Annotated in this window: 45 protein-coding genes and 1 pseudogene (1 of these 46 only partly in view); 18 read left to right on the forward strand and 28 right to left on the reverse strand. The window is 66.0% G+C overall.

Annotated features, from left to right (window positions below; translation table 11 throughout):
• Positions 1–300 carry the start of a glycoside hydrolase family 3 N-terminal domain-containing protein gene (locus ACTOWJ_RS27530; protein WP_441337829.1) on the reverse strand. The gene continues 1,896 nt to the left of window position 1, outside the view, so only the first 300 of its 2,196 coding nucleotides appear in the window; its start codon is at positions 298–300; its stop codon lies beyond the left edge, outside the window.
• A gap of 285 nt (positions 301–585) precedes the next feature.
• On the opposite strand from ACTOWJ_RS27530, the gene ACTOWJ_RS27535 reads away from it, so the two are divergent.
• Positions 586–1,674, forward strand: coding sequence for a PA0069 family radical SAM protein (locus tag ACTOWJ_RS27535; RefSeq protein WP_441337830.1), 1,089 nt, complete (start codon positions 586–588; stop codon positions 1,672–1,674).
• A gap of 71 nt (positions 1,675–1,745) precedes the next feature.
• On the opposite strand, the gene ACTOWJ_RS27540 is transcribed toward ACTOWJ_RS27535, so the two are convergent.
• Together ACTOWJ_RS27540 and ACTOWJ_RS27545 are read right to left on the reverse strand one after the other, a co-directional pair.
• Complete coding sequence (locus tag ACTOWJ_RS27540; RefSeq protein WP_441337831.1) at positions 1,746–2,519, reverse strand: SIMPL domain-containing protein; 774 nt, start codon at positions 2,517–2,519, stop codon at positions 1,746–1,748.
• A 59-nt stretch (positions 2,520–2,578) separates the two neighbouring features.
• The gene (locus ACTOWJ_RS27545; RefSeq protein ID WP_441337832.1) at positions 2,579–3,121 is read right to left on the reverse strand and encodes an isochorismatase family protein; all 543 of its coding nucleotides are present in this window, start codon (positions 3,119–3,121) and stop codon (positions 2,579–2,581) included.
• Positions 3,122–3,283: 162 nt separating this feature from the next.
• Between ACTOWJ_RS27545 and cls the strand changes: the two genes are divergently transcribed.
• The 3 genes from cls (at position 3,284) to ACTOWJ_RS27560 (ending at position 6,557) form a co-directional block, all read left to right on the forward strand.
• Positions 3,284–4,720, forward strand: a complete 1,437-nt coding sequence (gene cls / locus ACTOWJ_RS27550; RefSeq protein ID WP_441337833.1) for a cardiolipin synthase — start codon at positions 3,284–3,286, stop codon at positions 4,718–4,720.
• 728 nt (positions 4,721–5,448) lie between these two features.
• Positions 5,449–5,709 (forward strand): hypothetical protein, encoded by a 261-nt coding sequence (locus ACTOWJ_RS27555; RefSeq protein ID WP_441337834.1) that lies wholly within the window; start codon positions 5,449–5,451, stop codon positions 5,707–5,709.
• Between the two features lie 92 nt (positions 5,710–5,801).
• Positions 5,802–6,557, forward strand: a complete 756-nt coding sequence (locus ACTOWJ_RS27560; protein WP_441337835.1) for a pyridoxine 5'-phosphate synthase — start codon at positions 5,802–5,804, stop codon at positions 6,555–6,557.
• 360 nt (positions 6,558–6,917) lie between these two features.
• Here ACTOWJ_RS27560 and ACTOWJ_RS27565 read toward each other — a convergent pair whose 3' ends face one another.
• The 12 genes and pseudogenes from ACTOWJ_RS27565 to dnaA form a co-directional block, all read right to left on the reverse strand.
• Entirely contained in the window at positions 6,918–7,322 is a 405-nt protein-coding gene (locus ACTOWJ_RS27565; RefSeq protein WP_441337836.1) for an ExbD/TolR family protein, read from the reverse strand.
• Positions 7,323–7,548: 226 nt separating this feature from the next.
• The gene (locus tag ACTOWJ_RS27570) at positions 7,549–7,962 is read right to left on the reverse strand and encodes an ExbD/TolR family protein (protein WP_441337837.1); all 414 of its coding nucleotides are present in this window, start codon (positions 7,960–7,962) and stop codon (positions 7,549–7,551) included.
• Between the two features lie 15 nt (positions 7,963–7,977).
• The gene (locus ACTOWJ_RS27575; protein WP_441337838.1) at positions 7,978–8,391 is read right to left on the reverse strand and encodes an ExbD/TolR family protein; all 414 of its coding nucleotides are present in this window, start codon (positions 8,389–8,391) and stop codon (positions 7,978–7,980) included.
• A 41-nt stretch (positions 8,392–8,432) separates the two neighbouring features.
• A complete protein-coding gene (locus ACTOWJ_RS27580) occupies positions 8,433–9,182 on the reverse strand; it encodes a MotA/TolQ/ExbB proton channel family protein (protein WP_441337839.1) in 750 nt (249 codons plus the stop codon).
• Positions 9,183–9,265: 83 nt separating this feature from the next.
• Positions 9,266–9,942, reverse strand: a pseudogene (locus ACTOWJ_RS27585) (energy transducer TonB).
• 146 nt (positions 9,943–10,088) lie between these two features.
• A complete protein-coding gene (locus ACTOWJ_RS27590; protein ID WP_441337840.1) occupies positions 10,089–11,315 on the reverse strand; it encodes a tetratricopeptide repeat protein in 1,227 nt (408 codons plus the stop codon).
• Positions 11,316–11,451: 136 nt separating this feature from the next.
• Positions 11,452–12,255, reverse strand: coding sequence for a M48 family metallopeptidase (locus ACTOWJ_RS27595; RefSeq protein ID WP_441337841.1), 804 nt, complete (start codon positions 12,253–12,255; stop codon positions 11,452–11,454).
• A gap of 76 nt (positions 12,256–12,331) precedes the next feature.
• On the reverse strand, positions 12,332–13,024 hold the full coding sequence (locus ACTOWJ_RS27600) for a CPBP family intramembrane glutamic endopeptidase (RefSeq protein ID WP_441337842.1): 693 nt from the start codon (positions 13,022–13,024) through the stop codon (positions 12,332–12,334).
• A gap of 183 nt (positions 13,025–13,207) precedes the next feature.
• A complete protein-coding gene (gene gyrB, locus ACTOWJ_RS27605) occupies positions 13,208–15,691 on the reverse strand; it encodes a DNA topoisomerase (ATP-hydrolyzing) subunit B (protein ID WP_441337843.1) in 2,484 nt (827 codons plus the stop codon).
• A gap of 392 nt (positions 15,692–16,083) precedes the next feature.
• Positions 16,084–17,169 (reverse strand): DNA replication/repair protein RecF, encoded by a 1,086-nt coding sequence (gene recF, locus ACTOWJ_RS27610; RefSeq protein ID WP_441337844.1) that lies wholly within the window; start codon positions 17,167–17,169, stop codon positions 16,084–16,086.
• A 358-nt stretch (positions 17,170–17,527) separates the two neighbouring features.
• On the reverse strand, positions 17,528–18,628 hold the full coding sequence (gene dnaN, locus ACTOWJ_RS27615; RefSeq protein ID WP_441337845.1) for a DNA polymerase III subunit beta: 1,101 nt from the start codon (positions 18,626–18,628) through the stop codon (positions 17,528–17,530).
• A gap of 655 nt (positions 18,629–19,283) precedes the next feature.
• Entirely contained in the window at positions 19,284–20,618 is a 1,335-nt protein-coding gene (gene dnaA, locus ACTOWJ_RS27620; RefSeq protein WP_441337846.1) for a chromosomal replication initiator protein DnaA, read from the reverse strand.
• 321 nt (positions 20,619–20,939) lie between these two features.
• Here dnaA and rpmH point away from each other — a divergent pair, with 321 nt between their 5' ends.
• From rpmH to mnmE, 4 genes are all read left to right on the forward strand, one after another.
• Entirely contained in the window at positions 20,940–21,080 is a 141-nt protein-coding gene (gene rpmH / locus ACTOWJ_RS27625; protein WP_027083663.1) for a 50S ribosomal protein L34, read from the forward strand.
• A 60-nt stretch (positions 21,081–21,140) separates the two neighbouring features.
• Positions 21,141–21,578, forward strand: a complete 438-nt coding sequence (rnpA, locus tag ACTOWJ_RS27630; protein WP_441337847.1) for a ribonuclease P protein component — start codon at positions 21,141–21,143, stop codon at positions 21,576–21,578.
• A gap of 15 nt (positions 21,579–21,593) precedes the next feature.
• The gene (yidC, locus tag ACTOWJ_RS27635) at positions 21,594–23,321 is read left to right on the forward strand and encodes a membrane protein insertase YidC (protein WP_441337848.1); all 1,728 of its coding nucleotides are present in this window, start codon (positions 21,594–21,596) and stop codon (positions 23,319–23,321) included.
• A gap of 283 nt (positions 23,322–23,604) precedes the next feature.
• Positions 23,605–24,972, forward strand: a complete 1,368-nt coding sequence (gene mnmE, locus ACTOWJ_RS27640) for a tRNA uridine-5-carboxymethylaminomethyl(34) synthesis GTPase MnmE (RefSeq protein ID WP_441337849.1) — start codon at positions 23,605–23,607, stop codon at positions 24,970–24,972.
• Positions 24,973–25,163: 191 nt separating this feature from the next.
• Here the strand turns inward: mnmE and ACTOWJ_RS27645 are convergent, their stop codons facing one another.
• The 7 genes from ACTOWJ_RS27645 to ACTOWJ_RS27675 form a co-directional block, all read right to left on the reverse strand.
• Entirely contained in the window at positions 25,164–26,264 is a 1,101-nt protein-coding gene (locus ACTOWJ_RS27645; protein ID WP_441337850.1) for an alkene reductase, read from the reverse strand.
• Between the two features lie 230 nt (positions 26,265–26,494).
• Positions 26,495–27,439, reverse strand: a complete 945-nt coding sequence (locus tag ACTOWJ_RS27650; protein WP_441337851.1) for a cyclase family protein — start codon at positions 27,437–27,439, stop codon at positions 26,495–26,497.
• 58 nt (positions 27,440–27,497) lie between these two features.
• Positions 27,498–28,301 (reverse strand): 2,5-didehydrogluconate reductase DkgB, encoded by an 804-nt coding sequence (dkgB, locus tag ACTOWJ_RS27655; RefSeq protein ID WP_441337852.1) that lies wholly within the window; start codon positions 28,299–28,301, stop codon positions 27,498–27,500.
• Between the two features lie 41 nt (positions 28,302–28,342).
• Positions 28,343–29,545, reverse strand: a complete 1,203-nt coding sequence (locus ACTOWJ_RS27660; protein WP_441337853.1) for an MFS transporter — start codon at positions 29,543–29,545, stop codon at positions 28,343–28,345.
• A 200-nt stretch (positions 29,546–29,745) separates the two neighbouring features.
• Positions 29,746–30,126: a GFA family protein gene (locus ACTOWJ_RS27665; protein WP_441337854.1), complete on the reverse strand. Its 381-nt coding sequence runs from the start codon at positions 30,124–30,126 to the stop codon at positions 29,746–29,748.
• A gap of 99 nt (positions 30,127–30,225) precedes the next feature.
• The gene (locus ACTOWJ_RS27670) at positions 30,226–31,569 is read right to left on the reverse strand and encodes a hypothetical protein (RefSeq protein WP_441337855.1); all 1,344 of its coding nucleotides are present in this window, start codon (positions 31,567–31,569) and stop codon (positions 30,226–30,228) included.
• A complete protein-coding gene (locus ACTOWJ_RS27675; RefSeq protein ID WP_441337856.1) occupies positions 31,569–32,627 on the reverse strand; it encodes an SPFH domain-containing protein in 1,059 nt (352 codons plus the stop codon). Before ACTOWJ_RS27675 ends, ACTOWJ_RS27670 begins: the two co-directional genes overlap by 1 nt.
• A 461-nt stretch (positions 32,628–33,088) precedes the next feature.
• On the opposite strand from ACTOWJ_RS27675, the gene ACTOWJ_RS27680 reads away from it, so the two are divergent.
• Positions 33,089–34,129: an energy transducer TonB gene (locus ACTOWJ_RS27680; RefSeq protein WP_441337857.1), complete on the forward strand. Its 1,041-nt coding sequence runs from the start codon at positions 33,089–33,091 to the stop codon at positions 34,127–34,129.
• Positions 34,130–34,361: 232 nt separating this feature from the next.
• Positions 34,362–36,404, forward strand: a complete 2,043-nt coding sequence (locus tag ACTOWJ_RS27685) for a S9 family peptidase (RefSeq protein WP_441337858.1) — start codon at positions 34,362–34,364, stop codon at positions 36,402–36,404.
• A gap of 84 nt (positions 36,405–36,488) precedes the next feature.
• Here ACTOWJ_RS27685 and ACTOWJ_RS27690 read toward each other — a convergent pair whose 3' ends face one another.
• The 4 genes from ACTOWJ_RS27690 to ACTOWJ_RS27705 all read right to left on the reverse strand — a co-directional run bounded on the left by ACTOWJ_RS27690 (position 36,489) and on the right by ACTOWJ_RS27705 (position 41,189).
• Positions 36,489–37,676 carry an ABC transporter permease gene (locus ACTOWJ_RS27690; RefSeq protein ID WP_441337859.1) on the reverse strand — a complete coding sequence of 396 codons (1,188 nt, stop codon included), beginning with the start codon at positions 37,674–37,676 and terminating at the stop codon, positions 36,489–36,491.
• Positions 37,673–38,419 (reverse strand): ABC transporter ATP-binding protein, encoded by a 747-nt coding sequence (locus ACTOWJ_RS27695; protein WP_441337860.1) that lies wholly within the window; start codon positions 38,417–38,419, stop codon positions 37,673–37,675. The genes ACTOWJ_RS27690 and ACTOWJ_RS27695 overlap by 4 nt, the downstream gene beginning before the upstream one ends.
• A 105-nt stretch (positions 38,420–38,524) precedes the next feature.
• Positions 38,525–40,084: an alpha/beta hydrolase gene (locus tag ACTOWJ_RS27700; protein WP_441337861.1), complete on the reverse strand. Its 1,560-nt coding sequence runs from the start codon at positions 40,082–40,084 to the stop codon at positions 38,525–38,527.
• A 358-nt stretch (positions 40,085–40,442) separates the two neighbouring features.
• Positions 40,443–41,189 carry a ferredoxin--NADP reductase gene (locus ACTOWJ_RS27705; protein WP_441337862.1) on the reverse strand — a complete coding sequence of 249 codons (747 nt, stop codon included), beginning with the start codon at positions 41,187–41,189 and terminating at the stop codon, positions 40,443–40,445.
• A gap of 400 nt (positions 41,190–41,589) precedes the next feature.
• On the opposite strand from ACTOWJ_RS27705, the gene ACTOWJ_RS27710 reads away from it, so the two are divergent.
• The 3 genes from ACTOWJ_RS27710 to ACTOWJ_RS27720 all read left to right on the forward strand — a co-directional run bounded on the left by ACTOWJ_RS27710 (position 41,590) and on the right by ACTOWJ_RS27720 (position 44,090).
• Positions 41,590–42,525 carry an ABC transporter ATP-binding protein gene (locus ACTOWJ_RS27710; RefSeq protein ID WP_441337863.1) on the forward strand — a complete coding sequence of 312 codons (936 nt, stop codon included), beginning with the start codon at positions 41,590–41,592 and terminating at the stop codon, positions 42,523–42,525.
• Positions 42,522–43,334 carry an ABC transporter permease gene (locus tag ACTOWJ_RS27715; RefSeq protein WP_441337864.1) on the forward strand — a complete coding sequence of 271 codons (813 nt, stop codon included), beginning with the start codon at positions 42,522–42,524 and terminating at the stop codon, positions 43,332–43,334. The genes ACTOWJ_RS27710 and ACTOWJ_RS27715 overlap by 4 nt, the downstream gene beginning before the upstream one ends.
• Before the next feature lie 198 nt (positions 43,335–43,532).
• Complete coding sequence (locus ACTOWJ_RS27720; RefSeq protein ID WP_441337865.1) at positions 43,533–44,090, forward strand: hypothetical protein; 558 nt, start codon at positions 43,533–43,535, stop codon at positions 44,088–44,090.
• 1,015 nt (positions 44,091–45,105) lie between these two features.
• Here the strand turns inward: ACTOWJ_RS27720 and ACTOWJ_RS27725 are convergent.
• Complete coding sequence (locus tag ACTOWJ_RS27725) at positions 45,106–45,981, reverse strand: hypothetical protein (protein ID WP_441337866.1); 876 nt, start codon at positions 45,979–45,981, stop codon at positions 45,106–45,108.
• A 271-nt stretch (positions 45,982–46,252) separates the two neighbouring features.
• Here ACTOWJ_RS27725 and ACTOWJ_RS27730 point away from each other — a divergent pair, with 271 nt between their 5' ends.
• On the forward strand, positions 46,253–46,708 hold the full coding sequence (locus ACTOWJ_RS27730; protein ID WP_441337867.1) for a hypothetical protein: 456 nt from the start codon (positions 46,253–46,255) through the stop codon (positions 46,706–46,708).
• Between the two features lie 355 nt (positions 46,709–47,063).
• Entirely contained in the window at positions 47,064–50,237 is a 3,174-nt protein-coding gene (locus tag ACTOWJ_RS27735; RefSeq protein WP_441337868.1) for a TonB-dependent receptor domain-containing protein, read from the forward strand.
• A 176-nt stretch (positions 50,238–50,413) separates the two neighbouring features.
• Here the strand turns inward: ACTOWJ_RS27735 and ACTOWJ_RS27740 are convergent, their stop codons facing one another.
• Positions 50,414–51,202, reverse strand: a complete 789-nt coding sequence (locus ACTOWJ_RS27740) for a TatD family hydrolase (protein ID WP_441337869.1) — start codon at positions 51,200–51,202, stop codon at positions 50,414–50,416.
• Positions 51,203–51,400: 198 nt separating this feature from the next.
• Here ACTOWJ_RS27740 and ACTOWJ_RS27745 point away from each other — a divergent pair, with 198 nt between their 5' ends.
• The 3 genes from ACTOWJ_RS27745 to hrpB all read left to right on the forward strand — a co-directional run bounded on the left by ACTOWJ_RS27745 (position 51,401) and on the right by hrpB (position 55,086).
• Positions 51,401–51,847 carry a hypothetical protein gene (locus ACTOWJ_RS27745; RefSeq protein WP_441337870.1) on the forward strand — a complete coding sequence of 149 codons (447 nt, stop codon included), beginning with the start codon at positions 51,401–51,403 and terminating at the stop codon, positions 51,845–51,847.
• 145 nt (positions 51,848–51,992) lie between these two features.
• A complete protein-coding gene (locus tag ACTOWJ_RS27750; RefSeq protein WP_441337871.1) occupies positions 51,993–52,469 on the forward strand; it encodes a hypothetical protein in 477 nt (158 codons plus the stop codon).
• A gap of 67 nt (positions 52,470–52,536) precedes the next feature.
• The gene (hrpB, locus tag ACTOWJ_RS27755; RefSeq protein WP_441337872.1) at positions 52,537–55,086 is read left to right on the forward strand and encodes an ATP-dependent helicase HrpB; all 2,550 of its coding nucleotides are present in this window, start codon (positions 52,537–52,539) and stop codon (positions 55,084–55,086) included.
• Positions 55,087–55,230 lie beyond the last annotated feature (144 nt).

Here is a 55,230-nt window from a genome sequence, read left to right on the forward strand (position 1 = left end):
CACCGTGCGCATGCCGTGGATCACATCGGCGCCGAGCAACAACGGAATCCCGAGCCGGCTTTCCTCCACCGCGATGCGCTGCAACTCGCGCCCCTCGGCCGCGCCCACGCCGTTGAACAGCGCGCCCACCTCGCCCGCCTGGATCAGCTCGCGCGTGCGCTGCGGGCCCCATTGGAACGAATCGGGATTCACGTCGAACGCGAACGGTCGGATCGAATCGGCCAACACCGACAGCTGGCCGATTTTTTCCTGCAACGTCATCCGGCCGAGCAGTGCATCGATATCAACGCGATCCGACATTACGAGAGGCACCTGTGCGTGAAATTATCGTTCAGTTATGGTATGTAAACGGTTACATGACTGTCAACTTGCGCGCTGGCGCAAAACCGGAACGCTATCGCGAATCCCCACGGTCCGGACACGGCTCCGGGATCGGATCGCGCTGCGCGGTTCGCTATCGGGCCCCATAGCCCATAAGCATGCCGGCGAACGATCCACGTTCGCGTCCTGCATTGGCCGCGAGCCGTCCAAGCGCCGATCGCGACCGTCTCCGACGCTGAGACGCCGCCGTCGTAGCCTGCGGCGATGGACGCATACAAACCCCAGGCTCCCATCAAAGGCCGCGGCGCCGCCTCGCGCGTGCCCGGCCGCTTCGAGCGCCGCGTCGCCATCGGCGAGGACGACGGCTGGGGTTCGGTCTACGAGGACCTCGGCGAGGATGCGCCGCGTCCGCAAACCACCGTGCAAGAAGAACGCGCGCGCTCGATCATCAGCCGCAACAACTCGCCGGACATCGGCTTCTCGCAGTCGGTCAATCCTTATCGCGGTTGCGAACACGGTTGCGTGTACTGCTTCGCCCGCCCCAGCCATGCCTATCTGGACCTGTCGCCCGGACTGGATTTCGAAACCCGCCTGTTCGCCAAGACCAACGCGGTGGAGCGCTTGCGCGAGGAAATCGCCAAGCCCGGTTACGTGCCCGCGCCGATCGCGCTGGGCATCAACACCGACGGTTATCAGCCGATCGAGAAACGCTACCGGCTGACCCGCAATATTCTGGAGCTGCTGTCCGAGTGCGGACATCCGGTCAGCTTCGTCACCAAGAGCGCGCTGATCACGCGCGATATCGATCTGCTGGCGCGCATGGCCGAACGCCGGCTGGTCAGCGTGTATCTGTCGGTGACCAGCCTGGACAACCGGCTGTCGGCGAAACTCGAACCGCGCGCGGCCGCGCCGCATACACGCTTGAAGACCATCGCCGCCCTGCACGAGGCCGGCGTGCCGGTCGGCGTACTGGTGGCGCCGGTGATCCCGATGATCACCGACGCGGATCTGGAACACATCCTGGAAGCGGCGCGCGAAGCGGGCGCGGCGGCCGCGGGCTACGTGCTGCTGCGTTTGCCGCATGAGCTCAAACAGATCTGGCGCGAGTGGCTTGAGCTGCATTACCCCGACCGCGCCGCCCACGTCATGAGCCTCATGCAACAGATGCATGGCGACAAGGATTACCGCAGCGAGTTCGGCCAACGCATGCGCGGCCAGGGCCCGTTCGCCGATCTGTTGGCCCAGCGTTTCCGCAAGGCGCATGCGCGATTGGGTTTCGGCAGATTGCCGGCGCTGGACACCGGTGCGTTCAAGGCGCCGCGCGAATCCTCGCGTCAGGGCGAGTTGTTCTGATTGTCCATAGCGCGCTGTCGAACTCTCCCTCTCCCGCAAGCGGGAGAGGGAATGGTTCCGCGGCAACGGCCTCACTCGATCGCGAACGTCGCGCTCACCGACGCATTGACGCTGATCTGCCCCACCGACAAGGTGTCGCTCTCCGACGCGTCTCCGCCGGCGGCGCTCTGCATCACGTTCTGCATCATCTGGCCGCCGCCCGCGCCCCAACCGCCTACGCCGCGCCACCAACCGCCCGAGTACGATTCCGACATCGACTGCACCGCGCCGCGCTTGACGCCCATGGCCTGGGTCAGCGCATCGGCTTTCTCCTTGGCCGCCTGCACCGCCAGCGCGCGCGCCGCGTCGCGGTGCTTGCGCAGCTGCGAGGTGCGGAATTCGATACCGTGGATGTACTGCACGCCGTTGGCGAGCAGGCCGGACAGCACGTTCTCGAAGTCGTCGACGCGGGTCAGGCGGATGCCGATGCTCTTGCGCACCACATACACCAACGGCACCACGCGGGTGCGCGTCAACGCAGCGCGGTTGTCGCCGTCGTATTCGTAACGCGGCTCGATGTTGACGAAATCGGTCTGCACATCCTTATCCGGCACGCCGCTGCGCTTGAGCAGGGCCAGCGCACCGCGGACGCTGTCGTCGTTGAGCTTCTTGGCTTCCTCCAGTTGCGGATGGCGGGTTTCCACGCCGACGTTGAGCAGGATTTCGTCCGGCGCGACCTTAATCTCGGCCGAACCGGACACGCTGACGCTGCGTTGTCCGGGCGCGGGCGCGGCGGCGAACTGCGCGGCGGCGGGCACCGAGGAGAGCGCGAGGGTGGCGAACAGCAGTAACGACTTTGCGTGCATGGCGTGGCTTCCTGTCGAGTCGTTCGGAGGGACGCGGACGATCCCGCTTCCAATGAAACTCAATGCGCGAAATCGACCGCCGCCGCGTCCACGGCGCGGATCACCGGGCCGAAGCTGCGCACGTTCGATAAGGTCGCGTTGTGATGAGCGCGGATCTGCGCCGCATCGGCATGCGGTTTGTCGTGGGTGGTGTGGCCGTCGGCGATCAAGGTCACCGGATAACCCAACGCCGCCGCGCTGCGCACGGTAGTGTCGACGCAGAATTCGCTGGCGTAGCCGGCGATCAGCACGTGGTCGGCCTCCAGTTCGCGCAGCTGCGCCTGCAGATCGGTGCGCAGGAACGAATCAGGCGTGGTCTTGCGCACGAAGCGATCGCCGTCGCCCACCTGCAGGCGCGGGTCCAGGCCCCAGCCGTCGCCGCCGTGCGACAACGGCGAGGCGGCACCGGCCTCGTGCTGGACGAACACGACCGCTACGCCGGCGGCGCGTGCGCGCGCGGCCAACGCGTTGATGCGCTCGATCACTGCCGCCGCTTCGGCCGGGGGCGGATCGGTCTGGAACAAGCCGCATTGCACGTCGATCACCAACAAAGCCGCCGTCATGCCGTCCGTCCTGGCTGTGGGTGCGGCTATCCTAAGCGCAAGCAGCGACCCCGGCTTATGCCGTTCATGCTGACCGATCCCACACTTTGCGCGCACGTCCGGACGGGCTAGCCTTCAGTCTGCGGCGGCCTGGACCGCGGCACCCGCCTCTGGAGCTCCGACGTGCCCGAATCGCTGTCCCAGCTGTGGCAGGATCTGATCCGCATTCCCCATCTGAGCCTGTATCTCACCGCGGGCTGGATGTTCTATCTGATCTGGCTGGGCCTGTGGATCGTGCTGCAGAAGCGCGAGCCGGTGGCGACCATCAGTTGGCTGGTCAGCCTGGCCGCGCTGCCTTACATCGGCTTCTTCATCTACTACTTCTTCGGCCCGCAGCGCATCCATCGCCAGCGCCTGCGCCGGGTGCGCGCGCGCGCCGCGCTGCCGCCGCCGCCGCCGGGCCTGACTCCGTCGCAGGAAGCCATTGAACTTGCCAAGCTGGGCCAGGCCACCACTGGCCTACCGCCGACCACCGCCACCGACGCGCGCCTGCTGATCGACGGCGGCGCCAAGTACACCGCGCTGCTGGCCGATATCGCCCAGGCGCGCGAGCACATCCATCTGGAGTACTACATCTATCAACCCGACCGCACCGGCACCGCGCTGCGCGATGCGCTGATCGAACGCGCGCGCGCCGGAGTCAAGGTGCGGCTGCTGCTCGATGCGGTCGGTTCGGGCTCCACGTCCAGCCGCTTCATCCGGCCGCTGATCGAGGCCGGCGCGGAAGTGGCGTGGTTCCATCCGATGAAGCTGCGCTGGTTCTGGCGGCGGCCGTGGTTGAACCTGCGCACGCACCGCAAGATCGTGGTGATCGACGGCAAGGTCGGCTACACCGGCGGCATCAACATCACCGACGAGGAAGATGAGCGTCTGCGCAAGGACGCCTACCGCGACCTGCATCTGCGCCTGGAAGGCGATGTGGTGCGCGAGCTGGAACTGGTGTTCATCGAGGACTGGTGCTACGCCACCGGCCAGCCGCCGATCCGGCAGATCCACCCGGCGCCGCACCCGGGCGCGATCGCCGCGCAAGTGGTCAGCTCCGGCCCGGATTCGGGCTGGGAAGCGATCCATCGCGTGCACGTGGGCGCCATCCACGCCGCGCGCCGCCGGGTGTGGCTGGTCACCCCGTATTTCGTCCCCGGCGAAGCCGCACGCATGGCGCTGACCTCGGCCGCGCTCGGCGGCCTGGACGTGCGCCTGCTGGTGCCGCGGCTCAGCGACAGCCGTCTGGTCACCTATGCGGCGCGTTCGTATTTCGACGAGCTGCTCGAAGCCGGGGTCAAGATCCACGAGTACGGCCCGCGCATGCTGCACACCAAGGCGCTGCTATGCGACGACGAAATGGCGATCATCGGCAGCGCCAATTTCGATCACCGCAGTTTCCGCTTGAACTTCGAGATCTCGGTGATGTTCTACAACGCCAGGCTGGGGGGCGAGCTGGCCGCCTTGATCGAACAGGAATGCTCGCGCGCGCCGCGGGTGCGTGGCGACCGCGAGCGCTCGCTGTGGCGCTCGCGCTTGCCCGAAGCTTTGGCGCGGCTGGTTTCGCCGTTGCTGTAGACCAGTTTCCGCCGGCCGGGCCGGTACGCATGGCGGGCGATCCGACCTGCGACCGCTGCATCACGGCTACGGCTTAGGTTGCGGCGCTAGGTCGATGCAACGTGGTCGCGGCTCGCGCCGCTCCTACAGGGGCTATCCGGTGCCTCGGAGGCGGTTTGTAGGAGCTGCGCAAGCTGCGACCGCGACACCGCGACTGCGGCGTGGCCGCGTCGCGAGGTCGATACAACGTGGTCGCGGCTCGCGCCGCTCCTACAGGGGCTATCCGGTGCCTCGGAGGCGGTTTGTAGAAGCTGCGCAAGCTGCGACCGCGACACCGCGACTGCGGCGTGGTCACGTCGCGAGGTCGATGCAACGTGGTCGCGGCTCGCGCCGCTCCTACAGGGGCTATCCGGTGGCTCGGAGGCGGTTTGTAGGAGCTGCGCAAGCTGCGACCGCGACACCGCAGTTACGGCGTGGGTAGCGATGCGAGCCGGTACGGACCGGATACCGCCACGGTTCGCCACAGGCCGCTCCGGGCAGCTTCGGGGGCCGTTGCCCCGCCCGCTGGCGCCGCGGGCGCACGGCTATGTGCCGCCGGTCGCAGCCAGGGCCCGCCCTAGCTGTCGCGGTCACCGGCCCGCGCTACACTCGACCCGGGCCCGCCGAGGCCCACGGCCCACGGCCTTCGCTCCGCACCGCGCGGAACGGGTCGGATACGGGATTTCGAATTCGTCAGGGAGCACGCCGCAATGCCTTGGGTTTATCTGCTGCTGGCCATCGCCGCGTTCGCGCTGGCGCTCAAGACCACCTCGCCCGCGTTGATGGCCGTCGGCCTGCTGGCCGCGCTCGGCCTGATGGTCGCCGGCGTGATGAGCCTGTTGGCGCGGCGTCTGGACAACACCAGCCGCGACGTCTCGTACATCATCGATCCGGTCGAACTGCGCCGCCTGCGCGAGGAAGCCGAAGCGCGCAAGCTCGCCGCCAATCAGTCCGAGCCGCCGCAGCGCTGATCCGTCCGGCGGCGTCGCCGCCGGCGCTCGTCATCCACGCGCAGCCACACTGCGCACTCGCCGTCACTCGCGCGGCGCGCTAGGCTTTCGCCATGACCGCCCTGAGTGTCAACGTCAACAAGATCGCCGTGCTGCGCAATTCGCGCGGCGGCGGCGAACCCGATGTGCTGCGCGCCGCGCGCGCCTGCCTGGATGCGGGCGCACACGGCATCACCGTGCATCCGCGTCCCGACGCGCGTCATATTCGCGACTACGACGTACTCGCGCTCGCCGAGTTCGCCCATGCGCGCGGCGTCGAGTTCAACATCGAAGGCAATCCGTTCGCGCCGCCGCGCGCGGGGTATCCGGGCCTGTTGGAACTGTGCCGGCTGGCGCGGCCCGCGCAAGCCACGCTGGTGCCCGACGGCGACGACCAGCTGACTTCCGACCACGGCTTCGATTTTGAGCGCGATGCGCAGCGTCTGCGCCTGCGCATCGCCGAACTGCGCGAACTGGGTTGCCGGGTCAGCGTCTTCGCCGACGCCGACCGCGAGGGCATCGAACGCGCGGCGGAACTGGGCGCGCAGCGGGTCGAGCTGTACACCGGCCCGTATGCCGAGGCGTTCGCCGAAGGCCGCGCCGACGCGGCGCTGGCCTTGTTCGCCGACGCCGCCCGCCGTGCCCAGGCCGTGGGTCTGGGCGTCAACGCGGGCCACGATCTGAGCCACGCTAATCTCGGCGCATTCCTGCGCGGCGTGCCGGACGTGCTCGAAGTCTCGATTGGCCACGCGCTGATCAGCGAGGCCTTGTACGAAGGCCTGGATGCGACGGTGCGCGGGTATTTGCAGGTGATCGCTAACGGGCGTTGAAGTGTTTGCGCCGTCGAGGCGATCAGCCCTCGCTACGAATGTCCCGTCTCCTCATTTCCGCGAAAGCGGGAATCCAGGGCCTTTCGCGCGAGAAGCATAAACGTGCACAAGCACAGGCTTCACGGCAAAGAATATCCTGCGCGGTCCTGGTCGGATTCCGACCTGCGAGACTTCGTGGGCTTTCGCTCAAAAGGTCCTGGATTCCCGCCTTCTCGGGAATGACGACTGGTAGGGACGCTGTACGTCGGAAATTTCTCGTGCGCCGCTAAACACCGCGAGCGAAGAACGGCTGCAGGTAGCAGCCGCTTTCCGTCGCTATCGATTCGCCATAACCCAAGCCCGCGCGTAATCGAATTGCGATCAGCGCGTCGAGATATTGCGCACGCCGCTTTCCTGCGCGGCCGACAGCGCATGCGCGAAGCCCTGGTAATCGGCATCGGCGTTGGCGCCGACCTCGACGATCGTATCGGGCTGCGCACGGACGATGGATTTGAGCGCCGCCGGCAATTCGCCGGCCGTCAGCGACTGGCCATCGAGTTGGAAACTGCCGTCCTGCTGGACCATCAATTCGACGCGAGGCGGCTGCTTAGCCGTGTTCGGTCCTGGCACGGGCAGAGTGAGATTGAGATTCCCGGTCAACGCCGGCGCAGTCACCATGAAGATGATCAGCAAGACCAACATCACATCGACCAGCGGAGTGACGTTGATCTCGGCCACCGTGGGGTTGGCGGAGTACGTGGATGCGGAGTACGCGGAGCCGGCCATAAGCACCTCCATCCTTGGGCGGGATGCCCGCTTTTACGTTAAGCCCGTCACGGTCCCGGGCGCAAGCGGTCACATTTGCCCGGTCCGACTCGAGCCGGCCCGGCCGTGCCGACACGCGAGCGCGTGGATGCGGTTTGGCACCGAAGCGCTGCCTCACCAGCGCCAAAAAAAACGCCGCCCCTGAGGGCGGCGTTCTCACGACGGTAAGCGTCGGTTTCGGACGGAATTACTTCTGGACGAAACCGATCTTTTTCATGTCTGCGTTTTTGGCGTAAGCCAGCACCTTGGCGAGGATGCCGTATTCGGCGTCTTCGTTGGTGTCGATTTCTAGCAGAGGTTGATTGGTGGGATCGCGTTGAACCGTTTCCTTCATCATCCCCGGGATCGCCGTCAACGGCGTGGGGTTGTTGTTCCAGAACACCTGGCCCGTGGCATCGATCCGCAGCGTGATCGGCGGCGGCGGTTCCTGCGGTACGGGCGGTGGGTTCAACGTCGGTTGCGGCAGGTTGACGTCGATCGGGTAGGACACCGTCGGCGCCGTGACCATGAAGATGATCAGCAGCACCAACAGCACGTCGACCAGCGGGGTCACGTTGATGTCGGAGATCGCGCCGCTATCGGAGTTGTTGCTGAAAGCCATATCTGCGGTCCCCGATTAACGTTCTTTGATCGCGACGAAGCCGACCTTGCGCATGCCTTGACGCTGCGCAAGGGTCACCACGTTGTTCACCAGCTTGTACTTCGCGGTGCGGTCGCCACGGACGTTGATCTGCGGCTGCGGCGTTTTCTGCGCTTCCACCGACAAACGGCTTTCCAACTGGTCCAAGGTCACCGGCTCGTCGTTCCAGAAGATCGAGCCGCTTTCCTGAATCGCCAGCGTGATCGGCGGCGTTTTCGCCTCCACCTCTGTCTTGGCGAGAGTGGCTTCGGGCAGCTTGATTTCGACCTTATGGGTCATCAGCGGTGCGGTGATCATGAAGATGATCAACAGCACCAGCATCACGTCCACCAGGGGCGTGACGTTGATGGTAGCCATCGGGCCGTTGTCGTTGCCTGTACTGAAGGCCATGTCCGAACTCCAACTACGCTAAAAGTGAAGGCGTGTGTTGCTTAGCGCTTGCTCGCCACTTCGCCGACGCGCGAGCCGGTGGCGAAGAAGTCGTGCAGGTCGTGCGCGAAGGTGTCGAACTTGTTGTTCGTGACGCGGTTCAGGCGGACGAAGAAGTTGTACGCCAACACCGCCGGGATCGCGACGAACAGACCGATCGCGGTCATGATCAGCGCCTCGCCGACCGGGCCGGCAACGGCCTGAATCGAGGACTCGCCGCTGGCGCCCAGGCGCAGCAGGGCGTGGTAAATGCCCCACACGGTGCCGAGCAGACCGACGAACGGCGCGGTCGAACCGACGGTGGCGAGCACGGTCAGACCGGCTTCCAGACGCGAGCTCTCGCGGGTCACGGCCTGACGCAGGGCGCGATCGACGAACTCGGAGCGGTTCAGCGACTCGACCAGGCGCGAACCTTCGTGGCGCTGGTGGTGAGCGGCGGCCTGAGCGGCGTCGAGAGCGATCTTGGAGAACGGCTCGCTACGCGACTGTTCTTCCATGTAGCGGATCGCGTCCTGAGCGTTCGGGGTTTCCCAGAACGTGCTGACGACGCGGTCGGAAGAGCCGCGCAGGCGCAGATTCTTGACGAAATTGATGACGATCCAATAGACCGACAGAACCGACATCAGCGTGAGCGTGATGAACACGATCCAGCCGACGAGGTCGAAGTTCTGCAACAGATGCGAAAAGCTCATCTGCTGAAGCGCTTCAGCGTTGGAGCCTCCGGCGGCGGCGGTGGTGGTTTGCTGCAGCATGACGCTTACCTTTGAATGTCGTGGAAAGGAAAGAAGGTCTTACGTAAGAGCTTTGAGGCGGACAACTGTCCAACCGACCCCGATCAGGTCGGCGGGACGAAATCGACGGGCACTCGGACGCGGCTGGCGACCGGCTGACCGTTGCGAATTTCCGGATTGAAGCGCCACTTGCGTGCGGCATCCATGGCCGCGCGGTCCAGATTGCGGTTACGGCTGGACTTTTCGACCTGCACGTCCAGCACGTTGCCCTGGGCGTCGATGCTGATCACGAGGACTACGGTACCGCCCACGCCCTGACGGGCTTCGGTCGGCGGGTACTTAGGCGGGTTCAGGCGGCGCGAAGACGGATCGACGCCCGAGTTGATATCGCTGGCGGCGGACGGCGGCGACGGCGGAGCCGGCGGCGGCGCGGGCGGATCGATCGGGCTCGGATCGAGGTTCTCGATCGGCGGCTGTTCCGGCGGCGGCGGCGTCGGGGTCGGGCGGGGCGGAGACAGTTCCTTCGGAGGCTGTTTGAGCTCCTTGGGCGGTTCCGGCGGCGGCGGCGGCGGGGGGGCGGCGGCGGCGGCGGCTTGATGATGTTGACCATCACCGTCTCCTCCTGATCCTGCTGCTGAGCGGGCGGAGTCATCGGGGCCAGCAACAGCAGGAGCGCCGCGGCATGCACGGCGATCGCGCAGGAGATACCGGCAATACGTGCCCAGTTCAAACCTTCGCGGTCGTCATCATTCCTAACTTGGAGTTCGAGGTCTTGCGTCATGCCGTCAGCTCAGGAGGTGTTTCCGGACGCCGGGGCGCCTCGGGCCATCGTTCGGTTCCTGCAACCGTTTCCAGTCGCGGGAACCTCCTAGCATATACCAAACCGCGTCACAGGTTCCAAGCGCGGTTAGTCTCTTAACGCTGAAATTACTTACCTTTCAGCGCAAGAATTTTCTTGGCGTCGTCGGGTTTCTTAACACCCTTTGCGATCGCCTGCTGGGCAGCTTCCTTGGCCTCGGGGATGCGGTCTTCCTGCCACAGTACACGGGCGAGGTTGAGATAGGTCTCACCATCGGGTGCGAGTGGAGCCGCTTTCTTGTACGCGTCGATCGACTTGGCGGTCTGATCGGAGAAGTAGTAAGACTGCGCCAGCGCGACGTAGGCCTGGTAGTCCGGCTTGAGGACGCCCTTTTCCAGGCCCTCGTTGATCACGCCCGCCGCTTCCTTTTCCTTGCCGTCCAGGTTCAGGTAGGTGGAGTAGAGCTGGCGGTAGTCCTTGTCGTCGGTGAACTGACCGGAGGCGCGAACCTTCTCGAGCACCGTGGCGGCCTTGTCGAGCATGTCGGACTGCGAGTAGACCGCGGCGACGTTCATCTGCGCGCGCTTGTCGTTGGGCGACTTGGCAGCGATGGCTTCGGCGACCTTGGCCGCTTCGGCGCCCTGGTTGTTTTCGACATACGTGGCCATCAGCAACTGCTGCCACTCGGCCTTGGGCTCGGGCGAAGCGTCGACGGCTTCCTTGATGACCTTGGCGGCCTCCGGATAGCGCTCCAGACGGTACAGCGCGTTGCCCTTGACGATCAGGTGCTCGGGCTTGGTGCTCTTGGACTCGCTGAGGAAACGGTCCATGGTCGCCAGCGACTCGGCGTACTGGTCTTCCTGCAACTGCAGCTGGGCCAGCACGAACATGCGGTCGAAATGGCTGTTGTTGTCCAGGCCGCCGATCTCGATGGCCTTCTTCAGGTACTCCATCGCGGCCTTGTTGTCGTCGGCGTCGTAGGCGACCTGGAAGCCGATCTGCGCGGCGAAGGAGCGCTCGTACGCGTTCAACGCGGCGTCGGCGATGATCGCGTCGGCCTGGGCGCGCGCGTCGGCCGTCTTCTCCTTGTCGAAGGCGTCCATCATCTTCTGCAGCTTGCTGCCGCCCTTGGACGAGGCCTTGGCGTCGGGCGAGGTGCGCGTCGCGTTGGGGTACTGGTTCTCGGCCGGCTTGGACGAGCCGCCCTTGTTGTTCTTGGCGGCGCGGCGCTCGGCGGCGCGGTCGGCCGCGCCCTGGGCGCCCTGGGCGTTGACTTGCGTGACAGCGCCGAACACCAGCACCGCACCGATGGCGGCGGCGAGCAGGGTGCTATGGCGGGTGGGTTGCTTGTTCATGGACTCACCTCAAAGAGCTCAGCAGCCGCAGACCAGAGGCCTCGCGGCGGGAACGGCGCAAGGCCAAGGGGCCGCCAACCTAACAGAAACCTGGGGCGGCGCGATACGGGTCTGCACACCCTTTTCACGTTCAGTGTTATCCACACTTGGGCGTACGGCCGCCGGCGCGGGCTTGCTCGTAGACCGGCATCAGCGAGCCGGCGCGGGCGCCGAGCTCCTGGATTCGGGCCTGCGGATCGGGGTGGGTGGACAGCCATTGCGGCGGCCGCGAGCTGCTCGCGGAGATCATGTTCTGCCACAGATTCACTGCCTGGCGCGGGTCGTAACCAGCCTGGGCCATGAGCCGCTGGCCGACCACATCGGCCTCGCTTTCCTGGGTGCGCGAGCCCGGCAGCAGGAACGCGGTCTGCAGCGCGGCGCCGCCGAGCTGGCTGGTCGCGCTGGCCGCGCCCTCACCGTAACGCGCGCCCATCAGGCTGCCGAGGATGTTGAGCGCGACCTGGCTGCTCATCTGGCGGGTGATGCGCTCATCGTGATGGCGCGAAACCACGTGGCCGATCTCGTGCGAAATCACCGCCGCCAGCTGGTCCTGGTTCTTGGCCGCAGTGAAAATCCCGGTGTTCACGCCCACCTTTCCACCCGGCAGCGCAAAGGCGTTGGGCGAATCGTCGACGAACACCGCGACCTCCCAATTGGCCTGCCAGCCTTGCGGCAGTTCGCGAGTGATCGAGTTGACCACGCAGCGCACGTAGGCGTTCTGGCGCGAGTCGGTACTCAGGCGTTGCTTGCTCTTGGCGTCGTCGAAGGCCTTCGCGCCCATCTGGTCGAGCTGGGTCTGGGAGATCGCGCCCACGCGCTGAGTGCGCCCGGTCGGCGAGGTCGTGGTGGCGCAGGCGGCGGCGACCGCGGCGATCGTCAGTCCGAGCAGAAGGCGTTTCATCGCAAGCTTTCCCCGTAGCGTTGCCAACCTTGTAGCCCGGCCAGGATTAACGAATCGTCAATTGCCGTCCCGGCCTTCATGGCCCGGCCAGCAACGCCAGGCAGGCGATCAGATTATTGCCGGCATGGGCCAGATAAGCGGTCCACAGGCTGCCGGTGCGGCGGTAGATCCAGGCGAACGAGGCCCCCATCGCCGCGTACACCGACCACAACAGCACCATGCCCCAGCCCTGGGTGGCGCCCAGCCCGGGCGGCTCGTGAACCCAGGCGAAGGCGAGCGAACTCAGGGCCAGGCCCAGCCACGGCCGGCCCGCGGCCCACAAACGCCCGAACAGCACGCGGCGAAACAGCAGTTCCTCGTACGCCGGCGCGATGAGCACGGCGAACGCCACCACCACGATCGGATGATCGGCGACGATCTGTGCGAAGACTTGATTGGTCGGTGTGAGATCGATGTTCGCGCCTTGCGCGAAAGTGTGGATCAATGCGCTGTAACCGGTGCACACGAACACGCTCAGCGCGACCCAAGCCCAACTCGACGGACGCCACAGCGCGCGCCACGATTCGCGCCGTTCGACTGCGTTCGCACTTCGACGAAAGTAGTAGACGATCAGCGCGCTGATCGCGGTCGCGACCAGGCTGATTGCGACCGTCGTGGGCAAACTCGGCCCGGTTTGCGCGGGCGCGACGCCGCGCACACCTTGCACGAACGCCCACGCCGCGATGGCGGCGACCGACAGGCCGCCGAGCAGGGCGAGCGATAACAGCAAGTCGATGAAGAAACCGGCGACTGCGGCGAGGGCCGAGACCGGCGGCTGCGACGAACGCGGACGCGAGGTGTGCGTGGATGGCGTCTGCGATGCGAGTGCGCGATGCGCGAGCGCGCCGGCAGCGACGCCGCGCTCGCCCGGCTCGGCGTGAGCCGGTCCGGGCGACGAATCCCCGTAGGGGACTCAGACGTCGAGATTGGCCACCTTCAGCGCGTTGTCCTCGATGAACTCGCGGCGCGGTTCGACCACGTCGCCCATCAGGGTGCTGAAGATCTGATCGGCGGCCACCGCGTCCTCGATCCGCACCTGCAGCAGGCGGCGGGTTTCGGGATTGACCGTGGTGTCCCACAGCTGCTCGGGATTCATTTCGCCCAGGCCCTTGAAGCGCTGGATCGCGCGGCCTTTCTTGGCTTCCTCGAGCAACCAGGCCTGCGCCTGAGCGAAGCTCACCACCGGCTGGGCGCGGTTGCCGCGGATGATCTGCGCGCCGTCGCGGATCAGGCCGTGCAGTTGCGCCGCCGCTTCGCGCAGCGAACGCAGCTCGCCGCCTTCGAACGCCGACAACGGCAGCACCTGGGTCAGTTGCTGGCCCATGTGCGAACGCGTGACCAGCAACGCAGCCTGACGGGTTTCGTTGGCCGGATGCAGTTGCAGCGCATAACGCGGCTTGCCCAGACCGGTCTGGTTGAGGCGCTTTTCCAAGGCATCGAGCTCATGCCGCTCGTCGATGTTCTTGAGCAGGTGTTCGGTGTCGAGCGGAGTGAAATCGATCAGCGCCTGCAGCACGTTGGGATCGTAACGGTGCGCGTTGCGGGCGATGGTTTCGCGGGCGCCGGCATAAGCCAGCAGCAACTTCTCCAACGCCGCGCCCTCGATCGGCGGCTCGCCCGTCGCCGGAATCAACCCCGCGCCTTCGACCGCGTTGTTGGCCAGGTACTGATCCAACGCCGCATCGTCCTTGAGGTAGATCTCGTTCTTGCCTTGCTTGATCTTGTACAGCGGCGGCAGACCGATGTAGATGTGGCCGCGCTCGATCAGCTCCGGCATCTGCCGATAGAAGAACGTCAGCAACAAGGTGCGGATGTGCGAGCCGTCGACGTCGGCGTCGGTCATCAGGATGATGCGGTGGTAGCGCAGCTTGTCCGGGTTGTACTCGTCCTTGCCGATGCCGGTGCCGAGCGCAGTGATCAGGGTGCCGACTTCGGCGCTGCCGAGCATGCGGTCGAAGCGCGCGCGTTCGACGTTGAGGATCTTGCCCTTGAGCGGCAGGATCGCCTGGGTCTTGCGGTTGCGGCCCTGCTTGGCCGAGCCGCCTGCGGAGTCGCCCTCGACGATGAACAGTTCGGACTTGGCCGGGTCTTTCTCCTGGCAGTCGGCGAGCTTGCCGGGCAGGCCGGCGATGTCGAGCGCGCCCTTGCGGCGAGTCAGGTCGCGCGCTTTGCGCGCGGCCTCGCGCGCGGTGGCCGCTTCGATGATCTTGCTGGTGATCGCACGCGCTTCATTGGGGTGTTCCTGCAGGAACTCCTCCAAACGTGTACCGAACGTGTTCTCAACGACCGGCCTGACCTCGGAACTGACCAGTTTTTCCTTGGTCTGCGAGGAAAAGCTCGGGTCCGGCACCTTCACCGACAGCACCGCGATCATGCCTTCGCGCATGTCCTCGCCCGAGAGCGCGATCTTGGACTGCTTGGCCGCGCCGCTCTTCTCGATGTAGCTGGCCAGCGTGCGGGTCAGCGCAGCGCGGAAACCGATCAGGTGGGTGCCGCCGTCTTTCTGCGGAATGTTGTTGGTGAAGCAGAACATCGTTTCCTGATAGGAATCGGTCCACTGCAACGCCACGTCGACGGTGATGCCGTTCATCTCGCCCGACACCGAAATCACGTTCGGGTGCAGCGGCGTCTTGAGCTGGGCCAGATGCTCGACGAAGGAGCGGATGCCGCCTTCGTACTGGAACAGATCGCGGCGGCCTTCGCCGCGCTCGTCGACCAGAGTGATCTTGACGCCGGAATTGAGGAACGACAGCTCGCGCAAGCGCTTGGCCAGGATGTCGTAGTGGAACTCGACGTCGGTGAAGATTTCCACCGCCGGCTTGAAGCGCAGCAGGGTGCCGCGCTTGGTCGAGGCTTCCAGCTGCTTCAGCGGATAGATCGGCTCACCCAGCGCGTATTCCTGCTGGTGATGGAAGCCGTCGCGCCAGATGTTGAGCCACAAGTGCTCGGACAGTGCGTTGACCACCGACACGCCCACGCCATGCAAGCCGCCGGAAACTTTGTAGCTGTTGTCGTCGAACTTGCCGCCGGCATGCAGCACGGTGAGGATCACCTCGGCCGCGGACACGCCTTCTTCCTTGTGGATGTCGACCGGGATACCGCGACCGTTGTCGTAGCACGAGACCGAACCGTCTTCGTGCAAGGTCACGACCACATCGTCGGCGTGGCCGGCGAGGGCCTCGTCGATCGCGTTGTCGACCACCTCGAAGACCATGTGATGCAGGCCGGTGCCGTCGTGGACATCGCCGATGTACATGCCTGGGCGCTTGCGCACAGCCTCAAGCCCGCGCAAGACGGTGATCTTGCTCGAGTCGTAGGTCTGCGGGGTTTGCGCGCTTTGCGGCGGGGTCGAACCGGTGGCCGATTCTGTCGAGGGGTCGTTCTCACGGTTGGTCATTGCGTCAACAGGCTCCGACGACGCGGGCTCCGGCGGGGCCGCCGGGCGCGTCGAGACACATAATGAAGTGATTGAAGTATAGCAGGCGGGAGGGGCTGCCGCCCCGAGCCCTCTGGCGAGGCGTGGGAGCGCCGCAGCGGCCGACGGAGCGGATCCAGACCGCCCCGGCCGCGGAACGCGGTGGAAACCGCCGCCAGCGTTCATTGGGAGCGTATGCGATGGGGCCGCCCAAGCCACTTTTAAACCACGCCGGCCCAATGTTCCACGTGGAACAGTAGCCCCTGTAGGAGCGGCGCAAGCCGCGACCACGCCACAGCACCAACGACATCGCCCGGTGAGCGCTCCGTAGCTCCGGCCGTTAGTCGATCAAAGCGCCGCGCGCCCGATCAGCCCTACAAAGGCCGCAACTCCCCATGTTCCACGTGGAACCTACTCACCTCGACCTGGATCCCCGCCAAAGCCGGCGGCGCCTCCGTCCCGGTGATGAACACCTGCGCCCCTGAAGCCAGCAACCGCTGCAGCACCCGCTCCTGGTGATTCCGATCCAGCTCCGAAGCCAAATCGTCCAACGCCACCACCGGCCATTCGCCGCGGATGGCGGCGTGGTGCTCGGCCTGGGCCAGCAACGCCGACAGTGCGGTCAGCTTGGCCTGGCCGCGCGAGAGGGCATCGCGCCCTGGAATCCCCCCGAACCCGATGCGCCAGTCGGCCCGATGCGGTCCGACCGAGGTGTAGCCGGCCAGCTGATCGCGATCGCGCGCCAGCAGCAGCGCATCGGCCAAGGGAAACTCGTCGCGGCGCCAGCCCGGGAGGTAATCAAGCCGCACCTCGCCCAGCGCGGGCGCCAGCTCCGCGGCCAACGCGGCGAATCGGGGCTGCAGCTCATCGAGATACTGCTGGCGGCGGCGGCTCAGCGGCTCGCCGGATTCGGCGAGCTCCCGGTCCCAGGCATCGATCTGCCCATCGCGCGCCCGCGCTTTGAGCAGGGCATTGCGCTGTTTCAGTGCCCGCGTGTACCGACGCCACAGCGGCGTGAAGTCATGTTCCACGTGGAACAGCCCCCAATCGAGGTAGCGCCGCCGGATCTCCGCCGCGCCGGTGATCAGGGAATGGCTGCCGGGTTCGAAACTGACCACGGCCAGCGCCGCACACAGCTCACCGAGCTGGGACACGGCCGCGCCATCGAGCCGCCCGACCCAGTCCTGACCGCTGTGGCGCAGCCCGGCCTTGCGGCGCTGATCGCGCCGCGCCTCCTGCCATTCGACGAAGATTTCCAGAGCGGGATCGCCCGCGCGGACCAGGCCATCGCGAACCCGTCCGCGGAAACTGCGGCCATAGGCCATCAGATGCAGGGCTTCGAGCAGGCTGGTCTTGCCCGCGCCGTTGTTGCCTGTGATCAGATTGATCCCGGGCGCCGGCAACAAGCTCACTTCGGCGAACCGGCGGAGACCGCGGGCGTCCAGGCGGGTTACGTGCATGGTGGAATGATCGCAGATTCAGGGGAGAGGGCGGCTGGGTAGGGCCCTATCAACACTTCTCGCTGTTCGCGGCAAAGCTTCGTTCGCCCCTCTAGGAGCGGCGCGAGCCGCGATACACCGAAGCGATGTTAGAAAGCGTTGGTTCCGAAGCCCATAAACCGCACTGGTAGTGGGCCCCTGTGATCGCCGGTGAACCTCTTCGGAGGGGGGCGGAGATATCAATCGCTTCGGTTGATCGCGGCTCGCGCCGCTCCTACAGGGGGCGAACGAATTGCATCGAGGTTCGGACAAACAAAAACGCCCGGCATCGGCCGGGCGTTTCATGTTCCACGTGGAACCAAGCCGGTTCGGCGCTGGGTCAGAGGCGCAGCGGCATCACCACATGGCGGCAACGTTCGTTCGACGCCTCACGCACCAGGGCCGAGGAGTTGGCGTCGCGCAGGGCGATCACCACGTGCTCGTCGCGCAACGCGGTGAGGGCGTCCAGCAAGTAGTTCACGTTGAAGCCCACGGCCAGGTCGTCGACCTTGGTGTCGGCTTCGACTTCTTCCTGCGCTTCTTCCTGTTCCGGGTTGTGCGCGCTGATCTTGAGCTGGCCCGGGGTGACTTCGATTCGCACGCCGCGGTACTTCTCGTTCGACAGGATCGCCGCACGCTGCAGCGAGGCGCGCAGCACTTCGCGCTCGATCCGCACTTCCTTGTCGGCGCCGATCGGAATCACCGCCTCGTAATCCGGAAAACGGCCGTCGATGAGCTTGCTGGTGAAGGTGACATCGTCGCGCTTGATCCGGATGTGGCCGCGGCCCATTTCCAGCTCGACTTCGCGATCGCCGCCTTCGAGCAGGCGCTGCAGTTCCTGCACGCCCTTGCGCGGCACGATGATCTGGCGCTTGGTCTGCGAACCGCCTTCGAACGGCGCTTCGCACAACGCCAGACGATGGCCGTCGGTGGCCACGCAGCGCAGGCTGGTTTCGCGCAGGTCGAACAGCAGGCCGTTAAGGTAATAGCGCACATCCTGCTGGGCCATCGCGAACGCGGTGCGTTCGATCAGTTCCTTCAGGGCCGCTTCCGGCACGCGCACGCGCTCGGTGGCTTCGACCTCATCGATCGACGGGAAGTCGTTCGCCGGCAGGCTGGCCAGGGTGAAGCGTGAACGGCCGGCCTGGACGGTGATCTTCTCGGCCACCTGAGTGACCGTGACTTTGCTGCCGTCGGGCAGGGCGCGAATGATTTCGAACAGCTTGCGCGCCGGAATCGTGGTTTCGCCGTCCTTCGCATCGTCCACCGCAACGCGGGAAATCATTTCGACTTCCAGATCGGTACCGGTCAGCGAAAGCTGCCCGTCCTTGACCTGTACCAGCAAGTTGGCGAGGACCGGCAAGGTCTGCCGGCGTTCGACGACATTGACCACTTGGGCCAACGGCTTGAGAAAGACTTCGCGTTGCAGACTGAAACGCATGCGGACCCCTTGGCCGTCTGTGGGCGCAAGCCCAATTACTAAAGAGATGTATAAATCAAAAGCTTAGTGGCGGTGGAGCGGCGAAAATCGTTGGAGAACTGGCTTAAACCATTGATCTACATGCGATTTTCGGTACTTCAAAAGCGGGTAGAACTGGCACTGGGGGCCAGGTAGAACCTGTGGATAAATTAGGCGCCTGGTGGCGGCCTCGAACTTATCCACAGTTTGTAGGGATATCATCCCCCAAGTTATGCCTTTCGCATCAGTAACTTAGGGATTACCTTTATTCCATCGACCCGGTGCGACCTCGAAAACACCGCGCCCGACGCCGAACGAGTTGGATCCGACCCGCCACCTCCGCCCCGTTCCTGCAGCTGTCGGCCTTGCGATCTCAGTACTGATGAGCGCGGCCTGCAAGCGCGGTAGAACCCAACGGATGAAGCCCGCGATCGAAACCTGTTCCGCGTTCGAGCCCGGATATCGCCGAGCCGCCGCGTCGAACGATCCACTGCAAGCCGACAACCTCGGCCCGCATTCGAACTGTTTCCGGCCCGCAAACAGGCGCGCCGTACCTGCGCATCGACCGCCGCCGATGCTTACCGGCCCGCGTCGTGCGTTCTACCCGGCCCCGTCTTGCCGCGGCCGGGCAAACCCGTCACTCGCTGAGCTTACGGATCAGCTTGTCCCAGTCTTCCCGCAGTTTGCCGTCGGTTTCCATCAAGGTGCGGATCTGACGGCAGGCATGCAGAACGGTCGTGTGGTCGCGACCGGCGAAGGCATCGCCGATCTCCGGCAGCGAGTGTTCGGTCAGTTCCTTGGTCAACGCCATGGCGACCTGGCGAGGACGGGCGAGCGAACGCGTACGCCGTTTCGACAACAAGTCCTTGATCTGGAGGCCGTAGTAGTCTGCCACGGTCTTCTGGATGTTGGGGATGCCGATCGCGTGCTGCTGCGCACGCAGCAGATCGCGCAGGGTTTCCTGGGCGAATTCGACCGTGACGGCCCGGCCGGTGAAGTTGGCGCGCGCGGTCAGGGTGTTGAGCGCGCCTTCCAGGTCGCGCACGTTGCTGCGCATCTTCTTGGCCAGCAGGAAGGCGACTTCCTCCGGGATCGCGGCGCCGCGTTCCTTGGCCTTGGAGATCACGATCTGGGCGCGGGTCTCGAAGTCCGGCGGCTCGATCGCCACCGACAGGCCCCAGGCCAGGCGCGACTTGAGCCGCGGCTCCAGGCCTTCGACTTCGCGCGGATAGCGGTCGCAGGTCAGGATGATCTGCTGCTTGCCGTCGAACAGTGCATTGAAGGTGTGGAAGAACTCTTCCTGGGTGCGGTCCTTGCCGGCGAAGAACTGGATGTCGTCGATCAGCAGTGCGTCCACGCGTTGGAACTGGCGCTTGAACTGGTCCATGGTCTTGTCCTGCAGCGCCTTCATCATCGCGCTGAAGAACTGTTCCGAACGCAGATACATCACCCGCATGGCCGGATTGGCCTCGCGCATGGCGTTGCCGGCGGCGAACATCAGATGGGTCTTGCCCAGGCCGGTGCCGCCGTACAGCAGCAGCGGGTTGTGCGCGCGTTCGCCGGGCTTTTGCGCGGCCTGCAATGCGGCGGCGCGGCCGAGCTGATTGCTGCGGCCTTCGACGAAATTGTCGAAGGTGTAATGCGTGTCCAGATTGCCCTGGAACGGTTCCGGCGGCGCCACCGGGCGCGGCGCGGCCACGGTGATATCCGCATCGCGCAACGGCAGCGGCGCGGTGCGCGGCAGCGAGCCGACTTCCAGGCTGACGTCGTCGCTGCCGGCGAAATACGACAGCAGTTCGCGGATCCGGCCCAGGTAGCGTTCGCGCACGTGTTCGACCACGAACGCGTTGGGCGCGTAGAGCACCGTCTTGGTGTCGCGCTGCGTGGCTTGCAGCGGTTTCAACCAGGTGTGGACGTCCTCGACCGGAAATTCGGCTTCGAGGCGTTCGAGGCAGCGGGGCCAGGCTTCCATCTGTAGCGTGTCTTCTTTATGCGTGAGCATTACATGCGTGGAGCGGGGTCGGCCGTGCGCGCCGGGTAGCCTGGGCGGCGGACGAAAGCGGCCCAACGCACGATGCGGACATCGCGACGAAGGAGGCCAGGGGGTCGGTCAGACTACCATCGCCGCCGGGTCCGGAACAGGACTAATCCACAGGTTCATGCACAGGCTGGAGCGGCTGCTTCGGGGGCGCCGGTCGCGGAATGCAAACGCCAGGGGAAACAAACACTTGACCCAGGTACCTTCGACCCATAGAATCCGCGGTCCTCTACGCCAGTTACAGCCGAGCCGATCATGGCCACCAAGCGCACCTACCAGCCCAGCAACCTCAAGCGCAAGCGCGACCACGGCTTCCGTGCCCGCATGGCGACCGCCGACGGCCGCAAGATTCTCGCCCGTCGTCGTGCCAAGGGCCGCAAGCGCCTGACCGCCTAAGCGTTGCCGGCCGCCTGTCGCGATCTGTTCGATCCGGCGTTCGGCGGCCGACCGCCTGCAATGAATTCGACCCGCTTCCCGCGCATTGCGCGGGTACGCGCGCGCTCCGATTTCGATCGCATCTTCAAGCATGGCCGGCGCGTGGCGCTGCCCGTGCTTGCTTTGCATTTCCAGGCCGACGAGTCGATCGCGCCGCGCCTGGGTCTGGCGGTCTCGCGCAAGGTCGATCCGCACGCGGTCGGCCGCAACCGCATCAAGCGCGTGCTCCGCGATGCCTTCCGCCACCTGCGCGCCGAACTGGCCGGTGGCGACTATGTCGTGGTCGCGCGGCCCGGCGCATCGCGCTGCACCGGCGAGGAACTCCGCGCCGCCTTCCATAGTCTGCTCAAGCGCGCCGGCGCGCGTTCGCCGCTCGCATTGCCCGCAACTGCGGCGCCCGGCACAATGCCGGCCGCTTCCCCTTCTTCCGACACTACGCCGGACTCCGGTCCCGGCTGAGCCTGCCTGCTGCCCATGAACCAGACCCGTGCTTTCCTGATCCTCGCCTGGCTGATGGTGGCGACCTTACTGTGGATGGAGTGGGGCAAGGAAAAGGCCACCCCGCCCGCGTTGCCGCCGAGCGCGGTCGCGCCGGCCAGCAGCGTCCCGGTCGCTGCCGGCGCTGCCGCCAATGCCGCGGTGCCCGGCGTGCCGAGCGCGGCGACGCCACCGACGCCGGCCACCGGCTCGACCGTCAGCACCGCGCCAGTCACCGGCGCCGATACGCCGGTCGTGGTCACCACCGACGTATTCAAGGTGATCCTGCGCGGCGGTGAGGTCAGCGAAGCCGATCTGCTGCGCTACCCGATCACCTCCGAACCCGACAGCCCGCCGATGCGGCTGCTGGCCCACGACTCCACGTTGTTCTTCGTCGCCCAGAGCGGCTGGGTCAGCCAGGGCAATGCCGCGCCGACGCACGAGTCGGGCTTCCGCTACGCCGGCTATTCGCGCGAGCTGAACATCGCCAAGGACGCCGGCGAGATCGCCGTGCCGTTCGTGTGGACCGGCCCCAACGGTGTGAGCATCACCCGCACCTACACCTTCCGTCGCGGCGATTACGCGATCAAGGTGCGCGACGAGGTCAGCAACGGCAGCACCGTGCCGTGGCAGGGCTACGTCTATCGCCAGCTCAGCCGCGTGCCGCGCGAACTGGCCCAGAAGGGACCCTTCAGCCCGGAGCAGTACAGCTTCCAGGGCGCGGCGTGGTACAGCCCGACCGACAAGTACGAGAAGCGCAAGTTCGACAAGTTCGCCGACGACGGCAAGCTGGACAAGTCGGTCACCGGCGGCTGGATCGCGATGCTGCAGCACCATTTCTTCGCCGCCTGGATTCCGGGCGAGAAGGATCAGGGCCAGTTCTCGCTCGAGCATCTCAACGCCGGCGGCGCGCCGCAGTACCTGATCCGCGACCTCGGCCCGGGCGTCAACGTCGCCGCCGGCGCCAAGGCCAGCACCGAAGCGCGGCTGTGGATCGGTCCCAAGCTGGTCAAGGCGATCGAAGCGCAGAAGGTCCAGGGCCTGGACCGCGCGGTCGACTTCAGCAGCTACAGCATGTTCGCCACGCTGGCCGGCTATCTGTTCTGGGTGCTGGAGAAGTTGCACGGCCTGTTCGGCAACTGGGGCTGGGCGATCGTCGGCCTGGTGGTGCTGCTCAAGCTCGTGCTGTATCCGCTGTCGGCCGCGCAGTACAAGTCGGCGGCGAAGATGCGCAAGTTCCAGCCGCGCGTGGCTCAGCTCAAGGAGCGCTACGGCGAGGACAAGCAGAAGTTCCAGATGGCGCTGATGGAGTTGTACAAGAAGGAGAAGATCAATCCGGTCGGCGGCTGTCTGCCGTTGCTGCCGCAGATGATCATCTTCATGACCTTGTACTGGATGCTGGCCGAGTCGGTGGAGCTGCGTCATGCGCCGTGGATGCTGTGGATCCACGACCTGACCGCGCGCGACCCGTTCTTCGTGCTGCCGCTGCTCAACATCGCGGTGATGTGGACCACCCAGAAGCTGACCCCGATGACCGGCATGGATCCGGCGCAGGCCAAGATGATGCAGTTCATGCCGCTGATCTTCGGCGTGATCCTGGCTTTCCTGCCGGCCGGCCTGGTGTTGTACCAAGTCGCCAACGGCGGCCTGGGCCTGCTGCAGCAGTGGCTGACCACCAAGCGGTATGCCGAGGCGACGGCGGGTAAGGATAAGGACAAGGACTGAGGTCCGGTCTAAGTCGATTCGATTCGCTCACAAAGCCCGCCGCAAGGCGGGCTTTGTGTTTGTTGGGACTGAGTGGCGCGGTGTTTCCGGTTTGCCTAGGTGGGGCCGGGCCGGCTCTTGCTCGTCATTCCCGCGAAGGCGGGAATCCAGAGACTTCAAGCGTTCTCGCATGAAAGGCCCTGGATTCCCGCCTTCGCGGGAATGACGAGCAAAAACGGAAGCCGCCCGATCGCCGCCACCCGCCACTCACCATCCGCTCCGCTCCCGGATTTATGATTCCCCCATGACCCCACCCGCCGCCCGCGACACCATCGCCGCCATTGCCACCGCCCCCGGCGCGGGCGGCGTCGGCATCGTGCGGTTGTCGGGCGCGCGTGCGAGAGAAATCGCCCAAACCATCGCCGCGCGCGACTTGCAGCCGCGCCACGCGCATTACGTGCGGTTCCGCGATGCGGCCGGCGCCACCATCGACGACGGCATCGCGCTCTACTTCGCCGCGCCGGCCAGCTACACCGGCGAGGACGTGGTCGAACTGCAGGCCCACGGCGGCCCGGCGTTGCTGGAAGAACTGCTTGCGCGCGTCTGCGCGCTCGGCGCGCGCCGGGCGCGACCCGGCGAATTCAGCGAACGCGCGTTTCTCGAAGGCCGGCTCGACCTGGCCCAGGCCGAAGCGGTCGCCGATCTGATCGCCGCCGCCGACGGCCGCGCGGCGCGCGCGGCGCGGCGCGCGCTCGACGGCGAGTTTTCGCGCCGGGTCGAAGCCTTGGCCGGCGAGGTGCTGGCGATCCGCGTGCACGTGGAAGCGGCGATCGATTTCGCCGACGAGCCGCTCGACACCCTCGGCGGTGCCGCCTTGCGCGCGCGCTTCGCCGCCGCGTCCTCATCGCTCGACGATCTGCTCGCCGCCGCCGAACGCGGCCGCCGTTTGCGCGACGGCCTGCATGCGGTGATCGTCGGCCCGCCCAATGCCGGCAAAAGTTCGCTGCTCAATGCACTGGCCGGCAGCGAGCGCGCCATCGTCACCGACATCGCCGGCACCACCCGCGATCTGTTGCACGAGACCGTGCGCCTGGACGGCGTCGAACTCACCCTGGTCGACACCGCGGGTCTGCGCGACGGCGGCGATGCGATCGAACGCGAAGGCATGCGCCGCGCGCGCGGCGAACTCACCCGCGCCGACCTGGCGATCGTGGTGCTCGATGCGCGCGACCCGCATACCGGCGTGGCATCGGTCGCCGACGCCATCGCCGACGTGCCCGCGCGGTTGTTCGTCTACAACAAGATCGACCTGCTCGAATCCGACTACGACTCACCCGGCCCGGCCGATATCGGCGGCGAGAACCGGGTGTTCGTCTCCGCGCAAACCGGCGCCGGCCTGGATACCTTGCACGCGCGGCTGCGCACACTCGCGCAGGGCGATGCCGCGGATGCGGCCGAAGGCGCGTTCACCGCGCGCGCGCGCCACGTCGACGCGCTGTTGCGCGCGCGCGAGGAACTCGACGATGCGCGCGCTCAGCTCGAACACGAGATGCTCGATCTCGCCGCCGAGGCTTTGCGCCAGGCGCACGACGCCTTGGGCGAAATCACCGGCCGCGTGCGCGCGGACGATCTGCTCGGGCATATTTTTTCGAGCTTCTGTATCGGGAAGTGAGGGCGTCGCGGCCGACAAACAACGATCAGCGCTTGCCCGTATGAGCCCGGCGTCGCCAGCCGCTCACCGAATGACCGCCGCAGCGACTGTAGGAGCGGCGCGAGCCGCGACCGCGAAACTGGCTTGCGTCGCAAGCGCGATGTCGTGGTCGCGGCTCGCGCCGCTCCTACAAGGGGAAGATCCGAGCGAGCTCAGGCCGCGTGTGGATAGTCGATATAACCCTGCGCGCCGCCGCCGAAGTAACGCGTGCGATCGCCTTCGCCGAGCGACAGATCGTGTTCGAGCCGATACGGCAGATCCGGATTGGCGATGAACGGCCGGCCGAAACCGATCAGGTCGGCCCAGCCGCTGCGCAACGCGCGTTCGGCGCGCTCCTTGGTGTAGCGGCCCGAATAGATCAGGCTGCTGCGGTAGACGATGCGCAAGGCTTCGCGGAACGCGTCGGGCATGTCGGGTGCGTCGTCCCAGTCGGCTTCGGCGATGTGGATGTAGGCCGCGCCGATGTCGTCGAGCAGTTTCGCCGCGGCGAGGTAGGTCGCCTGCGGAGTGTCGTCGACCGCGCCCTGCAAGGTCGTGAGCGGCGCCAGGCGCACGCCGAGGCGGCCCGGGCCGACGACGTCGAACACGGCTTGCGCGACTTCGCGCAGGAAACGCAGACGGTTGGGCAGGCTGCCGCCGTACTCGTCGTCGCGCGCGTTGGCTTGCGAGTCGATGAACTGATTGATGAGGTAGCCGTTGGCGCCATGCAATTCGACGCCATCGAAACCGGCTTCGAGCGCGTTGCGCGCGGCCTGCGCATAGTCGCCGACGATGCCGGCGATCTCCTCGACCCGCAGCGCGCGCGGCGCGGAGTGCTGGACCATCTCGCCGACGCCGGCTTCGGACCCGCGCCCTTCGACGTCGACGAAGACCTTGACGCCTTCGGCGAGCAGCGCTGAGGACGACACCGGCGCGGCGCCTTCGGCCTGCAGCGCGACATGGGAGACGCGGCCCACGTGCCACAGCTGGGCGAACATGCGCCCGCCCGCGGCATGCACCGCGTCGGTGACCTTGCGCCAACCGGCGATCTGCTCACGGGTGTAGATGCCCGGCGTCCAGGCGTAGCCCTGGCCTTGCTGGCTGATCTGGGTGCCTTCGCTGACGATCAAGCCGGCGCCGGCGCGCTGCGCGTAGTACTGCGCCATCAGCTCGGTGGCGACTTCGCCGTGGGCGGCGCGCGAGCGGGTCATCAGCGGCATGACGATGCGGTTGGGCAGGTCGAGTTCGCCGAGGTGGTGGGAGGTGAACAACATGGACGTTCTCTGGAAGTTCGGATTGGGGCTAGTTTCGGGATGTCGCGGGCCGGGAAAAATACGTCGGGCGGAGAATGATTTTTCCTTTGGATGCAAGAATCGGTGGCATGGCGCGGTAGTTGAGTTGGCGCGGTCGCGGCTTGCGCCGCTCCTACAGCTAGCCCATGTAGGAGCGGCGCAAGCCGCGACCACGACACTTCGCTTACGATGCCGCTACGCAAAAATCCGCTTCAACGAATCGCCACCGGATTGACCGTCACCTGCGTCGTCCCGGTGTAACGCGGCTGCCCGAGCACGAACAAGAACTCCCAGGCCTTGTCGCGCACCAACGCGCGCGAATCGATCAGCTCCAGGTTGTAGACGCCGTGCTTGGCCAGCATCAGCTGGTTCACCGGAAATTCCTCGTCGGTTTCGCCGGGCACGGCTTCCACCACCCAGGTGTCGCCGCCGATCGCGACCACGCCCCGGTCGATCAGGTACTGCGCCGCGTCCATGCCGATGCCCGGTTCGCCGGCGAGAAAGCGCGGATTGTCCTTTCCGATCAGTTCCAGCCAGCCGGTGTTGAATAGCACCACGTCGCCTTTGCGCAGCCGCAGTCCCTGCCTGTCGAGCACTGCGATCAGGTCGGCGCGGGTGAACACTTTGCCTTCGGGCACGATCGGCTGGCCGTAGAACGCGGTCATGTCGAGCACGATGCCGCGGGTGACCATCGGCGGAACCTTCTCCAGGCCGAGCTTGGTTAGCCCTTCCATGGTCACGATGTCCTGCGCGCGATGGCCGTTGTAGTAGACGTTGTCGATACCGATGTGGCCGATGCCGTTGAGCTGGGTGCCCACGCCGGTCCAGGCCACCACCAGTTCGTCGTTGAAGGTGAACTTGTTCGGCCCGGCGGTCAGGCCGGCCTGTTGCCCGGGCTGCACGTTGTAGAGCTTGAAACTGCGGTGGCGAAATGCCGGCAGGTCCTTGTTGATCTCAACGCCCAGCGGATAGGTCTTGCCGATCTTGACCAGCTTCGCGGCCTGCAGCACGACGTCGGGCGTGAGCAGGTTGGCTGCGCCGATTTCGTCGGCGTCGCCGTATTTGGACGGATACCAATCGGCCTTCGGCGCGGTTTGCGCGAACACCGGGGCAGCGAGCAGCGTCGCCGCCAGCAGCAGCGGTTTGAACGTACGCATGGGGTTTCTCCTGAGTGAGTCGCGCCGCCTCGCGCATCGGCGAAGCGGCGCGCGAGGATCAATCCCAGATCGGCGCCAGGCCATCGGGATCGGTCAGCCGTTCGTCGCGATCGAGCGTGGCGATGCGGGCCATGTCGTCGGCGTCCAGGCGCAAGGACGTCGCCAGCAGATTGCTCGCCAGGTTCTCGCGCTTGGTCGAGGACGGAATCACCGCGTAACCCAGCTGCATCGCCCAGGCCAACACGACCTGCGCCGGGGTGGCCTCGTGCTTGCGCGCGATCTCGACGATCAGCGGATCGCCCAGCGCCTTGCCGTAGGCCAGGGTCATGTACGAGGTCAGGTGGATGCCATTGGCTTGCGAGAACTCGGCGAGCTTGCGGTTCTGCAGGTACGGATGCAGTTCTACTTGATTGGTTGCGATTTCCTGCGCACCGACCGCGTCGATCGCGCGCCGGGCCAGATCGATATTGAAATTCGAAATGCCGATCGCGCGAGTCAGACCTTCCGACTTGGCTTGCGCGAGAGCAGTCATGAATTCAGCGACCGAAACAGCGTTCCCCGGCGACGGCCAATGGATGAGAGTCAGGTCGACCCGGTTGGTGCGCAGTTTGCTCAGGCTCTCGCGCAGGCTCGGGAACAGTTTGTCCTTGGACAGGTTGTCGACCCAGATCTTGGTGGTGATGAAGAGCTCATCGCGGGCCACGCCGCTATCGGCGATGGCTTGGCCGACCTCGGCCTCGTTGCCGTAGATCTGCGCGGTGTCGATGACGCGATAGCCGACTTCAAGGCCATTGCGGACCGAATCGATGACGGTCTGGCCCTTGAGACGGAAGGTGCCCAGACCGAAGGCGGGAATGTTCATTGACGAAAACCTCATGGCAAATGGGGGAGAGAAGCAACGAATCAGTGAGCGAGAACGGCTGCACCGGTGGCGCGATCAGGCAAACCGTCGCGGCGATCGAGCCAGCCGCTCAGCGCGGTCAGGCCGAACGCGCCGAGCACCACCAGCGCGCCGACCCACGGCGTATGGCCCAGGCCCATGTGGGTGACGACCAGACCACCGGCCCAGGAGCCGCCGGCGACGCCGAGATTGAATGCGGCGATGTTGAAACCGGCGGCGACATCGACCGCTTCCGGCGAATAGTGTTCGGCCTGCTTGACCACGTACACCTGCAGACCGGGCACGTTGCCGAACGCGACCGCGCCCCAGGCCAAGGCGGTGAGCACCACCAGCCATTGGCTGTGCGCGGTGAAGCTCAAGACCAACAACACCGCGGCCAACAGCAGGAAGATCGTCTTGAGCGCCTTGATCGGGCCCTGGCGATCGGCGAGCTTGCCGCCCCACACGTTGCCGACCGCGACCGAGATACCGTACGCCAGCAACACCAGGCTGACCATGTTCGGGCTGAAACCGGCGATGTCCTGCAGGATCGGCGCCAGATAGGTGAAGGCGATCAGCGAGCCGCCGTAACCGACCGCGGTCATCGCATACACCAGCAACAGGCGCGGCTGCAGCAGCACCGAGGCTTGCTTCAGCAACGGCGCCGGCGTGGCGTGCGCGATCTTCTTCGGCACGAACAACGCGCTGCCGAGCATCGCGATCAGACCGAACGCGGCGACCACGAGAAAGGTGGTGCGCCAACCGACGTGTTGGCCGATGAAGGTGCCCATCGGAATACCGGTGACAAAGGCCACGGTCATGCCGCTGAACATGGTCGCGATGGCGCTGGCGGCTTTTTCCTTCGGCACCAGGCTGGTGGCGATGATCGAGCCGACCGAGAAGAACACGCCGTGGGCGAGGCCGGTGAGGATGCGCGCGACGATCAGCGTGGTGTAACCCGGCGCCAACCATGCGACCAGGTTGCCGACGGTGAACAGCGCCATCAGCGCGACCAGCAGGGTCTTGCGCGGCACCCGGCCGGTCAGCGCGGTCAGTAGCGGCGCGCCGATGGCGACTCCGAGGGCGTACAGGCTGACCAGCAACCCGGCCGAGGGCAGGCTGACGCCGAGGTCGGCGGCGATGGTGGGGATCAGGCCGACGATGACGAACTCGGTGGTGCCGATGGCGAAGGCGCCGAGGGTCAGGGCCAACAGGGCGAGGGGCATGGCGGGCATCCGGTGGATCGGGATGCGCAGTGTCGGCCGACGGTCCTTGCAGAAAAACAGGGTTCTAATCGAATTACTTTTGATTAAAAATCAATAGTTGATGGGTATGGCGGACCCGGGGCAGTTTGGAGACATGTGCACGGTCGATGCCTGACCCAGCTTTGATCGGTGTTTTCGCCGACGCCCGATGCAGTCGTCGTCTAATTGCGGTAGCTGTCGATCAGCTTCCAGGTACCGGTGGCGCCATCGCGCAACTGAACTTTCACGCCACGCAGCTGAGCTGGATCGACCAGCCGCAGATTCACGCCCGATCGCGCGCCGGCATCGTACTCGCGGCCGGCCGGCCGATGATGGGTAAAGCACCCGCATGTTTTGCAGCGAAACCAGCGAAGTACCCGTCGGCCCCACACATAGCTTTCGAGCGCGCCGCGGGACGAGTGCACCGCGATCGTCCGCGCGGTGTAGTAGGCGAACAGCGGCTGGACCCGCACGCACATCGAGCAGTTGCACTGGGTCAGCACGCGTGGACGGCGCGGCAGCTGGATCGTGACGGCGCCGCAATGGCAGATCGCTTGGAGCATGGAGCCTCGCCGGGAACTTTCCGAAGGCAGCCACACTGTGCAACAGGCAAACCTCAGGATTCAATCGGCGAGGCGGATCCCGGCCGCTCCGATGCAGTCTCAATGATCGGCGCGCATCGAGTTGAGTATCACCAGCACCAACAGCAACACCGCCATCGCCGCAAAGAAAATCTTGACCCAGCTGTACGGCCGCTCGCCCGCGATCTGCCCGGTGTAGCCGTTGGCCAGAACCTGAAAACTGCGCGAGCCGTAGGTGTAGCTGACCAGCCACACTGGCACCAGGATGTGCTTGAAGGTGCGGCCGCGATACGTGGCCTGCACCTGCAGATTGCGTTGCGTATCGCCGGGTACTTCGGCCGAACACAGCGAACGGGTCTGCTCCTGCATCGACGCCTCGCTGCGCTGCGCGGCCTGGCGCAGATCGACCTGATAACGCTCGACCAGCCAGCCGCGCACGAATTCGGGCGAATACGGCTTCAGGTCGGTGGTGGTCGGGAACGTGCCGATCTTCTGCAGCAAGGCCGCGTGCACGCCGACCGTGCCGGGCACCAGTTCGTCGTTGAAGAAATGCTGCAACGAACCCGAGGCGTGCTCCCAGCGCACGCGCAGCACCTGACGGGTCTTGCGGTTGCCGTTCTCGGTGTAGCTCTCGGTGACGTAATAGTGATGACCCGCCTCGGCGGTCCAGGTGGCCGAGACGTGCGCGTCGAAGGTCCAGTACGGCAGGTACACGCCCTTGAGCGTGTCGGTCAGCGCCGCGCTCTTGAGTCGGTTGGGCGCGAACCAGCGCGTGCCGTACCACCTGCGGATGGCATCGCGCACTTGGCCGTCGCTGATCTTGAACGGCAGTACGCTCTGCGGCGTGATCGCATCGCCGAGCGATTGATGGTCGATGATCGACGGCGAGCCGCAGAATTCGCAGCGGTCGGCGACCTTGCCGTCGACGAACACCGAGATCGCGTGACAGCTGCGACACTGCACTTCGCGCCGTTGCCCGCCGTAACCGCGCTGCGCTTGCGGCGTGTCGGCCATGCTCTGCAGCAGGTCGAGCACGCTGCTGCCCTGCCGTGAGCCCTGCACACGCTTGCCGTCGGTCTGCACGCTCCAGCTGACGGCGACGCGCGGCCCGCCGCCGGGCGATCGCGCCAGCTGCTCTACGGCCGCGTGCGCGCCGGCGAGATCGGGATCCTGCGAACCCGAGGCGTCGGCCTGTGCGGCCGCGTGCGGCGGTGGCCCGTCGGCCGGCGCTTGCATGCGCTTGAGCGCTTCGAGCAGATCGTGCTCGACCACCGCCGCGCTGCCGTCGCCGGCCGCGACGGTGGCCTGATCCAACGGCACCACGGTGCCGCAATAAGGACAGGCCAGGGCTTGCTTGGCCGCATTCCATTGCAGATCCCCGCCGCACTCCGGGCAGGGATGCTTTCCGACCGTCGCGTTGTCCATCAGCCGCGCAGGAATTCTTCGAGCGCGGCCTTGGCGATGCGGGTGGCGCTGCCGATCTTGCGCGCCTTCAGGTCGCCGGCGGCGATCGCGGCCATCACGTCCTCGACCGACACCCCGAGCGTGGCGGCGGCCTGTTCGGGCGTGAGCACGTCCAGACCGCCGGCCGTGGCCGTCGCGGCACCGGCCGCGGGCGCTGCGGCGGTGTTGCCCTGCATGCTGCGCATCATTTCCTGGGCCATGCCGAAACCGATCGCCATCTGCGCCGCGCCGCCGGCTGCGCCGCCGTCGCTGCCGTTGGCCATCGAGGTACCCATCTGGAACTTGACGTAGTCGTTGAGGTTGCCGACCGCGCCCATGCTCGAGCGCGCGTCGATCGCCTTCTCCACTTCCGGCGGCACCGAAACGTTTTCCAGCACGAACGCGGTGATCTCGATGCCGTACTTGGAGGTCATCGCCGGGTTGATCACCGGCAACAGCGCCTCACCGAGTTCGCCGTAACGCGAAGCCACATCGAGCGCCGGCACCTTGGCGGTGGCCAAGGCGTCGGTGAAGACGCTGACGATGCGCGAACGCATGGTGTCGGCGAATTCGTCGAGGCGGAAATTCTGATCGGTGCCGGCCACCTCCTTGAGGAACTTGGGCGCGTCGACGATGCGGAAATCGTAGGTGCCGAACGCGCGCAGGCGGACGATGCCGAAATCGGCGTCGCGCATCATCACCGGGTTGGAGGTGCCCCACTTGTTGCCGGTGAACAAACGCGTGTTGAGGAAATAGACATCGCACTTGAACGGTGAATTGAAGCCGTACTTCCAGCCCAGGATGGTGGACAGGATCGGGATGTTCTCGGTCTTGAGCGTGTGCTTGCCGGGATTGAACAAATCGGCGTACTGGCCGGCGGCGACGAACTGCACCTGCTGCGACTCGCGCACGATCAGCTGGGCGCCGTTCTTGATCTCCTTGTCGTCGTCCGGGTAGCGGTACGACAGGGTGTCGCGCGAATCATCGGTCCACTCGATGATCTCCAGCAGCTCGCCCTTGATGAAACCCAGAATGCTCATGTTCCGCTCCCGCTTCCTGCCTGTGGTGCGGCGATTCTAGTGCACGGCGGTGGCGACCCGGCCAGGGGCGATCGCGGGCACCGGCCGGTGCGAACGGTCGGCGTGCCAAGTCTCGTCGCGCCGGCACACCCGGCCCGTTCGATGTCCGCCGCCGGGGTTGCGGCCGTCGCGACGCGGCCCGCGGCGGTGTGTTGCATATTTGAGACGGGGGTCTGGGACGGCGGCCCCGTGCGGCGCGCGGGGCCACGAGAATTGTGGCGGCGGTCGCGCGTTTGCACGCAAACCGACACAGTGGGTATCGGTGGCCGGCGCGATGGATGGCACACTCGGGGTCTGACGCCCATCGCGGGCATCAGGGCAACCTGAATGCTTGACAAACGCGGCCCGCTAGCGCGTCCTATCGGACGTGCGCCCGGCCCCGTATCGGACGGGTCTCGCGTACTTCAGGGGAGCTTTTATCAATGATCGTCGCTAACTATGACCGGCGTGACAGCCGGCTGTCCGTTGTAAAGCAGGTGTCCGCCGCGCTCGCGCTCGCTTGCGCGCTCGCCGCCTGCGGTAAGAAGGAAGACGCCGCGCCGGCCGCCGACGCGACGCCCGCGCCCGCCGCCGCCGCGCCAGTGGTGACCGCGCAGAACGCCGTTTCGGCCAAGGTCTCGGCCCTGACGGTCGACCAACTGCGCGAGGCCGCACGTAAGGCCTACGTGGAAAACCGTCTCTATGCGCCGGCCGAGGACAACGCCGTCGAGTACTACCTGGCCCTGCGCGAAAAAGCCCCGGCCGACGCGGCGGCGTCCAGCGCCTTGACCGATCTGCTGCCGATGACGGTGATCGCGACCGAACAGAGCGTGGGCCGCGAGGATTTCACCGAAGCCCAGCGCCTGGCCGCGTTGATCGAACGCGCCGACGCCCAGCACCCGGCGCTGGCGCGGCTCAAGACCAGCATCGCCGCCGGCCAGGATGGGGTGACCAAGCGCACCGAGCAGGAAAAGCTCACCGCCGAGGAGCAGGCCAAGAAGCAGGCCGAGCTGGAAAAACAGCGTCTGGATCAGCAGAAGCAACAGCAGCAGGCCGCCGCCCAGCAACTGGCGACCCAGCAGGCCGCCGACCGCCAGGCCGCGACCCAGCGCGCGGCCGAACAGCGCGCCGCCGAGCAGCGTGCGGCCGAACAACGCGCGTCTCCGGCCGAAGCGCCTACAACCGCCGCGCCCGAACGTGCGGCCCCGGCCGGCGCGTCGGCTTCGGCGAGCGATCTGCGCGCGGTGTCCACGCCGGCTCCGCGTTACCCGCCCGAGGCCCTGCGCGCCGGCACCTCCGGCGAGGTCCAGGTCGAGTTCACCGTCGGCACCGACGGTTCGGTCACCGCCGCGCGGGTGGTGCGCTCCAACCCGGCGCGCGTGTTCGATCGCGAAGCGGTCAACGCGGTGCGCAAGTGGCGCTTCCAGCCGGTTCCGGCGGCGGTCACCACGCGGCGCACGATCGGCTTCAATCCGGGCGGTTGATCGCATCGGTCGCGAGCCAGCGCAACAACAGAGCCCGGCAGCGTACGCCGGGCTTTTTTTTGCCCCCCATTCGTGAATGCCACCGACCCTACCGTTACCAACGACACCCTGCGCGCAAGCCGCGGCGACGTAAGTTCGACCGGTCATCCGACGCGATAGCCTCGGCCGCGACGCCCCGCGCGCGATACTGACACCCGCTATCGCCTCCCATCGTGCTTGCGAGGAACCGCCCATGAAACATTCGATCCTGGCCGCGTTGATAATCGCCGCCCTGTCTGCGCCGCTGGCGCATTCCGCGTCTGCGCCCGAGTTGATCCCGCGCGATCTGTTGTTCAGCAATCCCGAACGCACCAACGTCAAGGTCAGCCCCGACGGCAAGTACCTGAGCTGGGTCGCGCCCTTGAACGGCGTGTTGAACGTGTGGGCCGCGCCGATCGGCCACCTGGATCAGGCCAAACCGGTCACCGACGATCGTGCGCGCGGCATCACCAACTACGACTGGAGCCATCGCGCCGACACCGTGCTGTATGTGCGCGACAGCGGCGGCGACGAAAACTTCCACGTTTACGCCGCCAATCTGGCCAACGGCGCCAAGCGCGATCTCACCGACTATCCCAAGACCCGCGCCTCGATCGCCGAGGTCAGTGCGCTGCATCCCGATGCGATCTTGGTCAGCATGAACGACCGCGATCCGAAGTATTTCGACCTGTACCGGATCGATCTGATCAGCGGCCAGCGCAGCCTGGTGCAGAAGAACGAGCGCTTCGTCGGCTTCGTTACCGACCCGGATTTCAAGGTGCGTCTGGCCGTCGCGACCAATCCCGATGGCAGCAGGCAATTGCTCGAACCCGACGGCAAGGGCGGCTGGAAATCCACCGGTACGATCCCACTCGAGGACGCGCTGACCACCCGGATGCTGGGCTACACCACCGACGGCAAGACCTTGTACTCGATGGATTCGCGCGGACGCGACACCGCCGCGCTGTACGCGACCGACGCTGCCAGCGGCAAGAAGACCCTGCTGCTGGAAAACCCACGCGCCGATCTCAGCGGCATCCTGGTCGACGCGCGCAGCGGCGAGGCGCGCGCGGCCTCGGTGAACTATCTGCGCGAGGAATGGACGCCGATCGGCGATGCCTTCGCCGCCGACCTCAAGACGCTGGCCGCGTTGGGCCCGGGTGAAGTCTCGGTCAGCGCGCAGACCTTGGACGACAAGATCTGGATCGTGTCCTACTCGGCCGCAGAATCGCCGGGGACCTACTACCGCTACGACCGCGGCAGCAAAGGCGAAGGCAAGTTGACCAAGCTGTTCGACATGCGTCCAGCGCTGGCCGGCAAACCGCTGGTGCCGATGCATCCGGTGGAAATCCGCTCGCGTGACGGCCTGAACCTGGTCTCGTATCTGACCTTGCCGCAGGGCGCCGATACCGACGGCGATGGCCGCGCCGACAAACCGGTGCCGATGGTGTTGTTCGTGCACGGCGGGCCGTGGGCGCGCGACGACTACGGTTACACCGGCAGTTACCAGTGGCTGGCCAATCGCGGCTACGCGGTGCTCAATGTCAACTATCGCGGCTCCACCGGCTTCGGCAAGAATTTTCTCAACAAGGCCGACGGCGAATTCGCCGGCAAGATGCACGACGACCTGCTCGACGCCGTGCAGTGGGCCGTGCGCGAAGGGGTGACCACAAAGGATCAGGTCGCGATCATGGGCGGCAGCTACGGCGGTTATGCCACGCTGGTCGGACTGACCTTCACGCCGACCACCTTCAAGTGCGGCGTGGACATCGTCGGCCCGGTCAATCTGGTCACGCTGATCAATTCCTTCCCCGCGTATTGGGGGCCGCAGCTGGAATCGACCTGGTACAAGCGGGTCGGCGATCCGCGCACCGAGGCCGGTCGCAAATCGCTGACCGAACGCTCACCGTTGACGCGCGTGGATGCGATCAGCCGGCCCTTGCTGATCGGGCATGGCGCCAACGATCCGCGCGTGATCCAGGCCGAAAGCGATGCCTTGGTCGCGGCGATGAAGAAGAAAGGCACGCCGGTGACTTATGCGCTGTTTCCCGATGAAGGCCACGGCTTCCAGCGTCCGGAAAACCGCAAGGCCTTCAACGCGGTGGCCGAAGGTTTCCTCGGCGAATGTCTGGGCGGCCGGGTGGAACCGATCGGAAGCGACTTCAACGGTTCCAGCCTGCAAGTGACGGACGGCGCCGATCAGGTCCAAGGGCTGGTCGATGCGCTGAAGTCGCACAAGGCCGAGGTCAAGAAGTAAACGGCGCCTGCGCATCGGCAGTCGCGGGACTTCGCGACTGCCGATCGTCGTGGCATGCAGTGGGCGCGCCGGCGCGCCCGCCGATCAGCCCGAGATCGCCAACTGCTCGTTGTGATAACGCCGTACTGCCGCGATCCACAACAGCGCGGCCAGGCCGAAGCCGCAGGCCAGATACACCGCCCAGGTCTGACCCGGAATCGCTTCGCCGCGGATCACCTTCAGCAGCATCTGGTTCTGGGCCAGGAACGGCACCGTGAACTGCCACAGCTGGGTCTTGAGCGGATAGACGATCAACACGAAGGTCGGAATCAGCGGCATCAGCATCAGCCAGGTGATGTGGCTCTGCGCCTCTTTCAGGCTCTTGGCGGTGGCCGACAGATAGGTCAGCAACGCAGTGCCGATGAACAACATCGGCATCAGGATCAGCAGCATCTTGCCGATCGCCGGCAGACTCACGTCGAGCATGCGCCCGATCCCGCTGCTCATCTGCGCACTGAGCTTGAACGCGAGCAGGGTCAGCAGCAGCGAGAACAGGCCCAGGATGCAGGCCGCGGCGATCTTGCCGCTGACGATCGCGCCGCGCGCCGCCGGCGTGGCCAGCAGCGGCTCCAGCGATTGGCGTTCGCGCTCGCCGGCGGTGGCGTCGATGATCAGGTACGCGCCGCCGGCGAAGGAGGTCATGATCAGCAAGTACGGCAGCAGCGCCGACAACATCAGACCGCGCTTGGCTTCCGGCGTGGCCACGTCGCGGTCGCCGACGTTGACCGGCTGGGCGACGTTGGCCGACAGACCGCGTGCGAGCAGGCGCAGCGCGCCGACCTGGCGGCTGTAGCCCTCCACCGCCGCGCGCAGGCGCCGGCTGGGGATGTCGGCGTCGCGGCGGGTGCTGTCCTGGACGATCTCGACCAGCGCCGGTTCCCCGTCGTTCCAGCTTTGCGCGTAATCCTTGCCGACGATCAGGCCGACATCGTGCTGCTGGCTGCGGATCGACGCGTCCAGATCGGCCGGCGCGGGCACCGCGACGATGTTCTGGGTGGCCAGGAACTTGATCAGGTTCGGCGCGTGTTCGGCGCCGCGCACCGGTACTCGCAGCGAGGTATCGAGCTGGGTGCGTGCGCGGTGCTCGATCAGTGAGCCCATGCCCAGCATCAATAACGGATACAGCAGCGGACCCATCAGCAGGGCGATGGCCAGGGTGCGGCGGTCGCGCGAGATGTCGCGCAGTTCCTTGCGGATCACCGACCACACGGCGGCGAAAGTACGGGTGTTCATGCGTGCAGTCCTTCTTCGCTGCCGATCGCCTTGACGAAGGCGTCTTCCAGATTGTTCTCGCCGGTCAGCGCGCGCAGTTCGTCGGCGCTGCCGGCGGCGACGACTTGTCCCTTTGCAATGATCACGATGCGGTCGCACAGCGCCGCCACCTCTTGCATGATGTGGCTGGAGAAGATCACGCAGCGTCCTTCTTCGCGCAGTCCGCGCAGGAATCCGCGCATCGCGCGCGTGGTCATCACGTCCAGGCCGTTGGTCGGCTCGTCCAGGATCACGTTGCGCGGATCGTGCACCAGCGCGCGGGCGATCGCGGTCTTGGTGCGCTGGCCTTGTGAGAAGCCTTCGGTCTGGCGATCGAGAATGTCGTCCATGTCCAGCGCCTGCGACAACGCGCGGGTGCGCTGGTCGATCTGCGCGCGGCTCATGCCGTGCAGTTCGCCGAAGTAGGCGATGTTCTCGCGCGCAGTCAGACGCTTGTAGACGCCGCGCGCATCGGGCAACACGCCCAGCGCGCGCCGCACCGCGGCCGGTTGCTTGGCCGCGTCGATCCCGTCGACCCGGACTTCGCCGCGGTCGGGTTGCATCAGCGTGTAGAGCATGCGCAGCGTGGTGGTCTTGCCGGCGCCGTTGGGGCCGAGCAGGCCGGTGATCTGGCCGTCGCGGGCTTCGAAGTCGACCCCTTGCACGGCCTGGACCAGGCCGGTCTTGGTCTTGAAGGATTTATGCAGATCGTGGGCGGTGATCATAAGGATCCGGGAATGGGGAATGGGGAACGGGGAACAGGGAATGGTGAGAGCGGCGTGTCGGGGCGCAGACGGGTTGGAACGAGTCCCGATTCCCCTCTCGCGCTCTTACGGTTCCCACCCATTGAACGAAACGAACGGCGGCACGTAGCCCAGGGTGTCCAGGCAGCGCGCGTCCAGCTTCTTGGCGTCGGCGGTTTCGATGAACTGTCCCAGCAGCTTGGGCGTGCAGCCCACGCGCAGGGCGCCGTGGCCTTGGCCGCGCAGGATCAGATGACGGCCGTTGGGCAGGTGCTTGACGACCTGGTCGCCGTAACGCGGCGGAGTGACCGGATCGAGTTCGCCCGACAGCAGCAGCACCGGCAGCGAGGATTTGAACGGCTCGTGGAAGTTCTTCGGCCGTTGCCCGGTCGGCCAGACCTTGCATTGCGCGCCCAGCACCTTGGGCATGGCGTTGCCGAGCACGGTGTCGGCGTCGGCGGGATCGACGACGAACAGGTCGGCGTCCTCGGCGCAGCTCACCGACAACTGCATGCCGTAGTTGAGTTCTTCGCTGAGCTGCTTGCCGAACATCTTCGACAGCGACATCAGCGGCGCGTAGCGGCCCCGGTCGGCTTCGTTGAGCACCAACGGCAGCAGTGCGGCCGCTTGCGGCCCGTAGGAGAACATGCGCGTGAGCATCGCCACGTGGCCGGCGGTGACGCGTTCGCGCAGTTGCTCGCCGGTGCTGGGATCGCGGTAGTCGACTTCGACCGGCGCGGCCTGCAGACGCGCCATCAACTGGCGCAGCTGCTCGCGCGGATCGGCGCCGAAGCGGTCGCGGCACGCCGGGGTCTGCTGGCACAGCTTGAATTGCCCGGCCAGCGCCGCGTCCAGATTGCGCGCGTGTTCGCTGCCCAGCACCAGTTCGTTGGGCGCCACGCCGTCGAGCACCACCGTGCGGGTGTGCTGCGGGTAACGTCCGGCGAACTGCTGGGCCACGCGGGTGCCGTAGGACACGCCGACCACATCGATCCGGGCCGCGCCGATCGCCGCGCGCACCGCGTCCAGATCGGCGATCGCGTCGGTGGTGGTGAAGTAGCGCGCATCCACGCTCAGCGCCTTGGCGCAGCGTTCCACCGCGACGACCGAGTTGTCGATCATCGTCTGTTCGCTCTGGGTGCCGTCGTCTTCGCCGACCGCGTCGCGGCAGGTCAGCGGGGTCGACTGGCCGGTGCCACGCTGATCGACCAACACGATGTTGCGGCGCTTGCGCACATCGCGGAACGCGCCGTCGATCAACGGCCACGATTCGGTCGCGGCCTGGCCGGGACCGCCGGCGAGGAAGAACACCGGATCGGCTTCGGCCGCGCCTTCTTCGGTGGCCGGCAGCCACGCCACGCGCAGGCTGATCTTGCGGCCCTTGGGCTCGGCGTGATTGAGCGGCACCTCGAACCGCGCGCATTGCGCGGCGATGGTGCCGGCGGCATAGGCCGATGACAGCGTGCACGGATCGAACGCGATCCGGCCGTAAAGACGCTTGGCCGCAGCGTCCGCGTCGCCGCCGACGGCTTGATCGGCGGACGTCGCGCCGCCGCGGCCGCAGCCGCTCAGCGCCAGTGCCGCCAACGCCGCGGCCAAAGCGAGGGCCATGCCAGGCGGCCGCTGATCCTTCGTGTTGCTGTGCATGTTCGGTTTCTCATCCCAGGCGGGTGCGCCTTCAAGAATGACAGACCGGGGCTGCGGGAAGAATGTGACTGTTCGAAGTGGACTAAAAGAGCCAGCGGTTAATCCCCCCGAAGCGAAACCACCCGCTCGCTGCCCTTCCCCCAACCAAAAACGAATTCCCGCACGCGACACGCCCCCCGATCCCAGGCCCCGCCTCAGCGACGAATAAGGCCAACCCCAAGCGATCGGCGACGCGAACCTGACGGCCCGTCGGGGCCGCCCTCAAGCCTTCGCAGTAGCGTGCGATGGCGCGGTCGCGGCTCGCGCCGCTCCCACAGTCGGCGGCCGCGGATGCGCGCGGACGGCGCGAGCGCCGGCCTCACTTCGACGAAACGTATTTCTCGCGTCGAATCTGCGGCACCGGCAAGCCGTATTCCTTGAGCGCCTCGAAACAGGCGTCGACCATGTTCGGGTTGCCGCACAGATAGGCGATGTCGCCGGCCGCGTTCGGGCCGAATTCGCCGAGGAACTGCTGCACGTAGCCCTGGCGCACGTCCGGATGCGGATCGGCCGGCAGCTCGCGCGAGAAGCACGGCACGAAGCGGAAGTTGGGCTCGCGTTCGGCGAAGGCGCGGAACTCGTCGCCGTACAACAACTCTTCGGGCGTGCGCGCGCCGAACAGCAGCACCACCTCGATGCCGCGTTCGCGGATCAGGGTTTCCAGCTGCGGCAGCATCGCCCGGTACGGAGTCACGCCGGTGCCGGTGCCGATCAGCAGATAACGCCGGTTGGCGTCGGCCGGCATCAGGCAGAAACGGCCGAACGGGCCGCTGGCCTGGACCGCCTCGCCTTCGTCCAGGCCTTCGAACAGGGCCGTGGCGGCGCCGCCGGGCACGTAGCTGACCGCGATCTCCACCGCCTCGCCCGGGCCCAGCGCGTGGTCGTGGATGGTCGCCAGCGAATAGCTGCGCTTGGTCGCGGTGCCGTCGGCGTATTGGAAGTGGATCTGGATGAACTGGCCGGGGATGTAGTCCAGCGGCTCCCCGTCGTCGCGCAGAAACACGTAGTGGCCGACGCTGGGCGCCAGCATCCTACGCGAAACGAGCTTGAGCGGGAATTGCTTCATGTGGGTTGCGTTCTCGGTATGCGGTCCGGCGGCTTGCGGTGCGATCGGACGCGGGATGGGCCCGGCCGCCCCATCACCTGGTTCGCGGGGGGCTCACTGCGCAAAGCCTTGGCGGCACCACGCCCGTCGGGGCACGCCCGTCAGGGCAAGGTTCCGGCCCGTCCTGGGCGTCGCAACGTGGGATTTCGCAACAGTCTGTGGCCTGAGTACCGCCACGGGGCCGCCTATACTAAGCCATTCGCCGCGAGGCCCGCGGCCAGCGATCCGAGACCCCCACGCAATGACCCAGCCAACGGCCCCCGCCACGGGCCCAGATTCGTCAACGGCCGGTTCGGCACCGGCCGGCTCCGCCCCGCCCGCTCCTCCCGCCCCGACGGCTCAGGCCGTTCCCGCCCTACGCGTGCGCGAGCTGCGCAAGACTTACGACAACAAGGTCCAGGCGCTCAAGGGCGTGTCCCTGGACGTGGCCGAGGGCGACTTCTTCGCCCTGCTCGGCCCCAACGGCGCCGGCAAGTCGACCCTGATCGGCATCGTCAGCTCGCTGGTGAATTTGAGCGACGGCGCGGTGGAGATCTTCGGCACCGACCTGACCCGCCGCCGCGACGAAGCGATGCGCCTGATCGGCCTGGTGCCGCAGGAACTCAACTTCAACATGTTCGAGAAGCCGCTCGACATCCTGGTCAACTACGCCGGTTTCTACGGCGTGCCGCGCGCGCAGGCGCTGGTGCGCGCCGAAGAGGAGCTCAAGCGCGCGCAGCTGTGGGACAAGGCCGCGATGATGAGCCGTACCCTGTCGGGCGGCATGAAGCGCCGGCTGATGATCGCGCGCGCCATGATGACCCGCCCGCGGCTGCTGATCCTCGATGAGCCCACCGCCGGCGTCGACATCGAAATCCGCCGCGGCATGTGGAAAACCTTGCGCGAGATCAACGCCGCCGGCACCACCATCATCCTGACCACGCACTATCTCGAAGAAGCCGAGAACCTGTGCCGCAACCTGGCGATCATCGACCACGGCCGGATCGTCCAGCAGGGCCCGATGAAGACGCTGCTGGCGATGCTGGACGTGGAAGGGTTCCTGTTCGACATCGACGGCACCTTGCCGACCGCGTTGCCGAATATCGAAGGGGTGACGCTGGTCGCCAGCGACGATCACACCCTGGATCTGGACATGCCGCGCGCGATGGATCTCAACGGGATCTTCGCCGCGCTCGGCGAGGCCGGCATCCGGGTGCGCTCGATGCGCACCAAGTCCAACCGATTGGAAGAACTGTTCGTGCGCATGATCAATCAGCCCGCCGAACCGAACGCCGCGCCGACGGAGACCGCCGCATGAGCAGCCAGATCCAACCGGCGCACAGCCACGAAATCACCGCGACCCGTCGCAACCTGGTCGCGCTGGGCACCATCGTGCGCCGCGAAGTCGCGCGCATCCTGCGCATCTGGGGCCAGACCCTGGTGCCGCCGGCGATCACCATGACCCTGTATTTCCTGATCTTCGGCGGCCTGATCGGCTCGCGGATCGGCGACATGGGCGGCTACACCTACATGGAGTTCATCGTCCCCGGCCTGGTGATGATGAGCGTGATCCAGAACAGCTACGGCAACATTTCCTCGAGCTTCTTCGGCGCCAAGTTCGGCCGGCATGTCGAGGAGCTGCTGGTCAGCCCGATGCCGAACTGGGTGATCCTGTGGGGCTACGTCGCCGGCGCCGTGCTGCGCGGGCTGATGGTCGGCGCGATCGTGCTGATGATCGCGATGTGCTTCACCTCCGTGCGCATCCCGCATCCACTGGTGACCTTAACCACCGTGCTGCTGGGCGCGACGATCTTCTCGCTGGCCGGCTTCATCAACGCGGTCTACGCGAAGAAGTTCGACGACGTCGCGATCGTGCCGACGTTCATCCTGACCCCGCTGACGTATCTGGGCGGCGTGTTTTACTCGGTCAAACTTCTTCCGGCCTGGGCCGAAGCGGCGACCCACGCCAATCCGATCTTCTACATGGTCAACGCCTTCCGCTACGGCCTGCTCGGCAGCAGCGACGTGCCGTTGTGGGTGGCCTATGCGCTGATGATCGCCTTCGTGGTGGCGCTGTCGTCGCTGGGGTTGTGGTTGCTCAAGCGCGGCGTGGGCTTGCGCAGCTGACCTCAACGTGATTCCACCGCGTAGCACGATGGCGTCTTGTGTAGGAGCGGTGCGAGCCGCGACCACGACATCACAGTAACGTCGTAGGTGCGAGATCGTGGTCGCGGCTTGCGCCGCTCCTGCATAAACCATCGCGTTGACCCCTCCTGCACCGCGCCAGCGTTACAACAACGCTACCGCCTAATCGAAGGAGTTCTCATGCGCCTGTTGCCCCTCGCCGCGATGCTGACCGTCGCGATTCTCGCCGCGTGCACCAAGCCGCCTGCCGCCGATCCCGCGGTCGCCGACGCAGCCAAGAACACGCCGGCCGATGCCGCCACGCTGCCTTCCGATACCGCCACCGGCGCCGGCACGCCCGCCGAACCCGGTCCGGCCGATGCGCCGAGGGGCAAGATCGGCGCCGACCAGGTCGGCAAAGTCAGCCCGGTGCCCGCGTTCAAGGGCTTCGGCGAACACTGGAGCATCGACATCCAGGCCACCGGCGAGATGAATCACAAAGTGGATCTGACCTGGGGCAGCGGCAGCGAAAAAGCCAGCGGCAGCGCCCGCTACAACGGCCAGCCGGCCGACGCGCCCAGCACCTTGATCGTGCTCAGCGGCGAGTTGACCACCGTCGCCGGCGCCAAGCCGATGACGATCGAGATCAGCCGCAAGGAATGCACCGACGACGGCGACAACAAGCACATGCAGACCGTCGATGTGCACGTCGAGGGCATGGATAAGTTCAGCGGTTGCGGCGATCTGGCGGTTTACTGATCTATGCCCGCCGCGTCAGCGCAGCGGACTATGCCACCCCGGCTGAGGATCAGCCAAACTCGTGCAATACCATCACCCGGGCGAACGGTCACGGACAGAAGCGAGCATTCGGACAGGTTGTCGGAGCTGCACAAACCCGGGGCAGTACGCCTATCGAGTAGAGCGTTCACAAGCCTTCGTGACCTGCTTCCAGCGCGGCTCCTATTCGTAGCGTGATGCGCCTTGCGGCGACCACTCATTCGACGAACCTCCATAGTGATGTAGGTTCGGCTGTGCAGTCTGCCGCTAGCGGAGGAAAGCAGTGGAATTCCAAGGGCACCCTTGCACTTTAATAACGGAAATTCAGCAGGGATTCGATGCGGTAGCTTGTTCGTGCGGCTGCAATTTGGTGTAGCTCGATACAACTCATGGAGGAAGACAGTGGCTACTTTTTCGATACTAACGTCGGCTGTAACACCGGCCCGTGCGATTGCGTTGGCAGGACTGCTGTTGGCGTCGGCGGGTGCCTTCGCACAAACGATCTGCGAACCCATCACCCCATCGTGTTTCTTCGGTCCACCGCCTACGGGGTGCAATCAAGGTTGTGCCAACAGCTGCTACTACGAACGCATGGCCTGCCACGAATCTGGTAGGGATGGCGACCAATGCTATAGCGCCTACATGTCGTGCCTGTACATGTGCGGTTGTCCCGATCCAGGCAAGCCGACGGCGGGTAACGGAGAGTCATCAGCCTTGATCGCGAATACTGCTTTGATAGCGCCGCGTCCGTACTTGAAATCGCAGGCGCAATCGGCAACATGCGTTAACGGGCGCTTGGTTGACAGTCGCCTGAGCTCGGTTGCCTATAGAAACTAAACATCTGGTTTGCGCCTGTTCGGCTTGGGCCAAGAGTGGAGTAAGGCATACGAAACCAGCAACACTCCGACGGCCCCGGCCCTAAAGACTTGGGGCCGTCGCGTTTGCAGTAACGATTCCGATGGATTTAGCGGCGCCACCGCGTACCGATCCGCCTAAGTTACGGCGCCGCGACAACGGTCGAACGGCGCCCGTGCAACCAACGCACCAGCAGCCACGACACCATCGGCGCGAACAGCAGGATCAGCATCACCACGGCGATCCGCCCGGCCATGTCCCAGCCTTCGCCGCCCTTCACCGCCGGCAGCGACGCCATCACGATCAGCGCCGGCGTGAGCAGCGAGGACAGCAACGCCGGCATCGCTCCGGAGCCGCGCCGTGCCGCGAGCATCAATGCGAACAGGCCGTGCACCGTGCCCACGCCCAGCGCGACCACGCTCATGCCCACGCGCTGATCGCCGTCGCCCAGCGCGGTGAACGATGCGGCGACGTTCTGCACCAGCAGGGCCACCCCGGCGCAGAAACTGGCCGCGACCAACGCGCCCAGCACGCGGCGATGCCACGGCTTCCAGGTCACCGGCGTTCGACCGCGGCCGCCCAGGCGCCAGGCCAGCGGCAGCGCGATGAGGGTGATCAGCACGACCTTGAGCGCGCCGAGCAGCGACACCCACATCAGCAGCTCCTGCCGGGTGCGACCGGTCGCCAGCGCCGACAACGCCGCGTTCTGTCCCATCGACCAGGCCATGCCGAGCCCGAAGATCAGCACCAGCGCGGCCAACACCGTCGCCCACGCGCGCACCGGCACGCCGCGCCGTTCCACCAGATGGCTGCTCGCGACCAGCACGAAGCCGATCAACAGCCCGGTCGAACACAACCACTGCAAGGCCTGCGCCGCGGCCGAGAGCTGACTGCGCGCGTCGGGCGGCGTGGTCACCGCGCCGATCAGCACGAACGAGCCGGACAGCACCAGAATCAGCGCGGTCAGGGTCAGCGGAACGAAGACGGGAGAACGGTTCTCGGCGACGGCGGTCGACATGCAGGGTCCGGGCGAAGGCGATTTGAGGGCGAAGAGTAGCGAGTTCTCGCCGATCGCGTCGCGGTGCGATCGACGGTTCGATCGGCGCGGCCGAATTCGTCGCCGCGGGCGTCGGGGCTGAAAGCCCCTCCCACAGAGACTTCGTGGCTTCGCCGAATAGATGCGCCTCGCCGCGCGTTCGTCGATCGGCGAGACATCGCTTCACGAATGCCCTGGCCGTTCGTTGATAGCGGTGTCGGCGGCACGACGTCGCCCAACCAAGGAGTGTTCCATGCGCGTTTCCCTCGTCCTCGCCGCAGTGGGCCTGACCGCGGCGCTGTCGGCATCGCCCGCGTCCGCACAGTCCATCACCTTCCCCGCGCAGAATTTCCAGGGCGGCAACACCGATTGGCAGGTGACGCTGTCGACTCAGGACGATTTGTCGGTGAACTATTCCCTGCAAGCGCCGCAAGTGAAAAACGCACTGGTCGGTGCGTTGGAACAGCAAACGGCGCCGCAGGGCCAGTACCAACTCACCGGCACCTTCGGCGGCAAGCAGACGCCGCTGACGGTGAGCATCGCGCCGGTCAAACTGGGCCAAGTCTGCAAGGACAACAAGGGCAAGACCGGCAGCCGGCAAGGACCTTACACCTACGCGATCCAGGTCATTCCGCAAGGCGCTCAGCCCAGCGCGCAGTCGAAACCCTGGCCGAGCTATCTGTACGGCTGCGGCAACTTCACCGATTGATCCGCTGCCGCGAATGCGCTCATCCGCACGCGCGGCGGGTGGGCGTGCCCGCTTTGGATTGGCTCCGACGCCTGTGTCTACTCATGGGTACTGGAAAGCGACAGATCTAATTGGCTCTATTTTTATAATTTATTCTCTTAGTATAGTAGAGCCAATTATTTGCCTATTTTGCGCAAACCCTATGCCGATCGTGCTAGTGACTATCCTCCTATGCCTCTAGTAATAACATATAAATCAATAAGTTAAGATTTGAATAACAGAATTTTTGCATTCCTTCTTGCAACCACCGCCGGGACCGTCCTACTAATTAGGCGCCGCCGCGCAACGCCGCGGATAAAGACCCTGGGGGGACAACATGTACACAACCAATTGCCGCGGCCGCGCGCCGCGTCGTTCGCCGCTGATGCTCGGAATCTGCCTGGTGCTGGCCGCGCCGGCATCGCTGGCCCAACAGACCGCACCGGCCCAGCCGGCCGCCGCGGAATCCAAGAGCGCATCCAGCGCACCCACCGACCTGGACCGGATGATCGTCACCGGTTCGCGCATCCGCCGCGCCGGCTTCGACACGCTGGAACCGGCCACGGTCGTGACCAAGGACTACATCGCCAACCGCGGCCTGACCAACGTCGCCGATGCGCTCAACGAAATTCCGGGCTTCGGTACCGGCGTCACGCCGGAAGGCGGTCAAGCCACGTTCGGTACCGGCGTCAACTTCGTCAACCGTTTCGGCCTGGGCACCAATCGCACCTTGACCCTGGTCAACGGTCGCCGGTTCGTTTCCAGCTCGCCGACTACCCTGTTCGGACCGGCGGCCCCTGGCGTGCAGGTCGATCTCAACGCCATCCCGACGTCGATGGTCGAACGAATCGAAAACCTCTCCATCGGCGGCGCCCCGACTTACGGCTCCGATGCGATCGCCGGCGTCGTCAATGTGATCCTGCGCAAGGACTACGAAGGCGTCGAGTTCGGCACCAGTTACGGCGTCACCGAGCGCGGCGACGGCGAACGCTACAACGCCTGGTCCTTGGTCGGCGCCAATTTCGACAACGGCCGCGGCAACGTCACCTTCTCGTTGACCTACGACAACCAGAAGGGCGTGCTGCAAAGCGAGCGCGATTTCTTCGCGGCGGGCTACTTCAACGCCACCAACCCGCTCGCCTCGGTGCTCGCCTCGGTCTATCCGAACCGCACTCCGGGCAACGACGGTCGCGTCAATCCCGACGTACCTTTCAACACCGGCTCGGCCGACGGCATTCCGAACGCCGTCTTGGCGCGTAACCGTCGCATCTGGACGATGACCTACGGCGGCTTGCTGACGCCGGGCTTGGCGGCCAACGGCCAACCCATCAGCGCATTCCGACCCGGCACCTCGAGCCTGGTTCCGGCCGGCTTCGGTCCCGGCGGCAACTCCGTGCTGCAGTTCGCGCCCAACGGTAATCTGGTTGCTTATGACTGGGGTGTGCCGTTCAACGGCACCGACGGCAGCGGCGGCCAGGGCATCAACCTGGTCGACGCCGGCCAGATCACGTCCGACCTCGAGCGCATGTCGTTCTCGACCAACGGGCGTTGGGGCCTGACCGACAACGTCGATGTGTTCTTCGAAGGCCAGTTTTATTCGGCCGAAAGCACCGAGCTGACCGACCAGTGGGCGTACAACGGCACCGCCTTCCCCAACGGCATCAGCGACCGCATTTTCTTCCCATCGACCTATGCGCTGCTCAACGATCAGTCCCGCGCCACCTTGCAGGGTCTGGGCCTGACCAGCTTCGGCATATCGCGCGCCTCGCGCGATCTGGTGGTGAACAACGGCAGCGCCACCACCGAGCTGGGCCGCATCGTGGTCGGCCTGGAAGGCAACTTCGAGCTTGCGAACCGCGTTTTCTACTGGGAAACGTACGGCAACTACGGCCGCAGCGATTCGCGTTCCTACGGCACCTCGATCAACCAGCAGAACTTAGTGAATGCGCTGCACGTGGTGCGTAACGCGCAAGGGCAGATCGTGTGTTCGCCGACCGCGGTGGCCGGCGTGCGCGTGCCAGGTCCGACCAACACGCCGATCGCCGACCCCAACTGCGTGCCGTTGAACCTGTTCGGCGAAGGCGCGATGAGCCAAGCCGCGCGCGACTACGTGACCGTACGCACCGCATCGCAGGCATTGCAGGAGCAAACGGTCTTCAACGCCAACCTGTCCAGCACCTTGTTGGACCTGTGGAGCGGCCCGCTGCAATACAACATCGGCTACGAATATCGCAAGGAAAGCGGCCTGTTCGATCCCGATCCGTTCCTGGTCGCCGGTCGCGGTCGTTCGGTCGCGATTCCGCAATTGCAGGGTCAGTACTCCACCCGGGAATGGTTCGGCGAGTTCGTGTTGCCGTTGGTCAATCCCGACTCCAACATTCCGATGCTGAAAAAGCTGGACGTGGTCGGCAAGTATCGTCAGGTCGACAACACCCTCAACGGCAAGTTCGATACCTATACCTACGGCCTGCAGTGGAAGCCGTACGCCGACCTGGAAATTCGCGGCAACTTCACCCGCTCGCTGCGTTCGCCGGCGATCGCCGAAGCGTTCCTGCCGCGCGGCAGTTCGTTCCAATTCGTAACCAGCGATCCGTGCGACTCGCGCTTCATCAACAGCGGCGGCGCGCGGCAGGCGCAACGTACCGCCAACTGCCAGGCATTCTTGAACTATTACGGTTACGGCCCCGGATCCACCTTCACGTCGAACGCGTCGAACGCATCGATTCAGGGCATTTCCGGCGGCAATCCGAACCTCAAGAACGAATCGTCGGATTCGTATACCTATGGGTTTACCTGGGCGCCGTCGTTCCTGGAAGGGCTGACCTTCACGGCCGATTACTACAACATCGAAATCACCGATGTGATCAGCAATCTGACCGCTGCGGAAATCGCCCGCGCCTGTTTCGACGCCGATGATTTCAACGCCTCCGACATTCCCAACGCCAACGATTTCTGCAGCCGCATCACGCGTACCGCGCCGGGCCCGGCGGGCAGCGGCGGGCAGGCCACGACCTTCACCAGCGGTTTCGTCAACGGCAAGTACTACAACATGGAGGCCTACTCGGGCGAATTGTCGTATCGGTTCGATACCGATCGATTGGGCCGTTTCGCCTTCGGCGTGACCGGTTACTTCCCCAAGAATCTGACCGTGGACAACACCGGCATCAGCCCCGATCAGCAGGTCGGCGAAATCGGTACCTCCAAGCGCCAATATCTGTTCAGCGGTGCCTGGGAAAAGGGGGCGTTCGCCGCCAACTTGAGCGCCAACTACCTCAGCAGCGCGCAATTCGACGTGCTCAACGTGCCCGAAACGCGCGACATCCTCAGCGTCGACAGCTATTGGCTGGTCAACGCGGGGCTGGGCTACCGCATCAACGATCGCAGCAAGGTTCGTTTGGCGGTGACCAATCTGTTCGACAAGGATCCGCCGTTCCCGGCTTTCGGTACCGGCATCGGCGTGTACGACATTCTCGGCCGTCGTTACAACTTGTCGTTCGAATGGAAGTACTGATCGCAACCGGATAAGCGATCCGCAATATCAAGAACAGTTCCTGAGGCAACAACATCGAGCCGGCCCGATCTCCGACGGGCCGGCTTTTTTTTTCGCGGGCTCGACGGTAACTTCGTAATCGACCAAGGCGATGCATCGACGCATTGCGGCCGCGTCAATTCTGCCGCCGCGATCGCCTACGGCAAACGAAAGAACGCAGTCGCGGCAGCGGTACTGGCCGCCGCGGTGATCTCCACCGCTTCGCCGCGATCGCGGGCCAATTCCTCGACGATATGCGCCAGATACATCGGCTCGTTGCGCCGATGCGACGGCGCCGGCTTGACCGTGCGCGGCAGCAGATAGGGCGAGTCGGTTTCGATCATCAGCCGCTGCGCCGGGATGTGCTTGACCAACTCGCGCAGGTGCAGGCCGCGGCGCTCGTCGCAGAGCCAGCCGGTGATGCCGATGTGCCAGTCCTGATCGAGATAATCGAACAACTCCTCGCGCGTGCCGGTGAAGCAGTGCACCACCGCCGGACCGAGCTTGCCGTCGAAGTTCTTCATCATCGCCATGAAGTCGGCGTGGGCGTCGCGCTGATGCAGGAACAGCGGCTTGCCGGTGTCGACCGCGGTCTGCAACTGCATTTCGAACGCGCGCCGCTGCGCCGGGCGCGGTGAGAAGTCGCGGAAATAGTCCAGGCCGCATTCGCCGACCGCGACCACTTCGTCGTGCGAGAGCAACTCGCGCATTTCCGCGTCGCACTCGGCGGTGTATTCGGTGGCGTGGTGCGGGTGCACGCCGGCGGTGGCGAACAGTTCGCCCGGATGCCGCCGCGCCAGTTCCAGCGCCTTGGGCGAATGCTCGCGGCTGGCGCCGGTGATCACCATCTGGGCCACGCCGGCATCGCGCGCGCGCTGCAGCACGGCGTCGCGGTCGGGGTCGAAGCTGTCGTGAGTGAGGTTGGCGCCGATGTCGATCAGTGGCATGGGGCGAGTGGAGCGGATGCGGGCAGCGCAGTGTAGAGGTTCGAGGCGGGAGGCCCAAGCCGCGGCCTGCGGTGAGGGAGTTCACGGCGACGACGCCTCGGCGTTGTATCAGACGGGGCCGCGTACCGGCTGCTGAAAGCGCGTTGCGGCGTTGTGTAAGGCGTGAGCGGCATTCCGATCGTCTGAGGAGGAGATGTCATGCGTCTGGCAGCCAAACTGCTCGCGTTCGCCCTGGCCTGGAGCGGTTGCGCCGTCGCGGCCGAGAGCTACGACTTTCCCGCCCAGCCGTTCAACGGTGGGGACGACGCGTCCTGGTCCGTGACCCTGAAGCGCCTCGGCCCGGGACAGGTGGACGTCGTATGGAATACGCCGCAAGGCAGATCGCCGCATCTGAGTATACAATCGGTCGCACCGCGGGTGGACTTGGGCGTGAACGGTGTCGTGCAAGGCCAGTACGGCTTGGCCGGCACGGTCTACTACCTCGGAAAGAAGCGGCCGATGGCGGTGCTGATCCAGGCGATCGATCCGAAGCAGTACTGCCGCCACCAGGGGCAGTACGCCAACCACGTCATCCTGGTGGTCTACAAGAACGGCGTGCCGTGGACCCTACTCTACGGTTGCGGCGTGTTTGCGCCAGCGAAGTAAGCGCCGCGCGGCGGCTCGTGCGCGCCGATGCCCGCGCGAACCGGATGCCGATTCACGTTGGCGCGTTCACGTTGGCGCGTTCACACCGGCGCGGGAACCGCGTTCTCATGCACGAGGCGGCATCCGGCCGCCATGGGAGACCGATATGCGCGACGCCGCTTTATGTCTGGCCATGATCCTGGCCTGGGCCGTTCTTGGCCCCGCTCGCGCCGCCGAACCCGCCCAGCCGAGCTACGACTTCCCCACCCAGCCCTTCAGCGGTGGCAGTTCCGGCGCCATCCACGCCAAGTGGAACATCCATCTGCGGCGCACCGGTCCAGGCACCGTCGCGGTGCAGATGAAAGGTTCGGACGGCGTGGCGGGCGAGGGCAGCCTGACTTCGATGGCGCCGGTGCTGAACTTGCCGGGCTTGCAGATCGACGGCCAATACGGCCTGACCGGCACGGTCAGGATCGGTCAGCAGCCGCTGTCGGTGAGCGTAGTGGTCGGAGCAAGCAAAAAAGGCCAGCTTTGTCCCTTTGATGAGGTGATCCACCACAACGCCGTGTACATGGAGGTGGGCACCCCGCAAACCCTCCCGCACACGCTGTACTTCGGTTGCGGCGACTACCGCGAGCCGTAACCGTCGCGCCGGCGCTGCGCCCGCAGCGCCATTTCGGTCGCCGCCGCCGGTCCGTATCCTTGCGCGGGTGACCACCGCCCAATTCCCCATCGATTCGCTGCTGCCGCAGATCCGCGACAGCCTCGCCGCGCATCCGCGCCTGGTGCTGGAAGCGCCGCCCGGCGCCGGCAAGACCACCCAGGTGCCGCCGGCCCTGCTCGACGCGCCGTGGCTGGGCGGTCGCAAGATCATCGTGCTCGAACCGCGCCGCGTCGCCGCGCGCGCCGCCGCGAACTTCATGGCCCGCCAGCGCGGCGAGGCCGCCGGCGACACGGTCGGTTACCGCATCCGCTTCGAGAACAAGATCGGCCCGCGCACCCGCATCGAGGTGGTCACCGAAGGCATCCTGACCCGGATGATCCAGGACGATCCGACCCTGGACGGGATCGGCGCGCTGCTGTTCGACGAATTCCACGAACGTCACCTCGCCGCCGATCTGGGCCTGGCGCTGGCCTTGGACGTGCAGGCCTCGCTGCGCGAAGACCTGCGCATCGTGGTGATGTCGGCGACCCTGGACGGCGAGCGTCTGGCCCAGTTTCTCGACGCGCCGCGGCTCAGCAGCGCCGGCCGCAGTTATCCGGTGACGCTCGCGCACTTTCCGGCGCGGCGCGAAGAGAAACTCGAACACCAGCTCAAGCGCGCGGTCGAACACGCGCTGACCCAACACTCCGGCGACGTGCTGGTGTTCCTGCCCGGCCAGCGCGAAATCGCCCGCGCCGACGCGGCGCTGGCCGGCAGCGAGGCCGCGCGCGCGGTCGATGTGCTGAGCCTGCACGGCGAGCTGCCGGTGGAACAACAAAGCCGGGTGCTGCAACCCGATCCCGACGGCCGCCGCCGCGTGGTGCTGGCGACCAACGTCGCCGAATCCAGCGTGACCTTGCCGGGTGTGCGCGTGGTGATCGATTCGGGCCTGGCGCGCGAGCCGCGTTACGACCCCAACAGCGGTTTCGCCCGGCTCGACGTGGTCGCCATCGCCCAGGCCTCGGCCGATCAGCGCGCCGGCCGCGCCGGCCGCGTCGCCGAGGGTTGGGCTTACCGCTTATGGCCGGAATCGCAGCGACTGGAGCCGCAGCGGCGGCCGGAGATCGCGCAGGTCGAACTGGCCGGCCTGAGTCTGGAACTGGCCGCCTGGGGCGATGCTGGCCTGCGTTTCGTAGACACCCCGCCCAGCGGCGCGATGGGCGCGGCGCGCGAACTGCTGCTGCGCCTGGGCGCGTTGGAAGGCGGCGGCGAACAACGCGCGCCGAGCATCACCGCGTTCGGCAAACGCATGCTCGCGCTGGGCACGCATCCGCGCCTGGCGGCGATGCTGCTGGCGCCGAACGATCCGCTCGAACGCGCCTTGGCCTGCGATCTGGCTGCGTTGATCGAAGCGCGCGATCCGCTGCGCAGCGGCGGCGATGCGCTGGCCGCGCGCTGGCAGGCGTTGGCGGCGTTCCGCGCCGGACGCGCGCCCGCCGAAGCCTCGCGCTCGGCCTTGGCGGCGTTGGATCAAGCGGCCAAGCAATGGCGCCGCCGTTTGCGCGTAGACGCGAACCCGCCCGCGAGCGTGCCCGCGCACGCGCTCGGCGATCTGCTGCTGCACGCTTTTCCCGACCGCATCGCGCGCCAGCACCCCGGCGACCCGTATCGCTATCAGCTGGCCAACGGCCGCAGCGCGAAACTGTTCGACGACAGCGCCGTCTACGGCGAGCCGTGGCTGGTGATCGCCGAATTGCGCGACGACCCGCGCGACGCGCGCATCCTGCGCGCCGCGCCGCTCGATCAGGCGCGATTGGAGCGCGAGTTTCCGCAGCGCTTCGTCAGCGAAGACCGGGTGGTGTGGGACGCCGCCGCGCGCGGCATCGCGGCGCTGCGCGAACGCCGCTTCGACCGGATCGTGCTCGACAGCCGGCCGCTGGCCAAACCCGATCCGGCGCGCTACGCCGACGCCTTGGTCGATGCGGTGCGTCAGTTGGGACTCGATGCGCTGCCGTGGACCGAATCGTTGCGGCAGTGGCGCGCGCGTGTGCGCTGCCTGCGCGAATGGATGCCGGAATGGGCACAGGGCGAGCACGCGCTGCCGGATTTGACCGATGAGGCCTTGTTGGCCGGCCTCGACGGTTGGCTCAAGCCGGCGCTGCGCGGCAAGACCCGGCTCGATGCCTTGGACGAGGCCGGCTTCGGCGAAGCGCTGCGTTCGCTCGCCGATTGGACCTGGCGGCAGAAACTCGAAGCCTTGGCGCCGACCCGCATCGCGGTGCCGTCGGGACAGGAGCGCGCGATCCACTACCACTTCGAAGAAGAACGTCACGACCCGCACGTCGGTGCGAATGCGCCGGTATTGGCGGTCAAGCTGCAGGAATTGTTCGGCTTGGCCGACACCCCGCGCATCGCCGACGGCCGCGTACCGCTGACCTTGCACCTGTTGTCGCCGGCGGGCCGGCCCTTGCAGGTCACCCAGGATCTGCGCGGATTCTGGGAACGCGGCTACCCGGAAGTGCGCAAGGAAATGAAGGGACGTTATCCGCGTCACCCGTGGCCGGACGATCCGTGGACGGCGACCGCGACGCATCGGGCCAAACCGCGCGGGACCTGAGTGGTTTGTGTGGCTGCGTGTGCGTTCGGGTGTGGTGGCGGGTGCTTAGGGTGGCGCGCGCAGACTGGCTTTCGCCGGAGTACGTGTTTCGCGGTCGCGGCTTGCGCCGCTCCTACATGGGCGACGGTAGGAGCGGCGCAAGCC

Source organism: Lysobacter sp. CA199, from assembly GCF_052078715.1.
Lineage (GTDB): Bacteria > Pseudomonadota > Gammaproteobacteria > Xanthomonadales > Xanthomonadaceae > Lysobacter.

What these genes read in the sequence shown, in the direction of transcription:
- ACTOWJ_RS27535 (WP_441337830.1), top strand. Translation starts at nt 586, where the DNA reads ATGGACGCATACAAACCCCAGGCTCCCATCAAAGGCCGCGGCGCCGCC.
- ACTOWJ_RS27540 (WP_441337831.1), bottom strand. Translation starts at nt 2,519, where the DNA reads ATGCACGCAAAGTCGTTACTGCTGTTCGCCACCCTCGCGCTCTCCTCG.
- ACTOWJ_RS27545 (WP_441337832.1), bottom strand. Translation starts at nt 3,121, where the DNA reads ATGACGGCGGCTTTGTTGGTGATCGACGTGCAATGCGGCTTGTTCCAG.
- ACTOWJ_RS27555 (WP_441337834.1), top strand. Translation starts at nt 5,449, where the DNA reads ATGCCTTGGGTTTATCTGCTGCTGGCCATCGCCGCGTTCGCGCTGGCG.
- ACTOWJ_RS27560 (WP_441337835.1), top strand. Translation starts at nt 5,802, where the DNA reads ATGACCGCCCTGAGTGTCAACGTCAACAAGATCGCCGTGCTGCGCAAT.
- ACTOWJ_RS27565 (WP_441337836.1), bottom strand. Translation starts at nt 7,322, where the DNA reads ATGGCCGGCTCCGCGTACTCCGCATCCACGTACTCCGCCAACCCCACG.
- ACTOWJ_RS27570 (WP_441337837.1), bottom strand. Translation starts at nt 7,962, where the DNA reads ATGGCTTTCAGCAACAACTCCGATAGCGGCGCGATCTCCGACATCAAC.
- ACTOWJ_RS27575 (WP_441337838.1), bottom strand. Translation starts at nt 8,391, where the DNA reads ATGGCCTTCAGTACAGGCAACGACAACGGCCCGATGGCTACCATCAAC.
- ACTOWJ_RS27580 (WP_441337839.1), bottom strand. Translation starts at nt 9,182, where the DNA reads ATGCTGCAGCAAACCACCACCGCCGCCGCCGGAGGCTCCAACGCTGAA.
- ACTOWJ_RS27590 (WP_441337840.1), bottom strand. Translation starts at nt 11,315, where the DNA reads ATGAACAAGCAACCCACCCGCCATAGCACCCTGCTCGCCGCCGCCATC.
- ACTOWJ_RS27595 (WP_441337841.1), bottom strand. Translation starts at nt 12,255, where the DNA reads ATGAAACGCCTTCTGCTCGGACTGACGATCGCCGCGGTCGCCGCCGCC.
- gyrB (WP_441337843.1), bottom strand. Translation starts at nt 15,691, where the DNA reads ATGACCAACCGTGAGAACGACCCCTCGACAGAATCGGCCACCGGTTCG.
- recF (WP_441337844.1), bottom strand. Translation starts at nt 17,169, where the DNA reads ATGCACGTAACCCGCCTGGACGCCCGCGGTCTCCGCCGGTTCGCCGAA.
- dnaN (WP_441337845.1), bottom strand. Translation starts at nt 18,628, where the DNA reads ATGCGTTTCAGTCTGCAACGCGAAGTCTTTCTCAAGCCGTTGGCCCAA.
- dnaA (WP_441337846.1), bottom strand. Translation starts at nt 20,618, where the DNA reads ATGGAAGCCTGGCCCCGCTGCCTCGAACGCCTCGAAGCCGAATTTCCG.
- rpmH (WP_027083663.1), top strand. Translation starts at nt 20,940, where the DNA reads ATGGCCACCAAGCGCACCTACCAGCCCAGCAACCTCAAGCGCAAGCGC.
- rnpA (WP_441337847.1), top strand. Translation starts at nt 21,141, where the DNA reads ATGAATTCGACCCGCTTCCCGCGCATTGCGCGGGTACGCGCGCGCTCC.
- yidC (WP_441337848.1), top strand. Translation starts at nt 21,594, where the DNA reads ATGAACCAGACCCGTGCTTTCCTGATCCTCGCCTGGCTGATGGTGGCG.
- mnmE (WP_441337849.1), top strand. Translation starts at nt 23,605, where the DNA reads ATGACCCCACCCGCCGCCCGCGACACCATCGCCGCCATTGCCACCGCC.
- ACTOWJ_RS27645 (WP_441337850.1), bottom strand. Translation starts at nt 26,264, where the DNA reads ATGTTGTTCACCTCCCACCACCTCGGCGAACTCGACCTGCCCAACCGC.
- ACTOWJ_RS27650 (WP_441337851.1), bottom strand. Translation starts at nt 27,439, where the DNA reads ATGCGTACGTTCAAACCGCTGCTGCTGGCGGCGACGCTGCTCGCTGCC.
- dkgB (WP_441337852.1), bottom strand. Translation starts at nt 28,301, where the DNA reads ATGAACATTCCCGCCTTCGGTCTGGGCACCTTCCGTCTCAAGGGCCAG.
- ACTOWJ_RS27660 (WP_441337853.1), bottom strand. Translation starts at nt 29,545, where the DNA reads ATGCCCCTCGCCCTGTTGGCCCTGACCCTCGGCGCCTTCGCCATCGGC.
- ACTOWJ_RS27665 (WP_441337854.1), bottom strand. Translation starts at nt 30,126, where the DNA reads ATGCTCCAAGCGATCTGCCATTGCGGCGCCGTCACGATCCAGCTGCCG.
- ACTOWJ_RS27670 (WP_441337855.1), bottom strand. Translation starts at nt 31,569, where the DNA reads ATGGACAACGCGACGGTCGGAAAGCATCCCTGCCCGGAGTGCGGCGGG.
- ACTOWJ_RS27675 (WP_441337856.1), bottom strand. Translation starts at nt 32,627, where the DNA reads ATGAGCATTCTGGGTTTCATCAAGGGCGAGCTGCTGGAGATCATCGAG.
- ACTOWJ_RS27680 (WP_441337857.1), top strand. Translation starts at nt 33,089, where the DNA reads ATGATCGTCGCTAACTATGACCGGCGTGACAGCCGGCTGTCCGTTGTA.
- ACTOWJ_RS27685 (WP_441337858.1), top strand. Translation starts at nt 34,362, where the DNA reads ATGAAACATTCGATCCTGGCCGCGTTGATAATCGCCGCCCTGTCTGCG.
- ACTOWJ_RS27690 (WP_441337859.1), bottom strand. Translation starts at nt 37,676, where the DNA reads ATGAACACCCGTACTTTCGCCGCCGTGTGGTCGGTGATCCGCAAGGAA.
- ACTOWJ_RS27695 (WP_441337860.1), bottom strand. Translation starts at nt 38,419, where the DNA reads ATGATCACCGCCCACGATCTGCATAAATCCTTCAAGACCAAGACCGGC.
- ACTOWJ_RS27700 (WP_441337861.1), bottom strand. Translation starts at nt 40,084, where the DNA reads ATGCACAGCAACACGAAGGATCAGCGGCCGCCTGGCATGGCCCTCGCT.
- ACTOWJ_RS27705 (WP_441337862.1), bottom strand. Translation starts at nt 41,189, where the DNA reads ATGAAGCAATTCCCGCTCAAGCTCGTTTCGCGTAGGATGCTGGCGCCC.
- ACTOWJ_RS27715 (WP_441337864.1), top strand. Translation starts at nt 42,522, where the DNA reads ATGAGCAGCCAGATCCAACCGGCGCACAGCCACGAAATCACCGCGACC.
- ACTOWJ_RS27720 (WP_441337865.1), top strand. Translation starts at nt 43,533, where the DNA reads ATGCGCCTGTTGCCCCTCGCCGCGATGCTGACCGTCGCGATTCTCGCC.
- ACTOWJ_RS27725 (WP_441337866.1), bottom strand. Translation starts at nt 45,981, where the DNA reads ATGTCGACCGCCGTCGCCGAGAACCGTTCTCCCGTCTTCGTTCCGCTG.
- ACTOWJ_RS27730 (WP_441337867.1), top strand. Translation starts at nt 46,253, where the DNA reads ATGCGCGTTTCCCTCGTCCTCGCCGCAGTGGGCCTGACCGCGGCGCTG.
- ACTOWJ_RS27735 (WP_441337868.1), top strand. Translation starts at nt 47,064, where the DNA reads ATGTACACAACCAATTGCCGCGGCCGCGCGCCGCGTCGTTCGCCGCTG.
- ACTOWJ_RS27740 (WP_441337869.1), bottom strand. Translation starts at nt 51,202, where the DNA reads ATGCCACTGATCGACATCGGCGCCAACCTCACTCACGACAGCTTCGAC.
- ACTOWJ_RS27745 (WP_441337870.1), top strand. Translation starts at nt 51,401, where the DNA reads ATGCGTCTGGCAGCCAAACTGCTCGCGTTCGCCCTGGCCTGGAGCGGT.
- ACTOWJ_RS27750 (WP_441337871.1), top strand. Translation starts at nt 51,993, where the DNA reads ATGCGCGACGCCGCTTTATGTCTGGCCATGATCCTGGCCTGGGCCGTT.